Raw genomic sequence first — 57,482 nt, forward strand, 5'->3', positions numbered from 1 at the left:
ACCACGCAGGCGTTGGTGATGCTGGCTCGCAAACTTGCTCGGGTGGTATTCGCCTTGCTGAAAGGGCAAAGCGAATACCAGACAAAAGTCAGTTGAGGGCTTCCCCTCAACCATAGAATCTCCCACATTTGCAACTCAATTCCCTGCGGGAGCGAGCCTGCTCGCGAATGGCCTCACCACCGATCGACAGGTCTTGTGGGGGACTCAGAAAAACAAACAAGGATTGGCCTGAGGAAACCAATCGAAACTTCGCCAACAACCCAACTGTCCAGACCCTTAGACCTCTCGGCGGATGTTCTGCCGGGGCAGCTCCATGCAGCGGAGAAAGACGAGGATCGAGATGACGATGACAGTGGGAGATTTTTTGGTTGAGCGGCTCAGTGAATGGGGCGTTACGCGAATTTTTGGTTATCCGGGCGACGGGATCAACGGCGTGTTCGGCGCGCTGAGTCGGGCCAAGGGCAAAATCGAATTCGTTCAGGCGCGGCATGAAGAAATGGCCGCGTTCATGGCCTCGGCACACGCGAAGTTCACCGGCGAGCTGGGTGTGTGCATCGCCACTTCCGGCCCCGGCGCCTCGCACCTGATCACCGGCCTCTATGACGCGCGCATGGACCACATGCCGGTGCTCGCCATCGTCGGCCAGCAGGCACGCACGGCATTGGGCAGTCACTATCAGCAAGAGCTGGATCTGGTGTCGATGTTCAAAGACGTCGCCGGGGCATTTGTACAGCAGGCCTCGGCGCCTTCGCAGGTGCGCCATTTGCTCGATCGGGCCGTGCGCACGGCCGTGGGAGAACGCCGGGTGACCGCGCTGATTCTGCCCAACGATTTGCAGGAACTGAAGTATGAAGCACCGGCTCGCGCGCATGGCACCGCGCATTCCGGGGTGGGTTACACGAAACCCAAAGTGCTGCCTTATGAAGAGGATCTGCAGCGCGCCGCCGATGTTTTGAATGCGGGCGAGAAGGTCGCCATTCTGGTTGGCGCCGGGGCATTGCAGGCGACGGATCAAGTCATCGCCGTGGCGGAGAAACTCGGTGCCGGCGTCGCCAAGGCATTATTGGGCAAAGCCGCGCTGCCCGATGATCTGCCTTGGGTCACCGGTAGCATCGGCCTGCTCGGCACCGAACCGAGCTACAAGCTGATGAGTGAGTGCGACACCTTGCTGATGATCGGTTCGGGTTTTCCGTATTCGGAGTTTCTGCCCAAAGAAGGCCAGGCGCGCGGTGTGCAGATCGATTTGCAGCCCGACATGCTCAGCCTGCGTTATCCGATGGAGGTCAATCTGGTCGGCGACTCGGCGGAAACCCTCGCCGCGTTATTGCCACTGCTCGAACAGAAAACCTCCAACAAGTGGCGCAAGAAAATCGAAGGCTGGCGCAGCAGTTGGGAGAAATCCCTGGAAAGACGCGCCATGGCCAAAGCCGACCCGGTCAACCCGCAACGGGTGGTCTATGAGCTGTCGCCACGCTTGCCCGATGAGGCCATCATCACCAGCGACTCTGGCTCCTGCGCCAACTGGTTCGCCCGTGACCTGAAAATCCGCCGTGGCATGCAGTGCTCGTTGTCCGGTGGCCTGGCGTCCATGGGCGCCGCAGTGCCTTACGCGATTGCCGCCAAGTTTGCTTATCCCGAGCGTTCAGTGATTGCGCTGGTGGGCGATGGCGCAATGCAGATGAACAACATGGCCGAACTGATCACCGTCGCCAAATATTGGCGGCAATGGGCGAGTCCGAAATGGATCTGCGCGGTGTTCAACAACGAGGATCTTAATCAGGTCACGTGGGAGCAGCGAGTGATGGAGGGCGATCCGAAGTTCGAAGCGTCGCAAAGTATCCCGGACGTGCCTTACCACTTGTTCGCCATTTCCATTGGCCTGAAAGGCATCTTTGTCGATCGCGAAGAAGACGTCGCCGCTGCGTGGGAAAAGGCATTGGCCTCGGAAGTGCCGGTGGTGATCGAGTTCAAGACCGACCCGAACGTGCCGCCCTTGCCGCCGCACATCAAGCTTGAGCAGGCGAAGAAATTCGCCACGACGTTGCTCAAGGGCGATCCGGATGAAGCCGGGGTGATCGTGCAAACCGCCAAACAGGTGCTCGGCGCAATGCTGCCCGGCAAAAAAATAACAGGTTAACGCACAGGTTTGATCGTTCCCACGCTCTGCGTGGTAATGCAGCCCGTGACGCTCCGCGTCACTGGACACGGAGCGTCCCTTGAGGCATTCCCACGCAGAGCGTAGGAACGATCAGGCAGGAGAAACCCGCAGGTGTGCTTTTGATTTTCATCGGCTGTGCAGGCTGGAGTCTGGGACGCGAGCACTGGCCGGTATTTCCGGTAGAGGGCACGCATTTGCAGCGCTACGCCGCGCGACTCAACGGCGTGGAAATCAACAGCTCGTTCTACCGCCCGCATCGCCGGCAAACCTATGAGCGTTGGGCCGATGGCGTACCGGAGGCCTTCCGTTTTTCGGTGAAAATGCCCAAACACATCACCCATGAATTACGCCTGGCAGGTTGCGAGGCGGCGCTGGACAGGTTTCTGGCTGAATGCGGCGGTCTGGGCGAACGCTTGGGCTGCTTGCTGGTGCAGTTACCACCTTCGCTGGCGTTTGACGCCGCCAGCGCCGAAACCTTTTTCACGACATTGCGCGAGCGCTTCTCCGGCGCGGTGGTGCTTGAGCCAAGGCATGAATCGTGGGGCAGCGCCGAGCCTATATTAATGACTCACCGGATCGCCCAAGCAGCAGTCGATCCTTCGCGCATCAGCCGTGATATTTCGCCAGGTGGCTGGGCGGGAACACAGTATTGGCGCCTGCACGGCTCACCGCGCATTTACCACAGCGCCTACGATTCACCTTATCTGCAACACCTCGCACACGCCTTGCTGTCAGCGACCGCTGCAGGTGCCACGACCTGGTGCATTTTCGACAACACCGCCAGCGGCGCAGCACTGGGCAATGCCCTGGCGCTGGCGACGCTGACGACAGAATGAGTCAACAGTTTCTCCGCTCATAGGCAGTGTGCCAAAGGTGCGTCGCAGGACGAAACGGCCAACGTATTCATGATTACCTGATTGCGGCTGCGCGATGTGCTGCACGTTAAGACTTTGGTCTGTCAGACCCTTTCTGCAATATCTACTGTGATATCTTTTTGATGGCGCGCTCGCTCTGAGCGATGATTTACCGGTATTCGAGCCGATTGTTTAGTGCAGGAGAGGCAATGTTGAAGGAACAATGGGTGTGCGATGAGACGTTACTGGCGCAGATGCAGGCTGCCAGCGCCGAGGAAATCGATGTATTGGTGGACGTGATCAGCGATTTCGGCCGAGGCCGGGCGGGTCTGGACGCCGAGTGCAAGAAACAGTTGATTCTGGCCAAACATGATCCCCGTGCCGATCGATACTCCGCACCACTGCTTGCACTGCTGGGCCATGAATTGCAGCAGTTCGGCGGCAATTCGGCAATGAACCTCGCGCGCCGCGCACTCGGCCGTACTGCGGTGGCCTACAGCGAAATCGTTGACGACGTGTACAAGAAGCTGAACGGCAAGAGCCCTGCGGACAAGCCACTGGCGCAGAAGGAGCGGGAAATTGCGCTGGCCCTGTTTGGTGCCGAATGGCGTGAAATGCCTGCTGCGCAACGGCACGAACGCAGCACGCACATCAAAGTCTTGTCCGGTACGTTCTCGCTGGCATCGGCCTTGGGACTTGGTGTGAGCGGTACGATCATGGGCTTGTCGGCTGGCGGTAGTGCAGCGTTGTTCACCGCTGTTTCCACCGGCCTGCGTTTGAACCCGCTGGGATTGTTGGTCACGGCAGGCATCGGGGCGCAAAGCGCGGCGGCAGAGGCGTATCGGGTCACCGTGCCGTTCGTGGCGCAGATGGGCTGGATCCGTTTGCGTCAGGAAGCGGATGCACAAGCGCCCGTTGCGCCAAAACTGGCCAATCCTGCAACGCTGGCCGGGCAGGGCGCGGCGCTGCAGGACATGGTGCTGGCCGATGAGGCGGGCGGTACGTTAATGAAGATCAGTGTGTTCGACCGCGCGCCGGTCATCACCGGCAGTGCCATTCCCGCCGGGCAACTCAGCGCACTCAACCCATTGCTGTCCAATGTCCCGGGCCTGGCGGCGCTGGCCGAGTTGCAAAACGGCAACTACGTTGTGTGCAGTCTGCCATTTGAGACGTTGACCAAAGCCAAGGATCAAGAAGGTGCGGTGCGTGCCTTCGTCACCGAAAGCGGGCGCATCAAGGAAAATGCGCACTTGTTCAGCCCCGACAACCTGCAAAACATTATGCTCAGTGGTGCGCTATGGAATGCCGTCTCGTCGGCGGTCGGGCAGAAACACCTGCACGATATCAATGAGAAACTTTCCGCCATCAAGCGCCAGCTGGATGAAGTGCAAGAAGACCTGATCAACCTGCGCCGTGATGATTTGACCGGGCTGGTGGGTTACGTGCAAAGCCTGCTTGATCACTATCCACAGGAAGGCATTGATGCGGCTGCGCTGATGCAACTGGAAAACCGCCAGGTCGACCTGGTGGCCTTGGAGACGTATTTCGAGCGGGAGATGAACAAAGAGGTGGACAAGGCGAAGGCCGTCGAAACAGGCAAGCTGTTCAACGCCGACTCCTCCCGGGTGGCTTTGCTTGAAAGTCTGTCGCGGATGGACATTTGGGTTCAAAGCTATCTGCAAGTCACGCAGTTGCGCGTGGTCGCTTACGCCTTGCTGCACATGGAAAAACCATTGGCACGCTACCGCACCGAAGCGGCGAAAGTGCTGGACAATCTGCAGCGCCTGACCGTGACCGCTGCGGCGAACCAGCAGATTTACAGTGCCCAGATGGAGTTAAGCAACACGCTGTTTTTCAGTGGCAGTGCCGACAACTTGCAACGCTTCAAATCGCAACTGGCGGCGCTCGACAATGATCTGAAAAATGGCCCGATCAACGCCAGGCAACTGCACCGCTCACTGTTCGATCAATCCGATCGTCAGGTACTGCTTCAGGTGCAGAACGGTCAGTTCATCGACGGTCATCTGCTCGAATCGACGTTCCAACCGGCGTGAGCTCAATGCGCTGCGGGAGCGGATGTACTCCATCCGCTCCCAACGCGGCCTAGTTGCCATCGGCCACTTTTCGTTCGATCTCATCGATCTTGCGTTGCAGCGTCTCGGCGTCCTGCTCCTTTACGCGGTTAGACGAAGGCGTGATGACCTCATCAACGGCTTCGGTGTCATCGTCCCTGTCTTCAAGATCGCGCTTGACCACATTCACCGGTTTGCCGGAGGTGTCGGTGGGCGGGGCGTTCTGGATTTTGCTGTCATCGCTATTCATGGTGCTGACCTCCAGTGATGTAAACATTGGAGGCGCCGTTGCGGTGGGCGTTCGATATTTTTGCGGGGCATCAAACCAATGGCGGCTTGCGCATGCCACGCAGGGGATCATCGAGCAATCTGAATTGCTCCAGCATGAAATCAATCAGCAAGCGCGAAGACGGCAGCATCCCGTGCCGGGTCGCAAACACTGCATGAATCATTTCAGTTCTCGGCGCCCAGTCAGGCAGGACCACGATCAGTTCCCCTCGCTCAATGAAGTCGTGTACCAACGACATTGGCATCTGCGCAACGCCAACGCTGTCGATCGCCGCGCAGCGCAGCATCGGCAGGCCTTTGGTAATCAGGTTCGGGCGATGCTGGAGGGTGAATTCCGAACCGTCCTGATGAAACAGAGTCCAGCTGTAATCGCGTTGCGGACTGCCATGATGAACACTGGGGAACCGGGCCAGATCTTCTGGTGCGCTCGGCGTGCCCAGACGACTCAGCAGTCCGGGGCTCGCAACCAGACACTGTGGCCGCTGGGACATGACGCGGCTGACCAACTCGGAGTCCTGCAGGGGCGGCGGGCGTACCCGTAACGCCAGATCGACACCCTCGGCGACCACATCGACCTGACGATCAGTCGCCTCCAGATGCACCTCCATGCGCGGGTGGATAGCCATGAAACGCGTGATGATTGCGCCCACGCACTCTTCCAGCAGTACGGATGGACAGGTAACGCGCAGCACGCCGCCCGGCTCGGCGTGAGTCAGGGCGATCGCGGCCTCTGCGGCTTCGGCTTCCTTGAGCATCGCACGGCAACGCTCGTAATAGGTTTGCCCCAGCTCCGTGACTGTGAAGTGGCGGGTGTTGCGGATGATCAGGCGCACACCGAGGCGCTCTTCGAGCTGGGCGATGCGTCGGCTCAGATTGGACTTGGGAATGCCCAAGGCGCGGGCGGTCTGCGCGAAACCGCCATGATCCACCACCATGACGAAGTACTGAAGGTCATTGAGATCCAGCACGGTCGAAATCCATTCAGTCAGAAGGCGCTAACTATACAAGGCGGATCGTCCCTTGTATGGGAAACACCAGTCCGTTTTTGCGACTACCGCGATGGGTCAGCGGGGTTTTAGATTGCCGACGTTGAATGTCCAGGCTGGCGTGGCCCCGCTGATCAATTTCAAGCCGATCGTCAGCATGATGGCCAAGTTGGCTGACACTCTCAAACCACGCTTTGTAATAGCCTGAACCACCCCCGAGATCTGCGCGCCGGTTGCGCAGGCCTGTGCGATTTCTTTGGATTAACTACGTGAACAAACTCTGTGAGATGCATGCTTTCGTCATGGTGGTCGACACCGGAAGTATTTCCGAAGCCGCACGCCGTTTAGGGATGGCTAAATCGATGGTCAGCCAACGTCTGCAAAACCTGGAAAAACGCTTGGGCAGTATTCTGTTGGAACGCGGACGGCAGGCGCGCCTGACTGATTCGGGCGAGGTGTTTTATCGCTACTGCGTGCGCATTCTGGCTGAAGTCGAAAATGCCGAAGACGCTGTACAAGCCTCCCAGTCGAGCTTGCGTGGCAACCTGCGGCTGGCTGCACCGATGGCGTTCAGCATTCGCTATCTGACGCCGATCCTGTCGTCATTCGCGGTGCGTTACCCGCAATTGCAACTGGATGTCGAATTCGACGATCGGTATGTCAATCTGCACGAAGAGCGCTACGACGCCGCAATCCGTATTGGTGAGCTGCCTGATTCTTCATTGGTGGCGAAAAACATCACCGCCAACCGCCACGTCATTTGCGCCAGCCCCGACTATCTCGCTGCTCACGGTACACCACAGACGCCGCAGGAACTGTCCCGCCATTTCGCCATGCTCTATGTCAATCGCGAGCCCCATGGCATGTGGACGCTGCCGGTGAACAACACGCTGGAGTCGTTTCGCGTGCGCTGTCGCCTGCGCACCAACAATGCCCATCAACTCATGGAAGCGGCCAAGGCCGGCATGGGCCTGGCGATTCTGCCGACGTTTCTTGCCGCGCAGCCGATGGTCGCTGGCGAACTGCAAGAGGTGTTGCCAGCGTATGCACCGCGCGGCGGAAATATCTCGGCGGTGTATCGGCAATCCCTGCGCGCTTCACCGAAACTGCAGGCGCTGATCAGCTTTCTCAGTGAGCAGATCGGCAGTCCACCCGCGTGGGAAAAGCAGCTTGCCGAGCATGCTCGCCAAAGGCAGTGAGTCGTTCGGAATTAACGAAACCCCGATTCGGTTTTTGCCTGCTTATGAGCGTGTGAGTCCTTCCATATGCTTGTTCCCAACAGACGCCACTCCTGCGTCTGACAGGGAAGAAATGCATGAAGAACACCCTTGATACCGTCGACGTACTGATCGTCGGTGGCGGTTCGGCTGGTGCAGTGTTGGCGCGGCGTTTGAGCGAGAACAGCCAGCGCCAGGTCGTGCTGTTGGAAGCAGGCAACAGTTTTGCCGTGAACGACTATCCAGACATTGTCGCCAACAGCGACATTGTCGGTGCCAATGGCAACCCGCAGTTCGAGTGGGGTTACAAAACCCGGGCCGGCTACATCGAGCATCCGATTGGCGCCGTGCGCGGCAAAGTGTTAGGCGGCAGCTCTGCGATCAATGGTGCCGTGGCGATCCGGGCACGGCCCAGTGATTTCGCGCGCTGGAATCTGCCGGGCTGGGGCTATGAAGACCTGCTGCCGTTTTTCAGGAAACTGGAAAGCCACAGCCGTGGTGACAGTGCTTTGCACGGGCATGCCGGGCCGCTTCCGGTACAGCAACTGAGCCATCTGGATGTCACGCCAATGCAGCGGGCATTTATTCAGGCGACTTTCTCCTACGGCTATAAAATCATCGACGACTTTGATGGCGCCGATGCCAACGGGGTTGGTCCGTACCCGATGAACGTCGTCGACGGTGTGCGCATCAACACCGGTATGGCCTACCTCAACGATGAGGTGCGCACTCGTGGCAACTTACACATCCGCCCTGACAGCCTGGTGGATAAGGTCTTGTTCGACGGTCAACGCGCGATCGGAGTGCAATTGAGCGACGGCACGCAACTGCGCGCCGCTGAGGTCATTCTTAGCGCGGGCAGCTATGGCAGTGCGGCGATTCTGCTGCGTTCCGGCGTTGGTCCGGATGCCGATCTGCGGGCATTGCAGATTCCCGTGGTGGCAACGCTGCCAGTCGGCCAACAACTGCAGGATCATCCGTTTTACTACAACGCCTACGCGGCCAATCCACGCTTGATTGGCCGTCAATCCCCGGCCATCGGCGCCAAACTCTGGTCCCACAGCCGCAGCGCGGAGTCCGGCGATCTGGACCTGCACATCACTGCGACGCACCTGTTTCCCCACGAACAGAGCCCGACCAACATCGGCTTCGTGCTGGCGGTTGCGCTCACGCGGCCACGGTCCCGAGGCACGCTCACTCTGGCCAGTCGCGATCCGCTTACAGCGCCGATCATCGATCTGAATTTTCTCGCCGAACCCGAGGACCGTCAGCGCCTGCTCGACGGCATTCGCCTGGCCCGCAGGATCGGTGGCACAACACCGTTGAACGCCCTGATTCACAGCGAACTCAATCCGGGGGCGGGGGTTGCGTCGGACGAAGCGCTGTTGGCCAGCGTCCGGGCGAGCCTGGACACCTATCACCATCCAACTTCAACCGCTCCGATGGGTGTGCTCGGTGACAAGCATGCCGTGGTGGATTTGCAGGCCCGGGTCCTTGGTCTGCACGGGCTGCGCGTGGTCGATGCGTCGATCTTCCCCGATGTGCCGTCGGTAGCCACCAACATCACTGTGATTGCTTTTGCGGAAAAAATCGCCGCGCTTTACGCCTAATTGTCAGGACGATGCTGCTATGAACAACACTCCCGTTTTGAATTGGATCGATGGCCAATGGCACGATTCCGGTATTTACAAAGACTCGATTGACCCCGCGACGTATGAGCAGATTGGTTGTTATGCCGAGGGGAGCGCGGATACCGCGCAACGGGGCATTGAAGCTGCCCTGCGTTCGTTTGCGCAGTCCTCTTGGAAAGACGATCGCGCCCTGCGTGGCACGGTGCTGCTGGAGCTGGCGGAGGCCTTCGAACGTAACGCCGAAGCGTTGATTGACACACTGGCGCTGGAAAACGGCAAGATCCGTCCGCAAGCGGAATTTGAAGTGCGCATGGTGCCGTCCAAGTTGCGTTATTACGCGGCGTTGGCGCGTACCGAGTATGGGCGCGCAGCGGAGCCGACACCGGGGCGGATTTCCCTTGTATTGCGCCAGGCTGTCGGTGTGGCAGGCATCATCGTGCCGTGGAATTCACCGGTGGTGTTGATGATTCGTTCGCTGGCACCGGCGTTGGCCGCCGGTTGTACAACTGTGATCAAAATGCCGGGGCAGACCGCCCAGACCAATGCATTGGTCGCACGCATCATGAGCGAGGCGCGGTCACTGCCGCGCGGTGTGATCAATCTGTTCAGCGAAGCGGGTGCGGCGGGGTCTATACATCTGGTCGAGTCGCCAAAGGTGCCGGTGATCAGTTTTACCGGCAGTACCGGCACTGGCCGGGCGATCTCGGCGGCAGGGGCGCAACACCTCAAGCGTTTTGGTCTGGAACTGGGCGGTAAAACGCCGATGCTGGTGTTCAACGATGCCGATCTCGAGGCAGCCGTTCCGGTGCTGCTCAAAGCCTTGACGGTGTTCGCCGGCCAGTTCTGCATGACCGGTTCGCGACTGCTGGTGCAGCGCGATATTGCCAAGGCACTGACTGATCGTCTGGCGGCCGTTCTTGAGGCCGTGCGCGTGGGGCCCGCAGCAAATCCGGCCAGTGAAATGGGGCCGTTGATCGACAAAGCCAATGTGCAACGGGTCAATCAAGTGGTCGAGCAGGCAATTGTCGATGGAGCGCAAGTGATTGTGCGCGGTGGGCCGGTCGTGGAAGGGCCACTGGCTAAAGGCGCGTTTTATCGACCGACATTCTTGCGTGTCAGTGATCCAAACATGGCTATTGTCCAGCAAGAGACCTTCGGGCCGGTGCTGACCTTGCAGGTATTCGACAGCGAAGCCGAGGCAATCGAGTTGGCCAATAACAGCGAGTTCGGTCTGGCGGCCAGCGTCTGGACCCGTGATGTCGATCGCTCGTTACGCGTTGCCCACGAGTTGGAGGTCGGTACCGTCTGGATCAACGATTGGGCCATGGTGTTCGACGAATTCGAAGAGGGTGGCTGTAAGCAATCGGGGCAGGGCAGGCTTAACGGTGTGGCGGCCATGGATGATTTCATCGAGTACAAACACATCGCACTCAATCCCGGTCTGCGTCAGGCATGAATGCCGTGTGCTTGCAACGCTTGCTGATCGGCGCCGTGCTGGCCGGGACGCTGGCATCTTCCTCAGCCTTGTCTGCCAACGACACAAGGAATGACACGATGGCCCCAGAGCCGTTGTACGACGCTTTGCTCGATGCGCTCAATGCCACCTTCGGCCGTCATCCGGGGTTTCGTGCGACCCATGCCAAAGGCCTGTTGGTAAACGGTACATTCAAGGCTTCGCCGAACGCCAGCACCCTCAGCCGGGCTGCGCATTTGCAGGGGCAAACGGTGCCGGTGGTACTGCGGTTCTCCAACTTCAGTGGCGTACCCGCCACCGCTGACGGAGATCCGCTGGCCAGCCCGCGTGGTCTGGCAGTTCGGTTTACCCTGGCCGGCGGCGAGGTCACCGATATCGTGACGCACTCGTTCGACGGCTTTCCGGTGGCCACGCCCGAAGATTTTCTGATCTTCCTGCAAGGCATTGCCGCTAATGTCGCCACACCTCCCGATCCGCTGCCCCTGCACAGCTTTCTGGCGAGTCATCCACGGGCGCGGGCTTTCCTCGATGCACCGAAACCGGCGCCGCGCAGTTATGCGGGGCTCGAGTACTTCGCGGTCAATGCTCTGGTATTCAGTAATCATCGGGGCGTTGAAACAATCGGCCGTTACCGTATCGAGCCACTGCTCATGCAGCCGCTATTGAGTGACGCCGAGGCAGCGGCGAAGCCGGCGGATTACTTGCAGTCGGAAATGGCAGAGCAACTGGCCAAAGGATCGCTGACGCTGCGTCTGGTGTTGCAATTGGCGTCAGCGGAGGATGCTATCGAAGACGGCTCCGTTGCGTGGTCGCGTCAGCATCAGGAGGTCGAGTTGGGCATTTTCAGCCTCGACTCACTGGCGCCGGCCGATGCGCAGTTCGGCGCCCAGCAGCAGTTGGCCTTCAGTCCGGGACGTTTGCTTGACGGCATCAGCCTCAGTGCCGATCCAATGACACTGGCGCGGGATCGCATCTATCAGCGCGCGGTACTCCGGCGACAGCAACGATGAGCAGCCCTTCGGGGGCCCGTTGGAAGCAGTGGGTATTGTCATGGCTGATCGTTTTGCCGCTGTCGGTGAGCATGCCCTGGGGATTGGCGGCGCTGCTGGAGGTGGCGAACCTGCAATGGCCAGCATGGCTGTTCAAAGTGGTGGTGGCCGGGTTGATCTCTTTCAACATGGTCTACTGGATGCTGCCGTTGAGCGCTAGGCTGACGGCGCGCTGGTTGCTGCGTTGAAACCTGCGCGTCGCCCTCCACTGACGGGGAGGGCGACGCATCGGGTTCAATCCTTGAGAATGTCGCGATCCTTGGTTTCCGGCAGGAAGAACGTGCCCAGTATCGCTGTCATCACCGCAATCACGATCGGATACCACAAGCCGTAGTAGATATCCCCGGTCGCGGCGACCATGGCAAACGCCACCGTCGGCAGGAAGCCACCAAACCAGCCGTTACCGATGTGATACGGCAGCGACATCGAGGTATAGCGGATGCGGGTCGGGAACAGCTCGACCAGCCACGCGGCAATCGGGCCATAAACCATGGTCACGTAGATCACCAGCACGGTCAGCAGGAGCAACACCATTGGGTAGTTGGTTTTCGCCGGGTCGGCTTTCTCCGGATAACCGGCTTCCTTGAGCGCGGTGCCGAGGGTCGCGGTGAACGCATCGTTGCGGGTCTTGAAGTCGGCGGCCGGCAGGGCGCTGCCTTCGAAACTCTCGACGACTTTATCGCCGATGCGCACTTGTGCGACGGTGCCCGGCTCGGCAATCACGTTCTCATACGGGATCGCCCGTTTTGCCAGCAGGGTCTTCGCCAGGTCGCAGGAACTGGTGAATTTGGCCTTGCCCACCGGGTCGAACTGGAACGAGCACTGATCCGGGTTGGCGATCACTTTGACCGGGTTCTTCTCCTGGGCGATAAACACATCAGGGTTACCGTACTGGGTCAGCGCGTGGAAGATCGGGAAGTACGTCAGCGCCGCCAGCATGCACCCGACCATGATGATCGGCTTGCGCCCGATCCGGTCGGAAAGGCTGCCGAAAATCACGAAGAACGGCGTGCCGATCAGCAGCGAACCGGCGATCAACAGGTTGGCGGTTTGCGGGTCGATCTTCAGCGTCTGCAGCAGGAAGAACAACGCGTAGAATTGCCCGGTGTACCAGACCACCGCTTGCCCGGCCGTGCCGCCGAGCAATGACATGATCACCACTTTGAGGTTGTCCCAGCGCGCGAAGGATTCGGTCAGCGGCGCTTTCGACGCCTTGCCTTCAGCTTTCATTTTCTGGAACACCGGTGACTCGCTCAGCTGCAGGCGGATGTACACCGAGACGATCAGCAGCAGGATCGACAACAGAAACGGAATCCGCCAGCCCCACGCTTCGAAGGCTTCAGTGCCCAGCGCCGTGCGGCAGGCGAGGATCACCAGCAGCGACAGAAACAGGCCGAGGGTCGCGGTGGTTTGAATCCACGAGGTGAAGAAGCCGCGCTTGTTGCGCGGCGCGTGTTCGGCCACGTAGGTCGCGGCGCCGCCATACTCGCCGCCCAACGCCAGGCCTTGGAGCAAGCGCAGAGTGATGAGGATGACCGGTGCGGCAACACCAATGGTCGCGTAACCGGGCAATATGCCGACAATTGCGGTGGAGACGCCCATGATGACGATGGTGATAAGGAAGGTGTGTTTGCGCCCGATCATGTCGCCGAGACGGCCGAACACAATGGCTCCGAACGGCCGCACCGCGAACCCGGCGGCGAAGGCAAGCAGGGCGAAGATAAACGCGGTGGTTTCGTTAACGCCAGCGAAGAAGTGCTTGGCGATGATCGCTGCCAGAGAGCCATAAAGGTAAAAGTCGTACCACTCGAAAACCGTGCCCAAGGATGAAGCGAAGATAACCTTGCGCTCCTCCTTGGTGATGCCGCCGCTGCGCGGTGGACTGCCGGTGGATGCTGTGTCGATTGTGGCCATGGGTGTTCTCCGTCGTGCTTATTGTTGTAGGCCGGAGTCCCTCGTTACTGCTTGTCGCACTCTGGCCTTGTGGCATATGCCGCCATTGCTCCCGCGTGAAACTTGCACAGTCTGACCGCCTCGCATCGCTGCAAGGTTTCCTGAAGCATAATCAGCTTTTGTCAGATATCCACTCGCGAACTTGACCGTAGTGGCGATTAAAGATCACTCGCCGGCGGCCGATACCTGCCGACCAGCCCAATCAGAATTCATTTTTCAGGGAAGATGCCCATGAGTGCTTCATTGCAGAGCGCTGCCGCGCAAATCCGTCAGGCCGTACGCGTCGCCACCGAAGGTCTTGTGGGGCGTGAGCAGTTGGCCGAACTGATTGTTCTGGCCGCCGTGGCACAGGAGCATATTCTGGTCATCGGCCCACCAGGCACCGCGAAAAGTGCAGTCGTGCGCCGGGTTGCGCAATCGATGGGCGGGCGCTATTTCGAGTATCTGCTGGGGCGGTTTACCGAACCTTCGGAACTGTTCGGCGCGGTCGACCTGAAAAAGCTTCGCGAAGGCACGGTGGAAACTGACGTCAGCGGCATGCTGCCTGAAGCCGATATCGTTTTCCTCGATGAGGTGTTTCTCGGTTCGACGGCCATTCTCAACACGCTCCTTGGCGTGCTTAACGAGCGGCGCTTCCGGCGTGGGCATACGCAGATTCAGTGCCCGCTGCGGGTCTGCGTCGGCGCCTCCAACGGCTTGCCCGACGATGAAGCGTTGGCGGCGTTTGGTGACCGCTTCCTGCTGCACCTGTTTGTCGAGTCTGTGCCGGACAATCAGCTGGAAGCGATGCTCGCCGGCGGCTGGCAGTCCGAGCAACGCCCGGTTCAACAGTTGCTCGGTCTGAGCCAGCTCGACACTCTGGGTCAGGCTCTGAAGAGCGTTGACCTGAGCTCCGTGCGCCCGGCGCTGGCCCAAGCCATTCGCCGCTTGCGTGAGGCCGGCATTCAGTTGTCGGATCGACGCATCGTCAAGTCCCAGCGCCTGATCGCTGCCGCCGCGTTGCTCGGTGGTCGAGTGGAGGCCAGTGCCGCCGATCTGTGGCCGCTGCTGTATGTGTTGCCAACCAAGGAAACCCAGCAGCACGGCCGCGAGGTGCTCCGCGAGATGTTCACCCAGTCGAGCAACCGCCATCTGTTCAGCGCGGTGGAGGAGGCGACCCTGCAGCCGATGTCGCGGGTCAGCCGCCTGCTGGAAACCGCCGAGGATTATCTGGCGCGCACTGAACCGCCGGCCGGTGCCTTGCTGGAGGGGCTGCTGCGTGAGATCGACGCCAACTTCAACGACCTGACCATCCCGGCGACGTTGCACGACGTTCGCGGCCAACTCGCCCGTTTGCTGACGACTGCCGCATGAATGGCAAAGCGCTGAGTTGGCGCTGGCGCTCGCGGCCGGTGGCAGTGGCGCCGCAGGCTGCCGTGGCGTGGGGCGAAGCCGCCCGGCGTCTGCATGCGCGATTGCTGGCGATACCGGATGAACAGGCCACGCGCCTGCATGCCACCGCCAATCGCGACGTGCTGCTGGTGAGCGGCGCGGCGGCGGATCTGCCGTGGGTCGATGGCGTTGCCTATGCGGCGATGGACGAGCGTGCGCCCGGGCTTTGGTTACCCACCAGTTGGGAGCCGGATGTACCGACCGACCTGCTGGCGCACGCGTTGTCGCACCGCTTCTCGCGGGCGCCGCTGCTGCTGTGGCGTGATCCATCGGCGGTGGTACCGCTCGATCGGCAATTGCCGGTGAGCGCAGAACATTTGCAGCGAATTGACGATTTTTGGGCGGGGCGCTGATGCAGTTACCTGAATCTCTGCAACCGTGGCGCGAATGGCTGGAGTGGTTCGCCCCAGAACAACTGCCGCTTTTCGCCGATCTGCTTGGACGGCTCAACCCGGTACTGGGCCCGCTGCGCGGTGTGCAACAGGGCGGCGTGCCCGAGCCCGATGGCTTGGGCGATTTACAGAGGCGCGGGCCGTATGACCGGCTGCTGACCAGCGAATGGCTGCTGGCCGACGAAGTGCCCGACGAGTTTCTGCGCCGCGCGGCCGTGGGCGAACATCTGTTCCTCGCGCCGCAATATCGCGCGCAGCAAGCCAGTCGCCGGATTGTCGTGCTGTTCGATGCCGGGCCGTTGCAACTGGGCGCCGCACGCTTGGTGCACATGGCGCTGGTGATCCTGCTGGCACGTCGCGCGAAAGAGGCGGGTGCCGAACTGCGTTGGGGCATTTTGCAGCAGGAGCCAGCCTTGCATGAGGTCGATTCGGCGGCGCAGCTCAAACGATTGCTCGGTGCACGGACCTTCTCCACGGTGAGCGATGCGCATTGGCAGGCGTGGCGCAGTTGGCTGCATAGCGCGTCAATGCCGGTCGGCGAATGCTGGCTGGTGGGGCAACGTCTGCCGGCAACAGACCGGCAGACTTGCAGCCATCGCGTGCAAATCGCGCGAAGTCTTGATGGTTGCAGCCTGTCTGTGCACTTGCAGGCAACGGACACCCGTCGCGTGCTATTACCGATGCCCGCTGAGCGTGCGGCCCTGCAACTGCTCAAAGGGCAGTTTGAGGGCGAAATCGTCAAGGCTGCGCCGACGGCCAAAGGTTGTGTGCCGCGGGTGTCGCTGACGCTACAGCCGGTGATTTCCAGCTCCGGCAGCCATGTCGCGCTGAAAATGCTCGATGAGCCCGGCATGGTGGTGATCAAGCTACCGGCGCAATACCAGAAAAAACCATTGGAAGTTCGTCGTAACCTCTGGAGCGCAGGACGTACGCCGCTGACGGCGCTGTTTTTTGGGGGCGCCATCGGGGCGGTCATGAGCGACCCTTTGCAACTGACATTCTGGAGTATTCCCGGTCTGAATCCGGTGGATAAACCGGGCCCGGAGGAGTTGAAGCTGCCGCCGGGCACGGGCAACTTCCTCCCTGCGGTCGGTTTGCATAGTCGCTCTGAAAGGCGATTGTATCTGCTCGATACTCAAGGGCATCTGGCCTACTGGACCGTGAAAAGGGACAAAAATATCGCCGCCCCGGAAACCCGCCAGACCCATCGCCTGGCGACCGATGTGATCGCCATGGCCAAGATGGCCGGTGATGCGATGGTCTATGTATGTCGTTCAGGCGGTCGGTTGTTCGCCCATCCTGTGCGTCTGGACACCGGGGCGAAGCAACCGTATGGATTGGGCCTTGCCGAAGGCGTCAGCCAGGTGCTGTTTGCCGGCATTCAGCGCGGGCGCAGCGCGTTCGGCGGCTGTGCATTGCTCACGATGAAAAACGACTGTGAGAGCTGGCGTGTGTACTCGGCCAATGACTTACCATCAGCGGCGCAATGCATCGATCTGGCCCGCGGCTGGAAAGGTATCGGTCTGCTGCAAGACGACAACGAGTGTTACTTGCTGTTGATGATCAGCCCCGGTCAGCAGGCCATCGCCCTCTGGCACGGCGATGACATGGAGACGTTGTTCACCACCAGCGAGGTGATTGCCAAGGTCAGCTTCTGTCCGTTGAGTGGTCTGGTGGCTGTGCTGACCAGCGCCCGCGAACTGCTGGTGTACGCGGTGCCGCAGCGCCTCCTGCGTTTGCAGGTGTTTTGTAATGAACAGCCGAAAAACAAGGACGACAGCCATGCTTGAAAACGCCGCGGCGTTGATCCGCCGCCCGGTCTTGAGCGGTCACCAGCGCATTGAGGGCCTGTGGTTTGCCGCTGAACGTTTCGCCCAGCACGAACGCGAGCGGTTGATCATCGAGCATTGGCAGACCGCTGCCAGCGCTTACCGTTTCGCCGATGGTGATCTGCTGCGCTTTGCTCAGCCACTGACCGTGCAGTGCGAGACCTTGCTCGGCTGGCCGTTGATTCGTCAGGGCAAGACGCTGTGTTCAGCCGTACTCGACCCGCAGGAAATGCGCGATCTGCCGGCCGCCGATCTCTGGCTGGTGCGCGGCAGCCATGTCAGTGCTCTGCATCTGCGCGATGCCGACGTGTTGGCGCCGGGTGAGTGGATTGATATCAGTGGCGTGACGTTGCTCGACACCTATGACTGTCGCAACGTATTGCCGCCGCCAGTGCTCGAGCCGTTGGAAGTCACCAGCGATGTGCGCGAGATTCTTGGCAAAAACCTGAAACCGGTCAGCCCCGAGCAGCAAAAGACTCTGCAAGCGCTGATCGCGCGTCAGCAGAAGGCGCCGCAGGTATCGCCCGATGCCGCCGTATCACCGGCGAGCGCCGGCTGGACAGTGCCTGATGACGCGCCTCTGCCGTGGCTGAAACTCAGTGTGACGCTGGTGTTGCTGGTGGCGGTGTTCTGGATGGGCGCTCAGGGCCGGCACACCGAGGTGAACGCCGTGACGCCCGCGCCGGCGACATCGCTGTCGGTGCAGATCGGTGCTGTCGTGGTGGGCACGCTGATTGCCGGGGTCGCGTTGACCCTGTTGCTGTTCGGGTTGCGTCATCTGTTGCGGCGCGTGGCGTCGGTGCCGTTGCCATTGCCGGGTGCGCCGACCCACTCGGCCGCAGACATTGCGCCGCGGGCGCGGCCACACCAACATAAACCAGCGCTGTGGCGTCGCTGGGTGACGCGCCTGACCCGGCACTCGCGGCTGTCTGCGCTGTACGGCAGGCGTCAGGCAGCCTATATGCAGCGCATGTTCGAGATGTTCGAGAACGGCGATTATGAAGAGGCGCTGCGCCATGCGATTCCGCTGGGCGGTGGCGAGCACAGAGGTGAGCAGTCATTCGGCACCCCACAGCGGCGTCAGGATCTGTCGATCAGCCAGCACCAGGGGCTCGCCCGCTCGATGGTCTTCGAGCAAGACGTCGAGGGGCATCTGCGCCAGATCTACCGCCAGACCTTCCAGCGGCTCGACCGTGAAGGCCGGATAGAGGAGGCGGTGTTCGTCCTCGCCGAACTGCTCAAGGTGCAGCAGGAGGCGCTCGACTATCTGGAAAAACACGGCCGCCAACAACAGGCCGCCGACCTCGCGCTGGCCTGGGACATGCCCGCTGCGACCATCGTGCGTCTGCTGTGCCTGGCCGGTAACTGGCAACGCGCCTTGCTGGTGGCGCGGCGCGATGAAGCCTTCGCTGATGCTGTGGCGTTGCTCCAGGACAAATGGCCGTTATACGCCGAGCGCCTGCGTCTGGAGTGGGCCGAATCCTTGGCACGCAAAGGCCTTTGGTTGCAAGCCGTCGAGGTTGTCTGGCCGCTGCTGGCAGAGCGCGAGCGCGCCACGCAATGGTTGTTGAATGCCGAAATGGCCGGTGGCAGCCTGGCACTTGGAGCGCTGGTGAAACGGGCAATTCTGCTCCCCGACACCTTGTTCGCGTACGCCGATCAGGTCGAGCAATTGCGTGATGATCCTGCCCGCTACGCCGAGCGGGCGGCACTGGCCGAAAGCCTGTTGCAGCACAAGGCGCACGCCACCGAGTTGGCCTGGTTGGCGAGCGCCACCGTCCACGCGATTATTGCCGATCAGGTGGGCGGGCAGGGGCGTTTGTCTCTGCTGCAGTTGCAGGCACTGGTCAGCATGAGCAAGGACAAACTATTGCAGGCCGACCTGCCGCAGCAACTGCCCGCACGACCTGCACCCTACACGCAGGTCACCGGCAGCGAACCCCTGCAATGGACTGCGCCGGACATGGGCAGCCGAATGATCCGGGACGCCGTGCCGCTAACCGATCAGCGCTACTTGCTGGCATTGGGCGAGGCCGGCGCAGTGGTGGTCGATGCGCATGGCAACACGCTCTACCAATTCGCAATGCCTGCGCAATACATCGTTCTGGCCCATGGGCGGCAGGTCGCATTGCTTGTCGCTCGGCGCAATGAAGTATGGCGTATCAGCAAAGTGGATCTGGTCACGCGCGTCGCAACGGATCTCGGCGTGCAGATGTTCAGTGCGTTCAGCCGCACATTCAACGGTTCGAACTGGACCATCGGCCGTGGGCGACAACTGCGGGTGGTGGATGTCGATCGTGGATTCGAAACCCTGTGGCACGTGAGCGATTTGCCCGGAGAGGTCATTGGCATGAAGGATGACGCGTGCAACGAATCTGTATGGTTGAGTGATGCGCAAGCGGGCCTGGAGTTGTGGCACTACCGGTTACCTGAGCGACGACTGATGAAGCGAATGCCGGTGCCTGCGTTGGGTATCGACCAGCAGTACTTGCTCAGCGCTGACGGGCGATTGGAGTTCATGCGTGTGGAGCGTGAAAGCGACGAGGTTTCGGTTCTGGTGTTCGGTGGTGGGACTGATTGCAACAACTACAGCCTGCCGGATTGTGACTTCGAGCAAGACCATGATGAGTTGGTGGAAGTGCATTTGCATGAGCACTGCCGGCTGATCGGTTACCTGATCAACGACCACGACATGCGCTGGCACTTCATCGCCAGGACCAGCAACCGCCTCGTTGCGACACTGCAATGGCCTCGACAGGGTGTGCGGGTACGTTGTGTCGGTAGCGATTTCCTGCTGTTTGATGATCAGGGACGCTTGAGCCATTTCAATATGGACAATGTCACGCAACACAACCTTTCGCTGAACTGAGTGGTGAGCCGGCCTACGCTTTGACCCAGCGTTGCCGGCTCCAGGCACTCAACCAGTCGACCACAAACACCAGCACCAGCATCGCCAGAATCACCGTGCTGGCTTGCGCTTCCTGAAACAGGCTGAGGCTCACATAGAGCATCTGCCCCAATCCGCCAGCGCCGACAAAGCCGAGCACGCTGGCCATGCGGATGTTGTTTTCCCAGCGGTACAGAACGTAGGCGAGCAGTTGCGGCGCAAGGTTCGGCAGCGTGCCGTAGCAAAAGGCGAGGAGCGGATTGCCGCCCTGTAAACGAATGGCTTCGGCCGGTTGTGGCGGGGTATTTTCCAGCGCTTCGGCGAACAAACGACCGAGCACCCCAGTGGTGTGCAGGGCGAGGGCGAGGGTACCGGCGTTCGGGCCGAGGCCGGCGGCGAGCACCATCAGCGCGGCCCAGACCAGTTCCGGAATCGCCCGCAAGGCATTGAGCAGCAGGCGCGAGGCGCTTTGCAGCGGCCAGCCGAACCGTCCGGCGGCGGGCAGGGCGAGAACGATGCCGAACACGGCGGCGAGCAGGGTGCCGAGGGCCGACATCGCCAACGTTTCCAACGATCCGTGGAAAATTGCTTTGAGGTAATCCGCGCTCAAGTCGGGGCTGAGAAAACGCTGCACATACGCGCCCATCTGCTTGAGGCTGGTGGTGCTGCCCACCTCGCCCAGATCGAGCCCCAGATAAGTGAAGGACGCGATGACCGCCAGCGCAATGCCGGCGATCAGCAGCAAGTTGATCAGACGATTCATGTCAGCCTCCAGCGCAGCAAGCGGCTGAGTTGGTCGGCGGCCAATACCAACACCAGGAAGCACAGCAGGATACTGGCGACCTCACCGCCGGCGAACATGCGGATCGACAGGTCGATCTGCTGACCCAGGCCGCCGGCGCCGACAAACCCCATCACCACTGACGCGCGGATCGCGCATTCCCAGCGATAGACCGTGTACGAGAGCAGTTCTGACCCGACGTTGGGCAACGTGCCGTAAGCAAACGCCGCCAGACGGCCGCTGCCAGCCTGCAACAGTGCGTGCGCCGGACGCTGATCGGTCGATTCAAAAATCTCCGCATAGACTTTGCCGAGCATGCCGCTGTAGGTGATGGCGATGGCCAGCACACCGGCCGCCGGCCCCAACCCTACGGCGCGCACAAACAGCAGCGCCCAGACGATTTCCGGCACGCTGCGCAGGAAAATCAACAGTCCGCGCACCGGCCAGCGCAACAGACGCCCCAGTCGGCTCGGCACGCCACCGCGTGACGCGGCAGACAGCGACAGCGCACGACTGGCGACCAGGCCCGCCGGTATCGCCAACACCAGCGCCAAAGCCATGCCGGCGGTGGCGATGGCCAGAGTTTGCAGGGTGGCTTTGAACAGTAACTGCAGAAACGCTTCGTCGTGCGCCGGTGGCCAGAATTGCGCGACAAAACCGCCCATTTCATTCTGGCTGTCGGGGAGCAATACGCCCAGATTCAGCTCGCTGAGCTGAATGCCCGGCCACAGCAAAGCAATCGCCAGCAACGTCAGCAGCAGACGCGGCCATGCGGCGGGATCGCGTGAATCGGCTTTCAGCATCGTGGAATCTGCACAGTCAGAGGTGCCACCGCAATGGTCGGTGATTGCAGTTTTTCATTGGCGTAAAGCGCGTCGAGCATTTCCGGGGTGACGCGATCAGAAGGGCTGTCGAACAGAATCTGCCCGTCGCGCAGACCGATGATTCGCGGGAAGTGCGACAGCGCTAGATCCACCGCATGCAGGCTCGCCACCAGCGTTACGTTATGTTCGCGAGCATGCCGCGAGAGGATCGACAGCGTGTGCCCGGCCATGACCGGGTCCATGGCTGACACCGGTTCGTCGGCCAAGAGGATTTCCGGCGCCTGATACAACACGCGGGCGATACCGACGCGTTGCAACTGGCCGCCAGACAATTGCTGGCAATGGGCGAACAGTTTGTCGCCCAGGTCCAGTCGCGCCAACGCCGCGCGCGCACCGGCCACATCCAGCGGATGCAACAGGTTCAAAAGACTTTTACCCAGACTCCACTGCCCCAGCTTGCCGGCCAGCACGGCGGTGACCACGCGCTGACGCGGCGGCAACGGCGGCGCCTGATGCACCAGGCCGATCCGCGCGCGCAGACGCTGACGCTGGCGGGCAGACAAGTGCCAGGCGCGTTCGCCGAGCACTTCAATCTCGCCGCTGCTGGGCCGCAGGGCGGTGGCCAGCAGGTTGAGCAAACTCGACTTACCGGCCCCGGACGGGCCAATGATGGCGACCTGTTCACCAACGCCAATCTGCAAGTCGACACCGCGCAGGGCGTCGACTCCATTGGCGTGGCGCAGGCTGCCTTGTTTGAGGCGTAGGGTCATTTCAGCAGTTCGGCGGCGCGGGCGGCTTCCTCGATGCCCTTGTAGTTCTCGGGTTTGGTCTCGATGAAGCGGCTGGCGGCCTGCAGATCTAGAATCTTCTTCTGCTCAGGGTTGGCCGGGTCCAGATCAAGGAAGGCTTTTTTGATCTTCGCCGCGAGCGCCGGGTCGAGGGTGCCGCGCACGGTCCAGTTGTAATCGAAGTAGGTCGGGGTGGTGGCGAAGACTTTCACTTTGTTGGTGTCGACCTTGCCGGCGTCGACCAGTTTCTGCCAGACACTGGCGTTCAGCACACCGGCGTCAACCTTGCCAGCCTGCACCCAGGCCACGGTGGCGTCGTGGGCGCCGGAGTAGGCGACACGGCTGAAATAGCCCTCAGGCTTGATGTTGTCGTTTTTCAGCATGAAGTAACGCGGCATCAGGCTGCCGGAGGTCGACGACACCGAACCGAAGGCGAAGGTCTTGCCCTTCAAGTCGGCGAGGCTATGCACATTCGGGTCAGCGGTGATGAATTTGCTGGTGAACTGTGCATCCTGTTCGCGTTGTACCAACGGGATTACTGGCGTCGTTGCGTCAGTTTTCAAACGTGCCTGCACAAAAGTGAAACCGCCGAGCCAGGCCATGTCGAGGCGATCGGTCGCGAGTGCTTCAACCACTGCCGGGTAGTCCGCCACCGGGACGAACTGCACTTTCATGCCCAGTTGTTGTTCCAGATAAGCACCCAGCGGTTCGAACTTGCGCAGCAACTCGGTCGGGGCTTCATCGGGAATCGCGCTGACGCGCAACACGTCGGCCGCTTGGGCCATGAATGCAGAAAAGGACAGGGCCAGGCCGGCGGTCAGTGCCAGTGTTCGTTTGAGCATGGAATTCTCCGTTTCGTGAGCGTCAAAAAGTGTGAAGAGCTGAACCAGGGCGCTACGTGAGGGTAGACGAATCGGCGAGGTTATACGTATTCGCACGCGTAAAGGCCAGCGCCATCAGGGCAGGAATGGTCAAAAGCGTTCGTCGAGTATTGCCGGCAGGGTGAGCTCCTTGACGTAGCTGGCCGAAGACAGACTCAGAATCATGCGCACCACCTGAACGACATCGTGAACTGGAATCAGCTGACCCTCGCCACGCTGCGCAGCCAGATCTCGCGGCGTGCTCAGCCGATCCTCGGTGTTGAGATACCCCAGATTCAGGCAAGTCACCGCCAGACGCTGCTGTCGGTAGCCTTCGCGCAGCGTATCGGCAATCCCGCGCAGGGCGAATTTGGAGGCGCCGAAGGCGACTTCCGGACGCCCGCTTTGCGGCAGGCCTGAAGTCGATCCGGTGAGGATGATTCTGGGGTGGGGGCTTTTCAGCAGAAGCGGAAGCAGGCGTTTGATCAGCAGGATTGTTGCGCTGATGTTGCAACTGACGATGGCTTGCAATTCGTCGTCCGGACTGTCGAGAAAGTCATAGGCTGGATCGAAAGCCGACTCTTCCCAGATACCGAGGTTGTAGATCAGCGTATCCAGCCCATCGTCGACGACCGCATGCTCGATGGCGTGCGCGGCTTTGGCCGGGTTCATCAGATCGGCTTCCACCCAGCGTACTGGATGCTCTGCCTCGCACACCAAACCTTCGGGACGCGTGCGGGACACACCAATCAGCGTGTCTCCCGCGTTACCCAAGCCTTCGATAAAAGCTCGGCCCAAGCCTTTACTGGCACCCACCACCAAAATGTTCATCGATCCTCTCCCTGATCTGAATGCTGATGTGGGGCAGCATGCAAACAGACGACCTCTGAAATGGCAAACGAATGGGTGTGTCCGGATATTTACGGCAACCTGGCAATCACCTTGATCTCGAAATCAAACCCATACAGCCACGTCACACCAACCGCCGTCACCGTCGGATGCGGCGCCTCGCCCCAGAACTCGGTCAGCACCACATCCCAGATCGTCTCGAATTTCGACTGGGGGTCAACGATGAATACGGTGACATCGACCACGTCATCGAAGCTGGCACCGGCCTCTGCAAGGATTGCATTGAGGTTAGTGAACGCCTGACGCACCTGATTTTTCAGGTCCGGCTCTGGCGTGCCGTCCTCGGTGCTGCCGACCTGTCCCGAAACAAACAGAAAACCGTTGGAGCGAATGGCGGGCGAGTAACGGTGGCGTTCGTAAAGCGTGCGGCGTGCGGATGGAAAAACAACATCGCGCTGAGTCATGGAAGTGTCTCCTTCATTTGAGTTGATGGAGCCACTGTAGGTATTTGCAGGCCAGCGATAAACGCGCAAGCTTGGCGTTCACTGTTTGTGAAATCCAAACAATCGAGGGCGCACCTTGGACCGTTTTGACGCAATGCAGGCCTTCGCCCGGGTGGTCGAGGCGGGGAGTTTCACCAAAGCGGCGGAAACCTTGCACATGAGCAAGACCACCGTGACCCAACTGGTTCAGCAACTGGAGGCGCGCCTGCGGGTGAAGTTGCTCAATCGCACCACGCGCAAGGTCAACGTCACCGCCGATGGCGCGGTGTATTACCAACGCGTGATCCGCTTGCTCGCCGACCTCGATGATGCCGAAACCAGCCTGCCCGGCGCGGCGGCATCACCTTCGGGCCGGCTGCGAGTGGACGTCCCGAGTCCGCTCGCACGGTTGATTCTGGTGCCGGCCCTGCCTGAGTTTCACGCGCGTTATCCGGATATTCAGATCGACATGGGCGTCAGTGACCGTATCGTCGACATCATTGATGAGAACGTCGATTGCGTGGTGCGCGGCGGCGAACTCATGGACCTGTCGCTGATGGCACGCAAGGTCGCCGATCTGCAGTTGGGGGTGTTTGCCGCACCGCAATACCTGGCGCGCGCGGGCATTCCCGCGCACCCGAGAGACCTGGAAGACAGCCACCATCGCGTGGTCGGTTTTCTCTGGGCACGCACCGGCAAACCGGTGCCATATGCCTTGCACAACGCCACTGAAAACCTGCAAATCAAGGGACGGCACGTATTGGCAGTCGATGACGGCAACGCTTATCTCGCGGCAGGTCTGGCGGGCATGGGCGTGCTGTGGTTACCCAAATACATGTCTGCCGCCCATCAAGCGCGTGGCGAGCTGGTGCCGCTGTTCGAAGACTGGAAACTTGTGCCGATGCCGCTCTACATTGCTTATCCGCCGAACCGGCATGTCAGCCTGAAATTGCGCGTGTTCATCGATTGGGTCGTTGAGTTAATGGCGTAGAAGCATTGTGGTGCAGTTATTGCTAGCTGCTGTGCCAGTGCCGTCAAAATACCAACACAATCAGGCGACTTGAAAGCCCGTAGTGATGAGATGCATGGCTTTCAATTCTAGGAGCTTCACCCGCATGAATATGTACATCGATATCGTCGGTGCGTGCAATCTGAGCTGCCCGTCTTGCCCAATGGGCAACTCGGAAAATCTCAATTTCAAAAAAGCCATGCAGCTCGACATGTTCAAGCAGATTGTCGATAAGGCCAAGACAGAGGGCGTCGACACCATCTACCTCTATAACTGGACCGAGCCGCTGATTCATCCAAAAATTGGCGAATTTATCGAGATCATCAATGCTGCCGGCATGGGCAGCGGTATCAGCACCAACCTTAATCTCGCCAAGAATATGGAAAAGGCCCTGATGGCCGAGCCGAGTTACTTCCGTATTTCGCTCTCGGGTTTTTACCAGGAGACCTACGAAAAGGGCCATGTCGGCGGCGATATCGAAGTTGTAAAACAAAACATGATCGCCCTGCAGGAGATCAAACAGCGCCTGGGTCTGAGAACCCGTGTGGATGTTTACTATCACCGCTACCTGGATAACATCGAAGAAGAATCACTGATGCGCGCGTTCAGTGAGCGTCTTGGCTTCATCTTCACCACCGGGTATTCGGTGATGATGCCGCTGGAGAAGACACTGGCCATTGTCGAGCGTGACCCGTCTGTCACGGCTACGGACATTGACACCCTGAAACGCCTCGCATTGCCGCCGTACGACGATCTCGTCAACGTCATCCAGCAATTTCCCAAGATGGCGTGCACGCTCAAGGATGACTGGCTGGTCATCGACTGCAATGGCAACACGGTGCTTTGCTGCACGATCTTCAATCAGACCGAGTATCAGGTTGGCAAGTACCTCGACATGCCGCTTGAAGAGCTGACGCGGCGTAAATCGACGCAGAAAAACTGTGTCGACATGTGCGACCGCTGCGCCAATAAAGGCCTGCATATCTACTCGATGCATCCCAATCAGGGTGTGCTGGAGCGGCACGCGGTGAATCGCATCATCGATTTCGAGCACTTCGCCAGCCAGGGTCTCACGGTGGACAGCGAGCGTCTCGGGCGTGCGGGCGAAGTCAGCGCAGAAAACTTTGATGAAGCCCAGTACCTTCGATTGAATGACGATGTCAGGATCGCGATTTCCCAGGGATCGTTCTCCAGCGGCTATCAGCACTACGTGCTGTGTGGGCGTCTCGAGGGGCGTTTAGGCGCCGGGGTTTTCTCGGCTGTTTGAGTCAGAGATGGATTGGCGGACAACCCCCCACTGAAACTGTTCGCCATTCACCGGCGTGATTGACTCTTTGACCGATCAAGCCAACTATCGGCGCACAACAACATGACCGATGGACCCGAACTTGATCGAACGACGCCAATTCAGCGGAGGCATGAAGGGGAAAAACCTCCGCTATCTGAATGAGCAAAGCGCGGATGACCCGCGCTTGACCCGCACCGGTTTTCTGCTGCTCGAACACTTTTCGCTACCGGCGTTTACCCAAGCGCTGGACACGGTTGTCACCACCAACCTGTTGCGTCCGGGGTTGTTTTCGTCGCGCACGTTTGGCTTGGGTGACGGCGAAGTCATCAGTGATCTGGGGCTGGTCATCCGCCCTGACGCACGTCTGGATTCAGCCGCGCTTCAGCAACTGGATCTGCTGGTGGTGTGTGGCGGGTATCGCACCGAGTTGCGGGCGAGTGAGGAGTTTATTCATTTGCTTCAGGTTGCAGCGGAGCGGGGCATCAGCCTCGCCGGGTTGTGGAACGGTTCGTGGTTCCTCGGCCGCGCCGGATTGCTCGACGGCTATCGCTGCGCGATCCACCCGGAACATCGCCCGGCGCTGACTGAAATCGCCAAAACCACCCACGTCAGCAGTGAGCCTTACGTGATCGACCGCGACCGGCTCACTGCATCGAGTCCGTCCGGCGCTTTCCACATGGCATTGGACTGGATCAAAAGCCTGCACGGCAAAGCCCTGGTCGAAGGGATCGAAGACATCCTAGCCTTCGAGGAGTCGCGTTACCGGCGCATCAAACCAGACGAAAACATCTGCGTCAGTGCGCCGCTGCGTGAAGTGGTGAAGCTGATGGACGCCAATCTGGAGGAGCCGCTGGAGCTGGAGCAACTGGCGGTGTATGCCGGCCGTTCTCGTCGTCAGTTGGAACGTCTTTTCAAGGAACAACTGGGCACCACGCCGCAGCGCTATTACCTGGAATTGCGCATCACCGAAGCGCGACGGTTGTTGCAGCACACTGAGCTTTCACAAGTGGAAGTGCTGGTCGCGTGCGGCTTCGTCTCGCCGAGCCATTTCAGCAAGTGCTACAGCTCGTATTTCGGCTATCGCCCATCAAAAGAAAAACGCCTGGTCAAATAACCCAAGCCGTCACCCACCTGAATTCTCCTCGGAATCCCACGTCGGCGTACCTCCCCCAAACCCCTCGGTCAGTTCCCTCTCCCTCTGGGAGAGGGTAAGGGAATTGGTAGGCTGCACTAACCGCTTCCTCACCAGAATTCACCGCGATATCCCACGTCGGCGTACCTCCCCCAAACCCCTCGGTCGGTCCCCTCTCCCTCTGGGAGAGGGCTAGGGTGAGGGGCTTTTAAACACCAGCACCCACACACGTTTAATTACACGCACTGTTACGCCATAACGGCTACAACACCTTGCGCCGTTGCCTACGCGTACGCCAGAATCCGCCGGCTTACGCGCCTTGAGGCGGGCTGTATCGTTTCCCTGTCACTGCAAAACAGTGATCGGGTTTGGTAGCCCGTTTTCTAAGCGTTATGCGCCGCTATATGCAGTCTCTTTTCGGGGCTCGGTTTTATATGGTGGCCATGCGTGGGGCTCCTTCGGGAGCGCCGGGGGTTACTCGCTTAGACCGGTCTACCAACCTGCGCAATGGTCACCACCTCGTTTGGTAGCGTGAGTGATGGCTCCTTATTTTTTGCTAAGCGAGTGTCATCTATGTTCAAAATTACGCCAAACCCGCCAGAAACCGATCCAATCCCCTACGACGCCGCGCTCGAACCTCAAAACATCAAAGAGGCCACCGACCGCGCGATCAATTTCTACCTCAACCCCTCCGCGCTGAAGACCTCAATACCCACCCGCAAAACCGGCAAGATCTACCTCATCGACCCCACAGTGGATAACGAAACCCTGCTCGTCGAAGCCACTGAAACCTTGTCCTCCGCCACTGACATGGCCCGAGATCTCGCCGATTCGATTGACCCTTCACAGCGCAAAAAGATGCTGATCCTGCAACAGGTGATCATGCTCAGCGAGCTGGTGGTCGGCCGAGTTCTGGACAACCAGCGCTTGCCGCACTAGTCGCGATGCAGATGGGTGAGGGCGCTCGCGCCCTCATTTGCACGGAAGCGTCCGCGCTCGCGGCGCTTCACGCCTTCTATCAAAGAGCCGCAAACGGTTCTTGTCTGGAGTTTCAGCTGATGTCCCAGCCACCCGAACCACAGGTCACTGACCTGGTATCGCCGTACGCCTCGCCCAATTCAAGAAAGCTGCACGAAGCGGCAGAGCGTGCGCTCGACCATTACCTGTTGCCTGCCGCGATCATGGCCGAACCCTATACGCCCAACGCTCTGTTCATGGCCAACCCGCAAGCAGACACCGAGTCGTTGCTGACCAATGCTTGCGGGTCGTTGGCGTCCGCCTCGGTGATGCTCGGCAATTTTGCCGGCGTGCTGGAGGGATCAAACCGTCATACCCTGTTGGGCATAGCGCAAGTGGTCATGTTGGGGGAGTTGGCGGTGAATAAGGCGTTGGATCTGGTTGTACCAACCGAGTAGTTGCACACGTTAAGGATCAGCAGTCAGCCATTGCGGCTGACTGCTTTTTTGCTACTACAGGTGATCCGCATCAATCACAGCCTTGGCAAACGCCTGCGGATCTTCCTGCGGCAAGTTGTGCCCGATCCCGCCATTGATCAAGCGGAACTGATACTTGCCGGTAAAACGCTTGGCGTAATCCTCCGGCGCCGGGTGCGGCGCGCCGTTGGCATCGCCTTCGAGGGTAATGGTCGGCACGTTGATCGACGGCGCGGTAGCGAGCTTCTGTTCCAGCGCGGCGTATTTCGCTTCACCCTGAACCAGGCCTAAACGCCAGCGGTAGTTGAACACGGTGATGTCGACGTGATCGGGGTTCTCCAGCGCTTTGGCACTGCGATCGAACGTGGCGTCGTCAAATTTCCACTGCGGCGAGGCCAGTTGCCAGATCAGCTTGGCAAAGTCGTGAGTGTTTTTCTCGTAACCGGCACGACCACGGTCGGTAGCGAAGTAGAACTGATACCACCACTGCAATTCAGCCTTGGGCGGCAGCGGGTTTTGCCCAGCGGCCTGATTGCCGATCAGATAACCGCTGACCGAAACTAATGCCTTCACGCGTTCCGGCCACAGTGCCGAAACGATGTCCGCCGAACGCGCGCCCCAGTCATAGCCGCCTAGCACCGCTTGCTTGATTTTCAACGCGTCCATGAAGTCGATGACGTCACTGGCCAGCGCCGCTGGTTGACCATTGCGCAAGGTGTCTTTGGAGAGGAACTGCGTATCGCCATAACCGCGCGCATACGGCATCAACACCCGATAACCCTTGGCCGCGAGCAGCGGCGCGACTTCGTCGTAGCTGTGAATGTCGTAGGGCCAGCCGTGCAACAGGATCACCACCGGGCCATTCGCGGGGCCGGTTTCGGCGTAGGCGACGTCGAGCACGCCGGCCTTCACATGTTTGAGCGGGCCGAAGGGTGAGGGCGCGGAATAGCTGACGGCGGCCGGTTCAGCGATTTGCGCCTGAGCGCTGCCAAAAGCGCCGAGCAGCGCCACAGCCAGAATCGACCAGCCGAATGCAGTTTTGCGGGTGTGCAGTGCCATCTTCATGGTGACGTCTCCTTTGCGAGCCTTTGGCCAAGGGTTCTGAATGAACACCTGAAACCTTGAGTGCATTTGAGCGCGGAGACGTATCTGGCCTGTGTCGAAGAACGGCTTTGTTGAAAGTCGATGTGTCGCGGTGGGGGGGCGTACACAGTGTGATACACGGCGGCGAAACCGACTCCCCCTGGACCTGACTCAGGCCAAAATATTAAGTCGCTGTTTTAAAACAAAAAATATTTCACTTCGCGCTTCCCAAAGCCAAAAAACCTTGGTAAATTGCGCCCCGTTCTCACAGCGAAACTAACGGAGTAGCTGGAAAGAGCAGTAGGGGCGTCGCCAAGCGGTAAGGCAGCAGGTTTTGATCCTGCCATGCGTTGGTTCGAATCCAGCCGCCCCTGCCATATTCGAAAAAACGCCAACTTCGCAAGAAGTTGGCGTTTTTTTATGCCTGCGATTTGGCCCGGTGGTGCAGGGCAGGCGTGCGCGGCGCCGAAGCACCGCGCACGTCATCCACTCAGTGCGGTGCGCGCTGGATGGTTTTCATCAGGTCTTCGGGGCTGATGTGGCCGACCACGCTGCCCGGTTGCGGCAGGTTGAGGATGTGGCCTTTCATCTTGCCGATGATGTGCATTTCGCACGGCTTGCAATCGAACTTCAGCGTCAGCACTTCATCACCGTGGATCAACTGCATCGGTGCGACTTTGGTGCGTACGCCGGTCACGCCTTTGGCCTGTTTCGGGCACAGGTTGAAGGAGAAACGCAGGCAGTGCTTGGTGATCATCACCGGCACTTCGCCCGGTTCTTCGTGAGCCTCGTACGCGGCGTCGATCAGCTTCACGCCGTGACGGTGGTAGAAGTCGCGCGCCTTTTGGTTGTAAACGTTGGCGAGGAAGGTCAGGTGCGAATCCGGGTACACCGGTGGCGGGCTGGTTTCGGCTTTACGGCCGCCACGCGGATGCGCAGCGACACGGGCGGCAGTCAGGGCTTCGATCACTTCACGACGCAGGGACTTGAGCTGCGAGTTGGGGATGAAGAACGCCTGTGGCGCATCCAGTTTGATGTCGGTGGCGTGGTACTGCGTGGTGCCGAGCTGGCCGAGCAGATCGCGCAATTGTTCCAGCGCTTGCTCAGGCTTGTTGGCCACACCGAACGGACCGGCGAGGGTGACGCTGGCGCTGATGCCTTCTTCACTGGTGGCGGTGACTTCCAGTTGCTCTTCACGCAGGCGTGCGACCCAGCTCAGGGCCACGCGACGCTCTGAAGAGGTCTTCTGCAGTGCCTGTTGCCAGTTGTGATCGAGGTTGCGATTCAACGGGTGGTTCGGGCGCAGCTTGTACAGGCCTTCCGGCATTTCGTTCGGTTCGACGCGGTAGCGGTAGCGCTTCTCGCCGTCTTCTTCGAACTCGCCTTTGGCTTCGGCGATGTTGGCGCGGAAACCGACCACTTCGCGTTTGACCAGCACGTTCAAACCATCGCCGTTGGACAGCGGCTCTTGGGTGACAACCTGCATGTCGCGTTTGCCGACTTTCTCGACGGTGCCAACCGGCAGACCGGTGAAGGTCGGCGAGTCGAAAGCGCCAATGTCGATCTTGCGATCGGTGACGAAGTAGTCGGTGCTGCCACGGTGGAAGGTTTTTTCCGGGTCAGGCAGGAAGAAGTGCGCGGTGCGACCGCTGGACGCGCGGGCCAGGTCCGGGCGGTCTTCGAGCACGTCGTCGAGGCGCTGGCGGTAATAGGCGGTGATGTTCTTCACATAGCCCATGTCCTTGTAGCGACCTTCGATCTTGAACGAGCGCACACCGGCTTCAACCAGGGCGCGGATGTTGGCGCTCTGGTTGTTGTCTTTCATCGACAGCAGGTGTTTTTCGTAGGCGATCACGCCACCCTTTTCATCTTTGAGGGTGTACGGCAAACGGCAGGCTTGCGAGCAGTCGCCACGGTTGGCGCTGCGCCCGGTCTGCGCGTGGGAGATGTTGCACTGGCCGGAGAAGGCCACGCACAACGCGCCATGGATGAAGAACTCGATGGCGGCGTCGGTTTCGTCGGCGATGGCGCGGATTTCCTGCAGGTTCAGCTCGCGGGCCAATACCAGTTGCGAGAAACCGGCCTGATCGAGGAACTTCGCCCGCTCAAGGGTGCGGATGTCGGTCTGGGTCGAGGCGTGCAGTTCGATCGGCGGAATGTCCAGCTCCATCACGCCCAGATCCTGAACGATCAGCGCATCGACGCCAGCGTCGTACAACTGATGGATCAGCTTGCGGGCCGGCTCCAGTTCGTTGTCGTGCAGGATGGTGTTGATGGTGGTGAAAATTCGCGCGTGATACTTGCGGGCGAATTCCACCAGCTCGGCGATTTCGCTGACTTCGTTGCAGGCGTTGTGGCGCGCGCCGAAGCTCGGGCCGCCGATGTACACGGCGTCGGCGCCGTGCAGGATCGCCTCACGGGCGATGGCGACATCGCGGGCAGGGCTGAGCAATTCCAGGTGATGCTTGGGCAAGGACATAGTTTTTTTAGTCAGGCTGTCACGGTTAGGCGCGCATTCTACCCGTGAAATGCGCGCCCGGCACGCCTGTGCTGCCCGATGGTGAACTTCCACTCCGGACCTGTAGGAGCTGCGGCACGCTGCGATCTTTTGATCTTGAAGCTCAGATCAAAAGATCGCAGCCTCGTTTCACTCGACAGCTCCTACAGGGGCTGGGGTGGTGTGTCAGGCCTTGGCCGCCATCGCGGTGACTTCTACGCGCATGCCTTCAACGGCCAGCGACGCCACACCTACTGCCGCACGCACCGGCCAAGGCTTGGCGAAGAAACGCTTGTAAACCTCGTTGAACGCGGCGCGATCAGCCATGTCGGTGAGGTAAATGGTCAGGTGCATCACCCGATCCATCGAGCTGCCGGCACGTTCCAGCGCAACTTTCAGCGCTTGCAGGGTGCATTCGCTTTGCGCGGTGATATCGCCCAGTTCCAGACTGCCGTCGGCACGGGTTGGAATCTGGGTGGAAACCATGATGCCGTTGAACGTAGCGACGTCCGAGGAAATCGAGTCGGCGTCCGGATCGGGAGTGAAGGTGATGTCTTGGTTAGCCATGCTGATCCTTTGATTGAGCGAGTGAAGATGGCCGCAGTTTACAGATACAGCGTCGACATGGCCCGCTCCGTGGCAACAGAGGCCGGTCAGACCGGCTGCGTCGCCGCTTCCGCCGCGATGGCTGCAAGAACGCAGGGGCGGGCGCCGATGCGCTGCATGTAGCTGGCAAGTGCCGGCCAGTCTTGTATGTCGATGGCAAAGGTCGGCAGCCACTTCAGCACGGTGAACAGATAAGCATCGGCGACACCGAATTTGTCCATCAGATAGTCCCGAGCCGACAGTTGCTGATTCAGGTAGTCGAGGCGCTTGAACAGTGTGTGGCGGAAAATCGTTTTGACCGATTCCGGGATCTGCGCATTGAACAGCGGTGCACTGCCCCCGTGAATTTCCGTACTGATGAAGTTCAGATGTTCCTGCAAGCGCGTGCGCTCCCATAAACCCAAGGGTGGCGCCAGCGTGTTGCCGGGCACCTGATCGACCAGAAACTGCAGGATCGCCGGCCCTTCCGTCAGTACCTCGCCGTTATCCAGAACCAGCGCTGCAACGTAGCCCTTCGGATTGATCTCGCGAAAGTCATGGCCATCGGCGGTGCGTTTACTCTGGTTGTTGACGCGAACCAGTTCGAACGGCAAACCCAGTTCTCGCAGCACAATGTGCGGGGAAAGCGAACAGGTCATGGGCGCAAAATACAGTTTCATGGCACTTCCTTGCTGAGAGAGAGCGCCAGATTCCATTGCCGAAGCGGCTTTCGCAAAGGTCATTTACGGTGCTAGCGTATGACAAAATCTCATGAGCACTCAGAACCATGACGGTCCGACTTCCCTCGCTGAATGGCTTGCGCGCCTTTGAAGCGGTCGCCAGGCACATGAGCTTCACCAAGGCTGCCGAAGAACTCAATGTCACCCAGACCGCTGTCAGTCACCAGATTCGCCGACTCGAAGCCGAGCTGGGCGGGCCACTGTTTTTGCGGCTCAACGAGGGGTTGGTGCTGAGCGAGGACGGGCACGCCTATTTGCCGGGTGTGCGTGCAGCGTTTCATGAACTGCGGTATTCGACTGAGCAGTTGCTCGCGTCTCGCGATAAAAGCGTGCTGACGATCAGTACGCTGGTGTCGTTTGCATCGAAGTGGTTGTTGCCGCGTTTGCCGTCCTTTCAGCAGGCGTTTCCCGCTATTGATGTGCGAATCAGTGCGGCCACTAAGCTGGTCGACTTTCGCAAGGGCACGATTGATGCGGCGATCCGTTATGGGCGCGGCGACTGGAAGGGGTTGTGTGGCGATTTTCTGATGTCCGATGATATTTTCCCGGTATGCAGTCCGGCATTGGCGAAAACGTTGCGAACGCCCGCAGACCTGGCCAATCACGCATTGTTGCAAGTCAGTGGCGCGACGGCCGGTGACTGGAGCGCCTGGTTGCGTGCCGAGGGCCAGCCGGCGCAACTAGCAGAAGGCCCGCGCCTGACCTTTGACCTGGCGATGATGGCGGTACAGGCAGCGGTTGACGGGCAGGGTGTGTGCATTGGCCGTTCAACCTATGTCGAGGACGATCTGCGGGCCGGCCGTCTGGTGGCTCCCTTCGATCTGCGCCTTGAGGATGAACTCGGCTTTTATCTGGTAGCGCCCCATGAAACGGCGCAATCGAAGAAGATCGTGGCGTTCAGGACATGGCTGTTGGCACTGTCACCGGGCAAAGACACTTTTGTATAAGCGTGTATCAAGTTGCCGCGCAGACACACGCGAACAATAAACCCGGGGTTTACGACACATCAGCCATACACGCGACTCCCAAAGTAGCGGTCACACCACCACTGCGTTTGAGAGGGCAACATCATGCATCGTCCATTGTTACTGGCCAGCGCTGCGCTACTCGCTTCAATCATCGGCGTCGCCCACGCGGCTGACGCGCCAGCCAAGAGCTGGCAACAAGGGTTGAGCCGGACCGATCTGGTGCGCGAGGACCTCGGTGCTGCCGAGCGCGAAGTGATTCAGGCGCGAGTCGATTTCGAACCGGGCGTGACTTCGCCTAGGCATGCACACCCGGGTGTCGAGGTCGCTTACGTGATCAGCGGCACGTTCGAATATCAACTGGAGGGCAGGGCGCCGGTGACGTTGAAGGCGGGGGATTCGCTGTTCATTCCGCAAGGGGTGACGCATGTGGCCAAGAACGTGGGTACGGACAAGGGGTCGGAGCTGGCGACTTACATCGTCAAAAAGGGTGAACCGGTGCTGATTCTCAAGCCGTAGGTCCGCGATTCAATGGAGCGTCGCCGCTCGGCGACTTTCGCCAATCCTGATTCGGTCCAGCGCTCGGTTCAACGCGTCAAGGGCATCGAGAAGCGCTTTGGCCTCGGCTTCGCGACCTTCGCCCCAGAGGCGCTCGGCCATTTTGTTTAAGGCCTGGATCGAACGCTCAATGTCTGCGGCGGTGGCTTTGTGTTCAGGGGCCGGTGGTTTCTTCGGCATTCAGGGTTCCTCTGCTGACGGCAAACCACCATACCGCTGCGGCGCCCAACAGCATAGTCAGCACGGCCAGAATCAGGATCACTCCTTGCGTACCCAGGCTTGAGGCCAGCAGCGCCACCAGCAACCCCGCCAAAGGTTGCGAGAGATTATTGAGCAAGGTGATCACGCCCACGGTCTTGCCGAAGTCCTTGGCCGGAATCACCCGCTGACGGATGCTGCGCATGTAGATGTTGAACATCTTGTCGAAGCCGACGATCAGCAGGAACCCAAGCACATAGCCGGCCAGATTCGGACTCAGTGCACTGATGAGGGTACCCGCGGCGATACCGCCAACGGCACAATGAACAGCAGTATCTGATCTGCCAGCCGTGACAGAAACAGCGAGGTAAAAAAGGCCAGGTAGTCCTTGCGCAAAACGAAGCTCCTTTTTGTCGACGGTCTGGCGTCACCTTCTGGATACTACGTGTTCCGGGATAGATGATCTCTGTTGGCGCTCAGTCGAAAATTCGTGATTCCGGATTCAATGACAACGCCCGCCACAACTATGCCGCGCCGGGTTTCGCGACACGGGTACTTGGCATTATGTGCAGGCTTCTCGGCAAACAGCGTGGCAATTCAACGGTTGATCGGGAGTAAACAGGTACGGGGCTGTCGCAGGTGGGGTGACCCATTCTGTACAACAGCGTCTATGCAAGTCTGCGCAAAGAAGTAATAAGGACATTACGTGGTTCGAAAGGCGATTCTACTAGTGCTGGCAGCCAGTCTGAGTGGGTGTATGGCAACCGCCATGCGTATGGATTATGACAAGCACCGTTGCCCCTACATCGGTATTCGGTTTGACTGGTGGTTGGTAGGCACATCCAAAGGAAAACTGATTCCATTTTTACTGATCGACGCGCCATTTTCCTTGGTAGTCGACACGGTCTTTTTTCCCATCGAATATCAATACAGCTGCAATCTCTAAGCTGCTGTTGGCGATCGTGTTGAGGTTTGCTCTGCCCGGGGCTCAACCCGCATTCGGCGAAGTGACAGGCAGAAAACGGCCAAGAACGGACGTTCGAGCATTACTATAACCTCTGGAGTTTATTCGCTTAGCCGGTACGTTCCGGTTTCGATCTTCACCATCAATTTCTGTGCGCAGAGGCTATTAATCGTGCTGCGCGCGAGAATCTCGATGGAAACGTTCAGTTCGCGGGCTACCAGTACTTCTTGCAGCCAATGCACTACTTGGGATTTTGTGGCGACTGCAGCCTCGTTGCGCATCCGGAATTCGACGATCGTGGTGGCGAGGAATAGGACTGGGAATTCAATAATTCCATACACACTGTCATTAGAACGCGGAAACTGGAAATTGCCGATCAGTACCGCCACGTTAATCAAAGACTGCCATCGTAAATTTGACTGTTTGTCTCCCATTTGAGATGCCTGCAGGACGATCTCAGAGACAACGAGCTGGTCCAATGGGGCGGCGGGGCAACTAAGACACATGCCGTACATGTTATGTGGTGTCATCGTTACGCATTCTTTGCAGTGCTTGAGAGATCCCTCCGTCAACTCATTACGCACAGAGTCAATGCCATTGATAGGAAGGCCTGTCGTTAGTGAGACCCACCAGCCCCAAAGCTGAACACCGCGACTGCTCCACTTAGCGCCGCCTTGATATACCCATCGTTTCCATTGGCTTGCATAAGCGAATGCTTCGCCAAAGACCTCGTGTCTTCCAACAGTACCTGCGTATTTCTCCATCCTGTTGACGATAAATCGTGGTGCCAAAACACGGGAGTCCTTCTCCAGCACTGACGTGCGATCTATCTTTTCCAAGCCTTTACGTAGGAAATCTGACTTTACGCTTTTCTGACCCACGAGCAGTTCGACAGGCACGATGATATAAGCTCGAGTGGTAGCCCGCCCTAGAGCGCAAGCCAATGTGACGTCGTCCATTTCGAACCCCGCGATAACGATGACGATTGCCGTCTCCATGCCGCGATACGCCGAGATCGTTGAGCGTGGAACATCGATACCTTCAAGCGACGAGGAGAACTGGCTTGGGACAATCAAGTCCTCCTTCATGACACCCGCTTTAAAAAGATCGGTCATCATGGTCTTGAGTGTCTTGGAGACATCCCAGGTAATGCTTCTGAAAAAGTCATCTACGGATACCGGACGAGGGCAGTTCACCTCATGTCGTGGTGGTAGTATCTCCATCATCGTCTGAGTGATGACTCCGGGATTTCGGTAGACCGTCGCCAGATAGAAGAATCGCTCGCCATAAGTTTCCTCCAGGAACTGATAAGAACAGCCCTTTTCGATACCGGGAAGTACCTGGAGCTCGTCAGCAAAAACGAACTTACGCGCGTTGGCGAAATGGTCGCGCAGTGCCAAGTGATCGGCCTCATTGAGCGCTTGGGCCTCATCAACGATTAACCCCGCGTACTGATTGTCCACTGTACCAAGCAAGGCTTGGTGGTGCTCGTCATAGTTGAGCTCGCCGTTGCTACTTTTTTGATTACGAGTACCTAGGGATTCGCAGTAGGAGTGGAAGGTTTGAACCGTAACCGCCCGGCCGAGTTGGCTCAATTGAGAGGCCACCTTGTTCGTAATCTTACGGTTTTTTAAAAGAACGAGTACTTTGAGGCCCCGCGCAACAAGCTGCTCTGCAAGAGAACGTGCGATCAACGTCTTGCCACTACCCGAGAACCCAGCGATCAGTCTGAGATCAGAATTGACGCACGACGCTACTTGATTTGCCTGTTTCTTGTCTAATTGAAGCCACAACTGGCCGTCCGCAACGATTTTGCGGCCAAGAGCCCCTTCTTGCATCTCCTGCGGCCAGACTAAATCGAGGAATTGTTCAATTTCATGGCTGAAGTTGTCTTGGCTGCCATAGTTCAGTGCGGACTTCCAGTGCACCATTAACTGCATGATGCGCGCGGGCATATCCTGACGATGCTTGCGCAAGATTAGAATGCCGTCGGGCAGTTGCCGATCGAACGGCACATACGCACTGGCGATCTTCGAGCGCTCAAGATCGAAGTCTGGGAAGTGTACTGCGTATCCTACAGGGCACTTCATTTGCCACGACTGCAACATCCCTACTAGGACGAAAGCATTGTCCTTGACCTGATTCAGGGGATCGATTTCGTATTTGTCACGCTCGTGAATGAATCGAACCCCTGAGGGCTGATACGTCCCCGACTTCGTCTCAATACAAAGCATGCCAAGATCTGCATGCAGGATCACAAAGTCCACCTCGCCGGACAGGTGCTTCCTGTCCAATGAGACTTTCAGGTATTCCTGCAACTGCTGCGAGTACACTCGCTTGGTCCTGCCACGCAGCCAAGGTAGCGAGTGAATGACGACGAACCCATCGTCAAGTGCCGCTAGCTCTTGAAAGAGGGTGAATTCGCCTTCGCTGCGGAATTCCGCATGGTCTAGTGCTGGAAAAAATCTGGCCATGGATGAGGGAAATACTAAGTCCGTTTAAAGTTTTCAGTATGTTATCGGCTTGTGGGCATAGTAGGTTCAAACACCTCTTCGCAGAGCTGAGGCGAATAACTGCGTTTCAGAGAGCTTGGATTTGCAAACATAAAGGCTCCAGACTCGCTTCGGCTACAGTTTAGTTGTTTGGAGCCTGAAGTAGTGGGAGGCTTCGATTATTCTGGCTAAGGGGGCCGTGTTTGCTCAACCTAGAGGACCTCAGGTGACGTGCTCGCGTTTGACCGATAGCGTTGCAACCAGGAGCTGCTGTCGACATATGCCTGTGGGGCTTGACTGACATGAGCGCCTGCTTCTGCCCGAAAGCTGCCCGTTGACCAAAGTCAATGCAATCAACGCGCTCTGCTTCGAGTGATTCGATTCGCCCAAGCGTAGTAGTGTCGCCAGGGCAGGGATGCGCCAATAACCGGAAAAATGTGGAAACGATCCACAAAAAGAGGAGCAAGATTCCCGAATCCCAGAAACGACAAAGCCCTGAATAATCAGGGCTTTGTCGTATCAAATATGGCGGAGGCGATGGGATTCGAACTCATGGACCTGTTACAGTCGACGGTTTTCAAGACCGTTGCCTTAAACCACTCGGCCACACCTCCGTTGCGTTGCGGGCGCCATAATACCTGAATGAAACACACTGTCAAACTCTCTGCATGGCTTGTTACAGAGCGTCTGTTATGATCTTTGCGACTGAACGTTTCAAACCAACAGGAGTGTCGCCATGCGCGAACAGGATTACGCAGTTAATAACAGCGTGCAGGCTGAGCAGCTAGAGGTTAGCCGCGTCCTGCGCAACACTTACGGCCTACTGGCTCTGACCCTCGCATTCAGCGGCGTCATGGCTTTCGTTGCCCAGCAGATGCGTGTTGGCTACCCGAACATTTTCGTGGTGCTGATCGGCTTCTACGGGCTGTTCTTCCTCACCAACAAACTCCGTGATTCCGCGTGGGGCCTGGTGTCCGCTTTTGCGTTGACCGGTTTCATGGGTTTCCTGCTCGGCCCGATCCTCAACCGTTACCTGGGTATGCAGGGCGGCGCTGAAGTGGTCAGCTCGGCGTTCGCGATGACTGCGCTAGTGTTTGGTGGTCTGTCGGCCTACGTGCTGATTACCCGCAAGGACATGAGCTTCCTCGGTGGTTTCATCACCGCTGGTTTCTTCGTGTTGCTGGGTGCAACGCTGGCGAGCTTCTTCTTCCAGGTCAGCGGCCTGCAACTGGCGATCAGCGCAGGTTTCGTGCTGTTCTCGTCGGTGTGCATCCTGTTCCAGACCAGCGCCATCATCCACGGCGGCGAGCGTAACTACATCATGGCGACCATCAGCCTGTATGTATCGATCTACAACCTGTTCATCAGCTTGTTGCAGATCTTCGGCATCATGAGCCGCGACGACTGATCATTAGTCGTTTCAACAAAAAACCCGCTTCGGCGGGTTTTTTGTTGCTCGCCGAAAAGCGTAGTGGCCTTTTACCTACAAAATGACCTGAAAATAGTGGCGTCTTTTTGGAAATCACCTACACCTAATTACCAAGGAAGAGCAGTAGCCTGATCGACAGGAGTCGGTAACCAGCACCCCTCGTGTAATTCCTGCGTCCCTCGCATTCACTTCCCTTGCTGTTGATCGCCAGGCCTTTTGGTCGAGAGCGACTGTATTCGTTCGTCCAGTGAAAGCCGGGAGGTGAACCACGCCAAATGCCATGCACCGTGACCGTATCCCGGCGAACGACCGGGGCCCTGATACCAGAAAAAAATAATGGAGGCCCTGCCATTGCAGGCGTTGTCCCAATCAAGGAGATCATCGATGAACCAGCCCCAAGGAAAACTGGCTGTACTGGCCGTCACCACCGCGCTGTTCAGCGCGTCAACCCTCGCCGGCGTCTATCCTGACTTCGGCTATCAACCACCTTCCAGCCAATACTCTGGTCCACTGTTCGAGTTGAGCCAGAATTACCCGGCCACAGCGCCGAAAGTACCGCTCCCCGGTTTTTTCAAGAATCTACCGACCAAGCCAGATAACAATTTTGAGACTTGGCGTGCGTACATGGAGGAAGTCAAAACCTATTGCCTTGATGGCAACGTCGAGGCTGATTGGTACGTGCAGAACAATAAAAAACGTCAGTGGTATCACATGCCGTGGCAGCACTATGGCCCGCTGGGACGCGAAGGGATTCACGGCCTGACCAAAGAGGCGCAGATCCAGGTCAAGCAACTCGCCGCCACGCAGACCGCCACCGGCCAGACTTACGCGGTGGGCATCTATAACGACATCGGTGCGTATACCATCGGAGAGGTCTGGAAAGACCCGAACAACCCTGATCCGAAATACACATCGGCGCCCAACAGCTTCCCCGACGGCACCGTAGTCTGCAAAGCCCTGTTCGCCGATATCGATCGCAGCACCGTGCCGTTCCTGGTGAACCCGGTGTTGTGGAAGGGCTACGTCACCGAAACGTTCACGTCGGCCAATCGCAAGGTCAAAGATGTCGCATTGATCCAGATGGACATCGCCGTGCGCGATAAGCGCATGAGCGCCACTGGCTGGATCTTCGGCACCTTTCAGTACAACGGCGCGAAAACCGGCAAGCCGGGCTGGGACAACCTCGTCCCGGTAGGGATCATGTGGGGTAACGATCCGGAAGAAATCGGCAACGACTTCACCAACCCGCAACCGACGCAGACCAAGATCAACCCCGCGTTGCAACAGACCGCGATCAACGCCAAGACCCAGGAGTTGCCGCCCACCCATCTGGGCTGGAACGGTCGCCTCAATGGCCCGGTGGACAACCCCAACAGTTCCTGCCTGAGCTGCCATGCGACCGCCGAAACGCCGCAAGTGGCGATCATGAATCCAACGTTCCAGGCCAATGCGCCGAAGCCGGGTTCGCCTGAATGGATGAAGTGGTTCCAAAACATTCCGGCCGGCCATGCTTTCACGCCGGGCACTCAAAGCACTGACTACAGCCTGCAGTTGTCCGGCGGCCTGGTGAATTACTTCGAGTGGAAATGCGACATGAGCGGCATCTACGCCGACGGCAAGAACGCGTGCAGCAAAGCGTCGGACATGAAACTGAAAATGCTCAATTCCACCAACAACGCCACGCCGCAGCCGTTGCAGAAAGTCATTCGTGACCCGAGCCTGCAGCAACTGCTGGAGTAAGAAGCGCAAAGCCTGCGCACGTTTCGGCGTGCGCAGGCTTTTTCAGTTGATCACGATGCTGCCGTCAGTCTGCTGTTTGTAAATGGTGTAAGGCAACAACAACGTGTCGAGCACCCCGGACGCCACAGCATCAATCGCCCAGCCGGGCAGGGCGGCGTTGTATTTGTTACCCTCGTCTATCGGCGCATGCAGACTGCAGAAGTCATACATCACGCCGCTGTAGATTCTCGGCACCGCCCCGCAATAGGATTTGTTCGATCTCAAATCGTCCACGGCGACCTGGTCGTCGCGCATGACCGTTTGCACTGTCCCGCAACCACTCAACACTAATGCGCTTAGCATCATTGCCTGAACTTTCATACCGCCAATCCTTCGTCGGAAAAACCTCAATCTACGTCAAACGTGTTGAAAAAGCACTTAGGCCATCGGTGGCAAACGGCGCTTGACCGGCGTCTTCTTGACGATCGCAGTATTGGTTTCCGCAAGGGTATTGAGGCGGTCGAGCAGGGTGTCCAGTTGTTCCATCGAGCGCACATGCAGGCGAGCGATGAAGCAGTCCTCGCCGGTGACCTTGTCGCACTCGGTGAACTCGGGAATCGCCAGAATCTGCCGCTCCACCTCCTGCAGTTGTCCCGGCAGCGGCCGAACCCGGACGATAGCCTGCAACTGATAGCCGAAACACTTCGGATCGATCTCCACGGTGTAGCCCCTGAGCACGCCGCGTTCCTCCAGCCGGCGCAAGCGTTCGGCCACACTCGGCGACGACAAGCCGCTGATCTGCGCCAGCGCCTTGAGCGAACGCCGCGAATCCTCCATCAATGCGCCGATGAGGATCTGATCAATGTCATCAGTCATAAAAACTCCAGTATTAGGCGATTGATGAAAACCACCCGCGATAAAAAAGGCAGATTACGAGTTTAGCCTGCTTTTTGCTCTGGAGCGCCGCCGGGACGCCTTGGCATACTTTGTTCAATTGTTGAGGAGATTGATGATGGACAAGACCCTGCGGCGCGGCTCATTCGAAATGACCGCCGCCATGCTGATATCCGGGACGATCGGCTGGTTCGTGCTGGTCTCCGGGCAACCGGTGCTCGACGTGGTGTTCTGGCGCTGCGTGTTCGGCGCCGGCACCTTGTTGTTGATCTGCGCGGTATTCGGCTTCCTGCGCCCGGGCATTCTGACTCGAACCACCTTCCTGCTTGCAGTGCTCAGCGGGATGGCGATTGTCGGTAACTGGGTGTTGTTGTTTGCCTCCTATTCAAGGGCTTCGATTGCCATCGGCACGGCGGTGTACAACGTGCAGCCGTTCATGCTGGTCGGTTTGGCGGCGCTGTTTCTTGGCGAGAAAATCACCTTGCAAAAGCTGTTCTGGCTGGCGATTTCGTTCATGGGCATGTTGGCGATTGTCAGTGCCCATGGCACGCAGGGCGGCAGCGGTAACGACTATCTGCTGGGCATTGCACTGGCTTTGGGCGCGGCGTTTCTCTATGCGATTGCCGCGTTGATCATCAAGCGCCTGACCGGCACGCCACCGCATCTGATTGCGCTGATTCAAGTCTGCACCGGGGGGCTGTTGCTGGCGCCATTTGCGCATTTCAGCGCGTTGCCGCATGAGCCGAGTGCCTGGGCCAGCCTGGTCACATTGGGCATCGTCCACACCGGTCTGATGTATGTGCTGCTGTACGGCGCGATACAGAAATTGCCGACCGCATTAACCGGTGCACTGTCGTTCATCTACCCGATCGCGGCGATCTTCGTCGATTGGTTTGCGTTCGGCCATCGTCTGGAAATCCTGCAATGGCTCGGCGTGGCCGCGATTCTGTTGGCCGCCGCCGGTATGCAACAAGGCTGGGGCCTGAAGTCCCGGCGGCTGGCTGCGCAGTAACCCTCAGATGTTCCAGCGCGGTGCACTCTTTGCCAGGCGCTGGCGCATCTCGGCAACGTTCGCCGCCAGTTGCCGGGTCAACAAACGATAGCCATCCAGCGCGCTGTAAACCGGCGCATCGAGGTTGGCTTCCGGCAACTCCAGCGGCTTGTCCAGGCGTTGCGAAGCGCCGGTTTTCAGCGCCCGGGCCATGCCGATCAGTTGCACGCGAATCTGCCGGTGCTCGGCCTTCAGCGCTGATTGCAGATGCGCCATGGCTTCTGGGTCGTTGGCATCCGGTCGCGTGTTGCCAAGGATCTCCAGCGTGCTGATGCACATGCGCAAGTTGCGCTGGATCGCATCGAGTTCGGTCATGGACACCTTCACTTCCTTGGACACCGACGGCATCAGCGAGCGTAATTGCACCATCACCGCGCCGAGTCGCCCCATCAATTTCAAATGCTCATCGGCGCTGACGGGTTGGCCGCTGATGATTCGCCCATACACGGTGGCGCAGTCGCGCAGGGCATCGGCGAGGTTGTAGCGCCACGAATACACCGCGTAGAGCGGCAGGGCAAAAGAGAAGGCCAGGGCGAGGGCGATGCCGATCAGAATGTCGACGCCGCGCCACAAGCCGTCGGTGATCGGATTGTCGCCATGCCCGGCGACAATGAACACGGTAATCGCTGAGAGCAGGGCGGTATAACCCCCTTTGCCAATCGCGTGGTAAGAGAAGAAACCGCAGACCACCGCCATCGCAAAATACGTCAGCCACGGCATGCCGAGCCACGCCTGCTGCGCCACCAGCAACAAACCGACACCGGCGCCGATCAAGGTGCCGGTGGCGCGTTCGGCGGCTTTTTTGCCGATGTTGCCGTGGTGCTGTAAACCGCCGATCACCACCAGCATGGTCACCGAGGCCCATTCACCGTGGGGCAGATTGATGCCGGTGGTCAGCAGGATTGTCGCCAGCAAGCCGAGGGCAACGCGCACCGCATGGATCAGCCGCGCGTGCCGGTAACGTCGATAAGGATCAAGCAACGGACGCAGGACACGGCGCAGCAAGGGCGGAAGTCGATGGGTGCTGTAAGTACTCAGTGCGGGCCTCTCGTGATTGGACTTCAGGTCAATGGAAAGGAAAAATGTAATTCATCCATGCTGCCATACGCAGGAGGATTTTGCGCATCGTGCCAATGTGATGGAAGTGCTGACTGTACAACGCGGCCTGCCCGTAAGCACCGCCCGGCATCAGCTTGCTGTACTGGGCGAAGGCCGGATCGGTGATTTCGATGATCACTGGCACACGCCCGGCCGGCGGCGAGCCGGTGTAGCCGATCAGGGTGCCGGAAGGTTGTACCTGACCTTCGGCAATCACCCCGATGACGTTTTTCACCCGGCCGGCGAAAACCTTGCCGGGAATGCCATCGAACGCGACTTCTGCTTCATCGCCGACGGTCAGGCGCAACAGGCTGTTCTGGCGCATCCACGCGGCAAAGTATTGGCCCTCTTCTGGAATGAACACCATCGATGGACGCAGCGGCAACTTGCTCGCCATCATCCCCGGCCGTAACGAGACATGGGTAACGAACCCTTTGCTCGGTGCGCGGACGGTGGTGTTGTCCAGCTCGAACTGGGCGTTGTCCAGCTGCGCCTGCAGATCATCGGTGCGGGAGATGGCCGCATCCAATTCACGCTGGGTGCCGAAGTTGCGCCGGATCAGTTCAGTGATCCGGTAGCGATCGCCTTTGGCTGCGATCAATTGCGCCTTGAGGGATTTCACCCGGTTGGCAAACGGCGTGGGGTCGATGCGAAACAGCACGTCGCCTTTTTCCAGCGGCTCGTTACCCTTCACCGGCACGTCGATCACCTGGCCGCTGACGATGGGGATGACCGGCACGGAAACGAAGTAAGTGCGCGCCACCTCAGAGTAGGGATGGTTGTAGTTCATGGTGAAAATCAAGGCGCCGATCATCAGGATGCCGCCCAGTACGGCGGTGGGCACCGTCCATTTGTTCAGCGGGATACGGAAGATCTTGAACACTGCGACGCAAATCGCGGCGTAAGTCAGGATAAGGAGCAGATCCATGGTGTTCAGCCCTCCCGGTTGTTGGGAGCAGTGGCATTCAGCGCTTCGAGTCGTTCGAGGCGTCCTTGCAGTTCGACCACCTGTTGCTCCAGGCGAACGACATGGTTTTGCACGGATTTACCGTCACCGAAGCCCCAGCCGCGATCTTCTCGATAGGCCATCGCCCAGATCCAAAGGAAGGGCCAAAGCGCATGCAGCGTGAACAGACTGACCCAGCCAGTGGCATGGATCGCATCCTGATGCGGGTGGTTACGATGAACGGCAATCTCATAGGGGATGTCGTGCAACACGATGATCCCGTAAAACAGTACGAGCCCGGCAAACACCAAAACCCCTAGCGCAAAGTAATCCAGCATGGTCAAGCTCCCGGCATCCAGCACAGTGCTGGCATCAGTGTAGCCACTGATTTACCGGGCGCTTGGCGACTTTGGATCAGAAGCGGTTGCCGTCGCCTTTTTGCTTATTCACGATCCGCGTGACAGTTGATCAAAAGATGTAGTCGGTGGTCAGGAAGCTCGAATCACGCCCGCGAATGATCTCGCTGATCAGATCCTTGTTGCTGTCCTGGAACTTGGTCGCCACCAGCGTACGGATCGAGAACACCCGCAACGCATCGTGTACCGAGAGCGTACCTTCCGCCGAATTCTTGCGGCCATTGAACGGGTAAGTGTCCGGCCCGCGCTGGCATTGCGCGTTGAGGTTGATCCGCCCGACCTGGTTGGCGAAGGTGTCAACCAGACGACCGACCGCCACCGGGTTGGTGCCGAAGATGCTCAACTGCTGGCCGAAGTCCGACTCCAGCACGTAGTCGATCACGGTATCGAGATGGCGGTACGGCACAATCGGCACCACCGGGCCGAACTGTTCTTCCTGATAGACGCGCATCTGCGGATTCACCGGATACAGCACTGCCGGGTAGAAGAACGACTCGCGGGATTCGCCGCCGTTGGGGTTGACCACTTCGGCACCCTTGGCGCGTGCGTCGGCCACCAAACCATGCAGATAATCGACCTTGCCCGACTCCGGCAGCGGCGTCAGCGACACGCCGCTGTCCCATGGCATGCCCGGTTTCAGAGTGGCCAGTTTGGCGTTGAATTTTTCGATGAAGCTATCGACCACATCCTCGTGCACGAAGAGGATTTTCAGCGCGGTGCAGCGCTGACCGTTGAACGACAGTGAACCGGTGACCGCTTCGCTGACGGCGTTGTCGAGATCGACTTCCGGCAGGACGATGCCCGGGTTCTTCGCATCCAGACCCAGCGCGGCGCGCAAACGGTGTGGTTTTGGGTGGAGTTTTTTCAGGTCGCTGGCGGCTTTGTTGGTGCCGATGAAGGCGAAGATGTCGATCTTGCCGCTGGCCATCAGCGCGCTGACGGTTTCGCGGCCACTGCCGTAAATCACGTTGATGACGCCGGTGGGAAAGCTGTCGCGGAAGGCTTCGAGCAACGGGCGGATCAGCAACACGCCGAGCTTGGCCGGTTTGAACACCACGGTGTTGCCCATGATCAGCGCCGGGATCAGCGTGGTGAAGGTTTCGTTCAGCGGATAGTTGTAAGGGCCCATGCACAGGGCGACGCCGAGCGGCACGCGGCGAATCTGCCCTAGGGTGTCCTGTTCCAGCTCGAAACGGCTGGAGCGGCGGTCGAGTTCCTTGAGCGCATTGATGGTGTCGACGATGTAGTCGCAGGTGCGGTCGAACTCTTTTTCCGAGTCCTTGAGGTTCTTGCCGATTTCCCACATCAGCAGCTTCACCACTGCGTCACGTTGCTGACGCATGCGGCCGAGGAAGGCTTCGACGTGCTGGATGCGTTCGGCCACGCGCATGGTCGGCCACAGGCCCTGGCCCCGGTCGTAGGCGCGCACGGCAGCGTCGAGGGCGGTGAGCGCGGTGTCGGCGTCCAGCAGCGGCGTGCTGCCGAGGATGACTTGTTCGTCGCCGTTATCGCCCTTGAGATAAACCGGACTGCGCACCGTGGCGAGCGGGCCGTCCCAGCGGCGCAACTGGCCGTCGACCAGGTATTCGCGTTGCTCGACCTGAGCGTCGAGGCGGTATTTTTCCGGGATGTCGCTGACAGAAGGGAACAGGTTGCCAAGGATGTTTGCTGTGGTCATGTCGCTACCCCGTGTTGATGTCCGTATGCAGATCAAAAAGCCTTCACAGGTTATACGCCTGAATGCGCCGGAATTTAAACCCGCAAATGTCACCCGAATGTCACGCAAAGGCGCAAAACAGAGCGGGCTGGCAACACCGCGAACTCTGTGGGAGCTGGCTTGCCAGCGATGTGGCCGGTACTTTCAACATCTTCATTGCCTGACACACCGCTATCGCTGGCAAGCCAGCTCCCACAGGGTTTTGTGTCTATAGCCGATCCCGAGGCGAGTCCTGGCTGGCCCCGTTTGCCCCCCTCACTGTCCTGCAATGCCCTCAACCCGCTGCAGCCGCTGCCTTAAGGTGTGGGCATAACAACAAGCGAGACTTCTATGCGGTCAATCCGACTCACTCTGCTGCTGGCGTTGGCCATGGCGTTGTCTGGCTGCGGCGAAGACCCCAAACCCCCGGTCACCATCCCCAACAACGCCATGCCCAACGACCCGGCACTGGCGCAGATCTACGCCAACAGCTGCCAGCTCTGCCACGCCAATCCCGCCGCCAACGCACCGCTCACCGGTGATCACAAAGCCTGGGAACCGCGCATCCAGCAAGGCACCGACACGCTGCTCGACCACGCCATCAACGGCTATAACGGCATGCCGCCGATGGGCCAGTGCGTCGAATGTTCGGAAGAACAATTCCTGCAACTGATCGGCTTCATGGCCGACCAGCCGCTCCCACAATAAGGTGCCCGGCATGACGATGGATCTGACACGGCGTCAGTTGTTGCAACGGGCAAGCATCGTCGGCGCGTTCAGTGCGTTGGCGAGTCATCCGGCGTTGGGTCAATTGCTGCGCGCGCCACGCTTGATTCCCTGGCGCAACTGGTCGGGCGGGCAGAGTTGCTTGCCGGCGGCGCGACTGGCGCCGAAGAATCTCGATGAACTGACAGCCGTCATCAAACAAGCACAGGGCAAGATTCGCCCGGTCGGCTCGGCGCATTCCTTCAGCGCGCTGGTGCCCACCGACGGCACGCTGTTGTCGCTGAGCTATTTCAGCGGTCTGCTCGATCACGATGCGAAAACCCTGCAAGCCGAATTCGCCGCCGGCACGCCCATGTCGCGCATGGGCCAGCCACTGAAAGACATCGGCCAGGCCCTGCAGAACATGGCCGATATCGATTACCAGACCCTGGCCGGGGCCATTGCCACCTCGACCCACGGCACAGGGAAAAACTTCCAATCCTACTCGGCCCACGTCTGCGGACTGCAATTGGTCACGGCCAATGGCGAGGTGCTCGACTGCGATAGCCAACGCCACCCCGAAGTATTCAACGCCGCCCGCGTCTCCCTCGGTGCGCTCGGTGTCGCCACTAAAATCCGTCTGCAAAACCGCCAGGCATACCGCCTACGCGAACGCCAGTGGATCGCCAAGACCGAGGAACTGCTCGAAGACCTCGACAAGAACACCCGTGAAAACCAGCACTGGGAAATGCTCGTCGTCACGCATTCCGACTACGCCTTGTCCATCGCCCTCAACGAAACCGACGACCCGGCGACGCCGCCGATCAGCCCGGAAGAAGAGGGCGGCAACGAGTTCGTCACCCTGATCGAGAAGATCGACAAATACGGCAGCGACTTTCCCGACCTGCGCCGCACGCTGCTCAACAGCCTGCGCCATCTGGCCAGTTTCGATGACCGCGTCGGCGACTCCTTCGACATCTACGCCAATGTGCGCACAGTGCGGTTCAACGAAATGGAGTATTCAGTGCCTGCCGAACACGGACCGGCCTGCCTGCGCGAAATCCTCAAGCTGATTCAGGATAAGGACCTGCGCACTTGGTTTCCCATCGAGTACCGCTACGTCAAGGCTGACGACATTCCGCTGAGTATGTTCGAGGGCCGCGACAGCTGTTCGATCTCGGTACACCAGCATTATCAGATGGATCATCACAACTTCTTCGCGGCGGTCGAGCCGATCTTCTGGAAGTACAACGGCCGGCCGCATTGGGGCAAGTTGCACTCGCTCAACGCGAAGAACCTGCAACCGCTGTATCCGCGCTGGCGTGAATTTGTCGACGTGCGTCAGGCGCTGGATCCGAGTGGACGGTTTCTCAATGCGCATCTGGCGTCGATATTGGGGGTGAGCTGATGGCGGTCAATCGGCGCAATTTTCTGCTCGGCACGTTGGGTGGCGGTGCTTTGTTGGTCGGCGTTGGCGCGTGGCTGCGGCCGGGCGATCGCGGAGCGCCGTACAGCGAATACTTCCGGGCGCTGAACAAGGAATTGAAGGAAAAGGGGCCTATGCGCCCGGTGCTGCTGATCGATCTGGATCGCCTCGATCACAACATTGATGTGGTGATGCAGTCGATCAAACGCGGCGGCAAACACCTGCGGCTGGTGGAAAAGTCGCTGCCGTCACCGGGACTGTTGAGCTACATCGGGCAACGGGCCGGAACACAAAAGCTGATGTCGTTCCATCAGCCGTTCCTCAATCACGATGCACAGGTGTTTCCGCAGTCCGACATTTTGCTCGGCAAGCCATTGCCGGTACGCTCGGCCGAGCTGTTTTATCAATCCCACAAAGGCTCTTTCGATCCGGCGAAGCAATTGCAATGGCTGCTCGACGGGCCAGAGCGATTGCAGCAATACCTCGCGCTGGCGCAGGGTTTGGGCACACGGATGCGCATCAACATCGAGCTGGATGTCGGCCTGCATCGTGGCGGGGTCAGTGATGTGAATGTCCTTGGGCAGATGCTCACGCTGATCAGCGCCAACCCGCAGCATCTGGAATTCGTCGGGTTCATGGGCTATGACCCGTTTGTGGGCATGGGTGTACCGGGAATACTCGGCTCACCGGAGGAATTGTTCGCCAAGGTCATGGTGATTTATCAGCGTTGCGTCGATTTCACCCGGCAGCAGTTCCCGGCGTTGTGGCACGACGGTTTGTGCCTGAATACCGCCGGCAGCCCGAGTTATCGCATTCACGAAAACGAGAAACTGAGTACCGAGGTTTCCGTGGGCACGGCGATGCTCAAACCGACGCACTATGATTTGCCGTCGCTGACCGAGCATGTGCCCGCGACTTACATCGCCACGCCAGTCTTGAAAAGCACAGGCGCGGTGAATATTCCGGCACTGGATGACAAGTCGAAGCTGTTGTCGTGGTGGGATCAGAATCAGCGCCAGACCTATTTCATCTACGGCGGTAACTGGATGGCCGAGTTCGAATCGCCCCAGGGTTTACAGAGCAACAGCGTCTACGGACGCAGCTCAAATCAAGAGATGGTCAATGGCTCCAACGCCGTGGGGCTGACCATCGAAGATCAAGTCTTCCTGCGCCCGACCCAGACCGAGGCCGTTCTGCTGCAATTCGGCGACCTGCTCGCCGTGCGCGGCGGCAAAATCGTCGACACCTGGCCGGTCTACACCTGACCCCAAATCACCCAAACACTGCAAAACCCTGTGGGAGCTGGCTTGCCAGCGATGGCGTCATGTCAGCAACCCTTTACTTCGCTGACAGACCGCTATCGCTGGCAAGCCAGCTCCCACAGGGTTCTCGATGTATGTCCCATCTCATTGCCAAATTCTGTAATGAAGCTTTTATGACAAAAGTTCGGTAGCACATCGCCAGTCCGGTCATGCCTATGTAACGCGCTTGAGGGGCCCAACGGGGCGCTTTTCACAAGCCGAGGCGGGACGCCGGGAGTGAGGCAATGGGGACTATGGAACGCTACTCGAAAGTGGGCATGCAGGAACTCGATCAACGCCTGTCGAAGATCGTCGAAGCCGCGCGCAAGAAGCCGGTTTCGGTGTATCGCTACGGCGCGCCGTGGGTCTGGATTGTCTCGCAGGATGACTGGCAGGGCGCCTTGAAAGAGGTGTCGAGCTACATTCCGCCGGGCCATTCGCTGGTATTGCTGCGCCCGCAGATCGACGACTTGCTCGACGCCCACCGCGACCTCCTGCACGACCTCAATGCCGAGCCGGGCATGCTGATCCCCGCGCAAACGGTCATGCACATTCTGCTTCTGCAACTGCTGTATTCGGTGCCCAGCGAGCAGCAACTGTATGAACAGCTCAATTACAACCTGTTGTTCCGCTGGTTCGTTGGCCTGGGCCTGAACCAGAAAGTCTGGAGCTTCAACGCCCTCAGTCGCGACATCGCCACGTTGCTCAACGAGCCGCGCGCGGTGCTGCTCATTCAAAAAATCATCGGCGAAGTGTTCTGCGGCGCGTTGCTGCAAATGCCCGAGTTCTCGTTGAACTTCGCGCTTTTGCACACGTGGCTGGGCAAACACGCCTGCGCCTCGACAGCCAGCAATTGACGCCATACACGCGGCGTTCGAAACGCCAACAGGTCATCGCGAATTCAGGGGGTAGTGTGGAACCGATTTTCAAGTCACGGCTGGCGCTGTGGGGCTGGCTGCTGGTGACGGCGGGCGCGCAGCCGGCATTGGCCGAAGAGGCCGCCAACAACGCATCGGCCCAGCGTCTGGTCGACGTCAACGAATACTTCGTACGCGGCAACACAGTGCTCGATGCGCGGGCGATTGAAGAAGCGGTGTACCCGTTTCTCGGCCCGCAAAAAGCCCTCACGGATATCGAAGGTGCTCGGGACGCGTTGCAAAAGGCTTATCAGGAACGTGGTTATCAGTCAGTGTTCGTCGAGCTGCCGGAACAAGCCGTGGCCGACGGCATCGTCTACCTGCAAGTCAGCGAAACCAAGGTCGGCCGGGTACGTGTGGTCGGCGCCAAACACTATTCGCCGCTGGATATCCGCGACTACGTGCCGGGGTTGAAGGAGGGCGAGGTACCGGACTTCGCCAAGGTCCAGGGCGAACTGGCGCAGTTGAACAAAACCCCGGGCCGGCAAGTGATGCCGCTGGTGCGCGAAGGTCAGCGCCCCGGCACCATGGACGTCGATTTGCAGGTCGAAGACCAGAACCCTTGGACCGCTAGTGTTGGCCTCAACAACGATTACAGCGCCGACACCGAGAAGCTGCGCACGGTCACTAGCCTCGGTTACAACAACCTCTGGCAACTCGGCCACAGCATCAACCTGACTTACTTTACCGCGCCGCAGGAAACCGACAACGCCAAGGTCTGGTCGGGTTCGTATACCGCGCCGCTGACGGATCGCTGGAGCGTGCAGTTCTCCGGTTACCAGTCCGACAGCAACGTCGCCACCATCGGTGGCAGCAACGTGCTCGGCAAGGGCCATTCCTATGGCGTCTCGGCGATTTATACGCTGCCCTCCAGCGGCAACTGGTCGAACTCGCTGTCGGCCGGCATCGACTTCAAGGACTTCGACGAACGCCTGACCCTGTCCGGTGAGAGCGACAAAGTCCCGTTGCAATATGCGCCGTTCACCTTCGCCTACAACGGCTATCGCTACACCGAGAAGAGCCAGCTCGGCCTCGGTCTGAGCCTGGTAGCCGCCACTCGTAGCATTTTCGGCTACGGCAGTTCCGACGAAGACTTCGACTACAAACGCTACCGCGCCAAACCGAGTTTCGCCGTGCTCAAGGGCGACACCAATTACACCTGGACCTTCGACAGCGACTGGCAGAGCGCGAGCAAAGCCGCTTTCCAGTTGGCGTCCGGGCCACTGGTTTCCAATGAACAATTCTCCGCCGGCGGCGCGACTTCGGTGCGCGGCTATCTGGCCGCCGAGCGTACCGGCGATGACGGCTTACTGCTCAGCCAAGAACTGCGCACGCCATCGCTGGCCAAGTACGCCGGCACGTGGATGCAGGACTGGCGCTTCTATGCCTTTGCCGAAGGCGCACAACTTTACCTGCGCGACGAACTGCCGGATCAGGACGCCAATTACGCCCTGGCCAGCGTCGGCCTCGGCACTCGCGCCAGTCTGAGCAAATGGCTGTCCGGCAGCCTCGACTGGGGCTATCCGTTACTCGAAGGGCCGAACACCTCGAAGCAGGAATCGCGCCTGCACTTCAACCTTCAAGCCACTTTCTGACAAGGAGCACGTTCATGCAGCGCCTCTTCCTTTCGTTGTTGATCTGCCTGGGCTTCGTGCTCCCGGCCACGGCTCAGGCCTGGTGGCAGGACGACTGGCACTACCGCAAACAGATCGCCGTCGACACCACGCCGCAAGGTGCGGCGATCAATCAGGCTCTTGGCCGCACTGCGCTGCTGGTGCGCCTGCACACCGGCAACTTCACCTTCGATGGGGTGAAAGAGGACGGCGCGGACCTGCGCTTTGTCGCCGCCGATGACAAAACCGTGCTCAACCACCAGGTCGAAAGTTTTGATGCGCTGATGGGCATGGCGCTGATCTGGGTCGATGTACCGAATGTCGAGGGCGGTCAGCGCCAGGACATCTGGATGTACTACGGCAATCAGAAGGCCCCGGCGACCGGCAACGGCCAGCTGACCTTTGACCCGAATTACACCGCGCTGTATCACTTCGACGGCGCCACCGGCACCCCGGCCAAAGACACCACGGCCTACGGCAATACCGCACAAAGCGCGACCGGCGCGGCGATTGACGGTGTAGTAGGGCGCGCCTTGCAGTTCAGCGGCCAGCCGTTGCTGCTGCCGGCAAGTCCTTCGCTGCAACACAACGCTGGTAGCGCATTCACCTTCAGTGCCTGGCTGCGACTTGATCAGGCCAGTGGCGAGCAACTGATTCTCGCCCGTCGCGAAGGCGCCAACAGTCTATTGATCGGAGCAAACCAAGGCGTGCCGTTTGTGGAGATCGATGGCCAACGCGCCGTCGCCACGCAAGCGCTGAATCCGGGCCAATGGCAGCACGTTGCGCTGACTGCTGAAGGCTCCAAAGTGACCCTGTTCATCAATGGTCGCGAAGCCGCCACGCTTGCCCAGGCGATGCCGGCCTTCAATTCGGTCATGGCCATCGGCGCTGACGTGCACGAAGGCCCGTTCCAGCCGTTCGTGGGCGCTATCGATGAATTGCGCCTGTCGAAAGTGTCACGTCCGGCAGCGCTGTTGCTGGCCGACGCCACCTCGCAAGGTGCCGAGTCGAAACTGGTGGCTTACGGTGTCGACGAAGAACAGTCCGGTTTCGGTTTCGGCAGCCTCGGTTTCCTGCTCAACGCCGTGCCCATCGACGCCTGGGTGATCATCGCCGTGCTGGTGCTGATGATGTTCCAGTCGTGGATCATCATGCTGCGCAAGAACCGCAGCCTCAGCCGTGTCACTGCCGCCAACAAAGATTTCCGCGTGCAGTTCGCCAAAGTCGGCACGCGTCTGGAGATGTTCGCCGACGACGCGCAACTCGCCCAACGTCTGCAGCATTCGTCGCTGTGGCGTCTGTATCTGGTAGCGGTGAAAGAGATCCGCACCCGTCGCGAGCAGGGCGCCGATACCTCGTCGGTGTCAGCGGCCACCATCGAAGCCATTCGCTGCTCCATGGACGGCGTGCGTACCCGCGAAAACCAGCAACTGAGTTCGAAACTCTCGACCCTGTCCAACGCCATCGCCGGCGGCCCGTACATCGGCCTGCTCGGCACCGTGCTGGGGATCATGGTGGTGTTCCTCGGCACGGCGATGGCCGGCGACGTCAACATCAACGCCATCGCTCCCGGTATGGCTGCTGCTTTGCTCGCCACCGCCATGGGCCTGTTCGTCGCGATCCCGGCGTTGTTTGGCTACAACCGCCTGATCACCCGCAACAAGGAAGTCAGCGCCGACATGCGCGTGTTCGTCGACGAGTTCATCACCCGTCTGGCGGAGATGCACGGCGAGAGCCAGTTCAGTGAAGCGTCGCATCGCGGCCATCACGCCAACCACTCCGTACCGGCCTGAGGAGCACTGACATGGCTTCTGTAAATGCCTCCCACGACGATGATGACGATGCCGCGGTGGACAGCATCAACATCACGCCCCTGGTCGACGTGCTGATGGTGGTGCTGGTGATGTTCATCCTCACCGCCACCGCGCAGGTCTCCGGGATCCAGATCAACCTGCCCAAGGCCAGCGCTTCGGTGTCACTGTCCGAGGCCAAGACCAAGGCGATCTCGGTTAACGACGGCGGCCAGGTGTTCCTAGACGCCTACCCGGTGACGCTGGCCGAACTGGAAGAGCGCCTGCGCATCGAGAAAGCGCAGAGCCCGGATTTCCCGGTGATCGTGCGCGGCGACGCCACGGTGCAATACCAGAAAGTCATCGAAGTGCTGGATCTGTTGCGCCGGCTCGAACTGTCCCAGGTCGGTCTTGTGACCGGCAAACCGAGTCAGGGCTGAGTCATGACCGCACAACTCCCGATCGAGCCGCTGCCGGTGAAAAAGCCAGCGCTGCGTTACGCGAAGTGGGGCGCCGGCTTGCTGATCGGCGCGCTCGCTGCGTGGTTTCTGTGGCAGTGGGCCAACGACATGAGCGGCATCCGCCGCGAAGCGCCGAAGGTGCCAACGATCATTCCGTTGCCACCTCCGCCACCACCGCCGCCAGAAAAACCGCCGGAGCCGGAAACCCCGGTCGAAGAAAAAGTCGTCGAGCCCGAGCCAACGCCGGAACCGGAAGAGGTCAAGCCCGAGG

General features: G+C 59.4%; 52 protein-coding genes, 2 tRNA genes and 2 pseudogenes (1 of these 56 running past the window's edge). 33 read left to right on the top strand and 23 right to left on the bottom strand.

What is annotated here, in order from left to right:
- The 4 genes and pseudogenes from CKW14_RS27890 to CKW14_RS27905 form a co-directional block, all read left to right on the top strand.
- A pseudogene (locus CKW14_RS27890) lies at positions 1-96 on the top strand (IS110 family transposase); the annotation flags it as partial.
- 244 nt (positions 97-340) lie between these two features.
- Complete coding sequence (locus tag CKW14_RS27895) at positions 341-2,137, top strand: thiamine pyrophosphate-requiring protein (RefSeq protein ID WP_095126547.1); 1,797 nt, start codon at positions 341-343, stop codon at positions 2,135-2,137.
- Positions 2,138-2,277: 140 nt separating this feature from the next.
- On the top strand, positions 2,278-2,994 hold the full coding sequence (locus CKW14_RS27900; protein ID WP_095126581.1) for a DUF72 domain-containing protein: 717 nt from the start codon (positions 2,278-2,280) through the stop codon (positions 2,992-2,994).
- Positions 2,995-3,221: 227 nt separating this feature from the next.
- A complete protein-coding gene (locus CKW14_RS27905; RefSeq protein ID WP_095126548.1) occupies positions 3,222-5,066 on the top strand; it encodes a hypothetical protein in 1,845 nt (614 codons plus the stop codon).
- Positions 5,067-5,115: 49 nt separating this feature from the next.
- On the opposite strand, the gene CKW14_RS27910 is transcribed toward CKW14_RS27905, so the two are convergent.
- Together CKW14_RS27910 and CKW14_RS27915 are read right to left on the bottom strand one after the other, a co-directional pair.
- On the bottom strand, positions 5,116-5,334 hold the full coding sequence (locus CKW14_RS27910) for a hypothetical protein (protein WP_095049967.1): 219 nt from the start codon (positions 5,332-5,334) through the stop codon (positions 5,116-5,118).
- A gap of 70 nt (positions 5,335-5,404) precedes the next feature.
- Entirely contained in the window at positions 5,405-6,340 is a 936-nt protein-coding gene (locus tag CKW14_RS27915; protein WP_095049968.1) for a LysR substrate-binding domain-containing protein, read from the bottom strand.
- 287 nt (positions 6,341-6,627) lie between these two features.
- Between CKW14_RS27915 and CKW14_RS27920 the strand changes: the two genes are divergently transcribed.
- The 5 genes from CKW14_RS27920 to CKW14_RS27940 all read left to right on the top strand — a co-directional run bounded on the left by CKW14_RS27920 (position 6,628) and on the right by CKW14_RS27940 (position 11,917).
- Complete coding sequence (locus CKW14_RS27920; protein WP_095049969.1) at positions 6,628-7,557, top strand: LysR family transcriptional regulator; 930 nt, start codon at positions 6,628-6,630, stop codon at positions 7,555-7,557.
- Positions 7,558-7,673: 116 nt separating this feature from the next.
- Complete coding sequence (locus tag CKW14_RS27925) at positions 7,674-9,185, top strand: GMC family oxidoreductase (protein ID WP_095126549.1); 1,512 nt, start codon at positions 7,674-7,676, stop codon at positions 9,183-9,185.
- 19 nt (positions 9,186-9,204) lie between these two features.
- A complete protein-coding gene (locus tag CKW14_RS27930; RefSeq protein WP_095126550.1) occupies positions 9,205-10,662 on the top strand; it encodes an aldehyde dehydrogenase family protein in 1,458 nt (485 codons plus the stop codon).
- Positions 10,659-11,690, top strand: a complete 1,032-nt coding sequence (locus tag CKW14_RS27935) for a catalase family peroxidase (RefSeq protein WP_245398052.1) — start codon at positions 10,659-10,661, stop codon at positions 11,688-11,690. The genes CKW14_RS27930 and CKW14_RS27935 overlap by 4 nt, the downstream gene beginning before the upstream one ends.
- Positions 11,687-11,917: a hypothetical protein gene (locus tag CKW14_RS27940; protein ID WP_095049973.1), complete on the top strand. Its 231-nt coding sequence runs from the start codon at positions 11,687-11,689 to the stop codon at positions 11,915-11,917. Before CKW14_RS27935 ends, CKW14_RS27940 begins: the two co-directional genes overlap by 4 nt.
- Positions 11,918-11,963: 46 nt before the next feature.
- On the opposite strand, the gene CKW14_RS27945 is transcribed toward CKW14_RS27940, so the two are convergent.
- Entirely contained in the window at positions 11,964-13,643 is a 1,680-nt protein-coding gene (locus tag CKW14_RS27945; RefSeq protein ID WP_007919119.1) for an MFS transporter, read from the bottom strand.
- 270 nt (positions 13,644-13,913) lie between these two features.
- Between CKW14_RS27945 and CKW14_RS27950 the strand changes: the two genes are divergently transcribed.
- Genes CKW14_RS27950 through CKW14_RS27965 form a run of 4 tightly spaced genes read left to right on the top strand, consistent with a single transcriptional unit; the run spans position 13,914 to position 20,203 of the window.
- A complete protein-coding gene (locus tag CKW14_RS27950; protein WP_095049974.1) occupies positions 13,914-15,035 on the top strand; it encodes an AAA family ATPase in 1,122 nt (373 codons plus the stop codon).
- Positions 15,032-15,466, top strand: coding sequence for a hypothetical protein (locus tag CKW14_RS27955; RefSeq protein WP_095049975.1), 435 nt, complete (start codon positions 15,032-15,034; stop codon positions 15,464-15,466). Before CKW14_RS27950 ends, CKW14_RS27955 begins: the two co-directional genes overlap by 4 nt.
- A complete protein-coding gene (locus tag CKW14_RS27960; protein ID WP_095126582.1) occupies positions 15,466-17,295 on the top strand; it encodes a hypothetical protein in 1,830 nt (609 codons plus the stop codon). Before CKW14_RS27955 ends, CKW14_RS27960 begins: the two co-directional genes overlap by 1 nt.
- A complete protein-coding gene (locus CKW14_RS27965; RefSeq protein WP_095126551.1) occupies positions 17,288-20,203 on the top strand; it encodes a bpX6 domain-containing protein in 2,916 nt (971 codons plus the stop codon). Before CKW14_RS27960 ends, CKW14_RS27965 begins: the two co-directional genes overlap by 8 nt.
- Positions 20,204-20,216: 13 nt before the next feature.
- On the opposite strand, the gene phnE is transcribed toward CKW14_RS27965, so the two are convergent.
- The 6 genes from phnE to CKW14_RS27995 all read right to left on the bottom strand — a co-directional run bounded on the left by phnE (position 20,217) and on the right by CKW14_RS27995 (position 24,787).
- Entirely contained in the window at positions 20,217-20,984 is a 768-nt protein-coding gene (phnE, locus tag CKW14_RS27970) for a phosphonate ABC transporter, permease protein PhnE (protein WP_095126552.1), read from the bottom strand.
- Positions 20,981-21,805 carry an ABC transporter permease gene (locus CKW14_RS27975; RefSeq protein ID WP_095126553.1) on the bottom strand — a complete coding sequence of 275 codons (825 nt, stop codon included), beginning with the start codon at positions 21,803-21,805 and terminating at the stop codon, positions 20,981-20,983. The genes phnE and CKW14_RS27975 overlap by 4 nt, the downstream gene beginning before the upstream one ends.
- On the bottom strand, positions 21,799-22,596 hold the full coding sequence (locus tag CKW14_RS27980; protein ID WP_095049979.1) for a phosphonate ABC transporter ATP-binding protein: 798 nt from the start codon (positions 22,594-22,596) through the stop codon (positions 21,799-21,801). The genes CKW14_RS27975 and CKW14_RS27980 overlap by 7 nt, the downstream gene beginning before the upstream one ends.
- The gene (locus CKW14_RS27985) at positions 22,593-23,456 is read right to left on the bottom strand and encodes a putative selenate ABC transporter substrate-binding protein (RefSeq protein WP_095126554.1); all 864 of its coding nucleotides are present in this window, start codon (positions 23,454-23,456) and stop codon (positions 22,593-22,595) included. The genes CKW14_RS27980 and CKW14_RS27985 overlap by 4 nt, the downstream gene beginning before the upstream one ends.
- A gap of 129 nt (positions 23,457-23,585) precedes the next feature.
- A complete protein-coding gene (locus CKW14_RS27990) occupies positions 23,586-24,305 on the bottom strand; it encodes an SDR family oxidoreductase (RefSeq protein WP_095126555.1) in 720 nt (239 codons plus the stop codon).
- Between the two features lie 89 nt (positions 24,306-24,394).
- Positions 24,395-24,787 (bottom strand): RidA family protein, encoded by a 393-nt coding sequence (locus tag CKW14_RS27995; RefSeq protein WP_095126556.1) that lies wholly within the window; start codon positions 24,785-24,787, stop codon positions 24,395-24,397.
- A 115-nt stretch (positions 24,788-24,902) separates the two neighbouring features.
- Between CKW14_RS27995 and CKW14_RS28000 the strand changes: the two genes are divergently transcribed.
- The 5 genes from CKW14_RS28000 (at position 24,903) to CKW14_RS28020 (ending at position 29,649) form a co-directional block, all read left to right on the top strand.
- Positions 24,903-25,796, top strand: a complete 894-nt coding sequence (locus CKW14_RS28000) for a LysR family transcriptional regulator (RefSeq protein ID WP_095126557.1) — start codon at positions 24,903-24,905, stop codon at positions 25,794-25,796.
- Between the two features lie 124 nt (positions 25,797-25,920).
- Positions 25,921-27,081: a radical SAM/SPASM domain-containing protein gene (locus CKW14_RS28005; protein ID WP_093433127.1), complete on the top strand. Its 1,161-nt coding sequence runs from the start codon at positions 25,921-25,923 to the stop codon at positions 27,079-27,081.
- A gap of 109 nt (positions 27,082-27,190) precedes the next feature.
- Positions 27,191-28,216, top strand: a complete 1,026-nt coding sequence (locus CKW14_RS28010; RefSeq protein WP_095126558.1) for a GlxA family transcriptional regulator — start codon at positions 27,191-27,193, stop codon at positions 28,214-28,216.
- A gap of 591 nt (positions 28,217-28,807) precedes the next feature.
- On the top strand, positions 28,808-29,173 hold the full coding sequence (locus tag CKW14_RS28015; protein WP_095050669.1) for a DUF6124 family protein: 366 nt from the start codon (positions 28,808-28,810) through the stop codon (positions 29,171-29,173).
- A gap of 119 nt (positions 29,174-29,292) precedes the next feature.
- The gene (locus CKW14_RS28020; RefSeq protein WP_095050670.1) at positions 29,293-29,649 is read left to right on the top strand and encodes a DUF6124 family protein; all 357 of its coding nucleotides are present in this window, start codon (positions 29,293-29,295) and stop codon (positions 29,647-29,649) included.
- Between the two features lie 54 nt (positions 29,650-29,703).
- Here CKW14_RS28020 and CKW14_RS28025 read toward each other — a convergent pair whose 3' ends face one another.
- On the bottom strand, positions 29,704-30,732 hold the full coding sequence (locus tag CKW14_RS28025) for an alpha/beta fold hydrolase (RefSeq protein ID WP_095126559.1): 1,029 nt from the start codon (positions 30,730-30,732) through the stop codon (positions 29,704-29,706).
- Between the two features lie 320 nt (positions 30,733-31,052).
- Here CKW14_RS28025 and CKW14_RS28030 point away from each other — a divergent pair.
- Positions 31,053-31,127, top strand: a tRNA-Gln gene (locus tag CKW14_RS28030).
- A gap of 113 nt (positions 31,128-31,240) precedes the next feature.
- Here the strand turns inward: CKW14_RS28030 and CKW14_RS28035 are convergent.
- The 3 genes from CKW14_RS28035 to gstA form a co-directional block, all read right to left on the bottom strand.
- Positions 31,241-33,229, bottom strand: coding sequence for a U32 family peptidase (locus CKW14_RS28035; protein ID WP_095126560.1), 1,989 nt, complete (start codon positions 33,227-33,229; stop codon positions 31,241-31,243).
- 204 nt (positions 33,230-33,433) lie between these two features.
- Positions 33,434-33,814 (bottom strand): RidA family protein, encoded by a 381-nt coding sequence (locus tag CKW14_RS28040; protein WP_095050673.1) that lies wholly within the window; start codon positions 33,812-33,814, stop codon positions 33,434-33,436.
- A gap of 86 nt (positions 33,815-33,900) precedes the next feature.
- Entirely contained in the window at positions 33,901-34,512 is a 612-nt protein-coding gene (gene gstA / locus CKW14_RS28045) for a glutathione transferase GstA (RefSeq protein WP_095126561.1), read from the bottom strand.
- A gap of 107 nt (positions 34,513-34,619) precedes the next feature.
- Between gstA and CKW14_RS28050 the strand changes: the two genes are divergently transcribed.
- Together CKW14_RS28050 and CKW14_RS28055 are read left to right on the top strand one after the other, a co-directional pair.
- Positions 34,620-35,519 carry a transcriptional regulator GcvA gene (locus CKW14_RS28050; RefSeq protein WP_095126562.1) on the top strand — a complete coding sequence of 300 codons (900 nt, stop codon included), beginning with the start codon at positions 34,620-34,622 and terminating at the stop codon, positions 35,517-35,519.
- A gap of 123 nt (positions 35,520-35,642) precedes the next feature.
- On the top strand, positions 35,643-36,056 hold the full coding sequence (locus tag CKW14_RS28055) for a cupin domain-containing protein (RefSeq protein WP_095126563.1): 414 nt from the start codon (positions 35,643-35,645) through the stop codon (positions 36,054-36,056).
- Between the two features lie 9 nt (positions 36,057-36,065).
- Here the strand turns inward: CKW14_RS28055 and CKW14_RS30295 are convergent, their stop codons facing one another.
- Positions 36,066-36,275, bottom strand: coding sequence for a hypothetical protein (locus CKW14_RS30295; protein WP_095126564.1), 210 nt, complete (start codon positions 36,273-36,275; stop codon positions 36,066-36,068).
- Positions 36,250-36,669: pseudogene (locus CKW14_RS28065) on the bottom strand (MFS transporter); the annotation flags it as partial. The pseudogene CKW14_RS28065 and the gene CKW14_RS30295, both read right to left, overlap by 26 nt.
- A gap of 330 nt (positions 36,670-36,999) precedes the next feature.
- On the opposite strand from CKW14_RS28065, the gene CKW14_RS30610 reads away from it, so the two are divergent.
- Positions 37,000-37,239 carry a YceK/YidQ family lipoprotein gene (locus CKW14_RS30610; protein ID WP_095126565.1) on the top strand — a complete coding sequence of 80 codons (240 nt, stop codon included), beginning with the start codon at positions 37,000-37,002 and terminating at the stop codon, positions 37,237-37,239.
- 119 nt (positions 37,240-37,358) lie between these two features.
- Here the strand turns inward: CKW14_RS30610 and CKW14_RS28075 are convergent, their stop codons facing one another.
- Together CKW14_RS28075 and CKW14_RS28080 are read right to left on the bottom strand one after the other, a co-directional pair.
- Positions 37,359-39,731 (bottom strand): NERD domain-containing protein/DEAD/DEAH box helicase, encoded by a 2,373-nt coding sequence (locus CKW14_RS28075; RefSeq protein ID WP_095126566.1) that lies wholly within the window; start codon positions 39,729-39,731, stop codon positions 37,359-37,361.
- Between the two features lie 544 nt (positions 39,732-40,275).
- Positions 40,276-40,363: transfer RNA gene (locus tag CKW14_RS28080), tRNA-Ser, on the bottom strand.
- A gap of 122 nt (positions 40,364-40,485) precedes the next feature.
- On the opposite strand from CKW14_RS28080, the gene CKW14_RS28085 reads away from it, so the two are divergent.
- Positions 40,486-41,157, top strand: coding sequence for a Bax inhibitor-1/YccA family protein (locus CKW14_RS28085; RefSeq protein WP_007915443.1), 672 nt, complete (start codon positions 40,486-40,488; stop codon positions 41,155-41,157).
- Between the two features lie 405 nt (positions 41,158-41,562).
- A complete protein-coding gene (locus tag CKW14_RS28090) occupies positions 41,563-42,918 on the top strand; it encodes a hypothetical protein (RefSeq protein ID WP_095126567.1) in 1,356 nt (451 codons plus the stop codon).
- Between the two features lie 42 nt (positions 42,919-42,960).
- Here CKW14_RS28090 and CKW14_RS28095 read toward each other — a convergent pair whose 3' ends face one another.
- Together CKW14_RS28095 and CKW14_RS28100 are read right to left on the bottom strand one after the other, a co-directional pair.
- Entirely contained in the window at positions 42,961-43,278 is a 318-nt protein-coding gene (locus CKW14_RS28095; protein WP_095126568.1) for a YceK/YidQ family lipoprotein, read from the bottom strand.
- A gap of 57 nt (positions 43,279-43,335) precedes the next feature.
- Positions 43,336-43,773 (bottom strand): Lrp/AsnC family transcriptional regulator, encoded by a 438-nt coding sequence (locus tag CKW14_RS28100; protein WP_095126569.1) that lies wholly within the window; start codon positions 43,771-43,773, stop codon positions 43,336-43,338.
- A gap of 136 nt (positions 43,774-43,909) precedes the next feature.
- Between CKW14_RS28100 and CKW14_RS28105 the strand changes: the two genes are divergently transcribed.
- Entirely contained in the window at positions 43,910-44,803 is an 894-nt protein-coding gene (locus CKW14_RS28105) for a DMT family transporter (protein WP_095126570.1), read from the top strand.
- A 3-nt stretch (positions 44,804-44,806) separates the two neighbouring features.
- On the opposite strand, the gene CKW14_RS28110 is transcribed toward CKW14_RS28105, so the two are convergent.
- The 4 genes from CKW14_RS28110 to CKW14_RS28125 all read right to left on the bottom strand — a co-directional run bounded on the left by CKW14_RS28110 (position 44,807) and on the right by CKW14_RS28125 (position 48,980).
- The gene (locus CKW14_RS28110) at positions 44,807-45,847 is read right to left on the bottom strand and encodes an FUSC family protein (protein ID WP_176471352.1); all 1,041 of its coding nucleotides are present in this window, start codon (positions 45,845-45,847) and stop codon (positions 44,807-44,809) included.
- A 61-nt stretch (positions 45,848-45,908) separates the two neighbouring features.
- Positions 45,909-46,868, bottom strand: a complete 960-nt coding sequence (locus CKW14_RS28115) for an HlyD family secretion protein (protein ID WP_095050690.1) — start codon at positions 46,866-46,868, stop codon at positions 45,909-45,911.
- A 5-nt stretch (positions 46,869-46,873) separates the two neighbouring features.
- Entirely contained in the window at positions 46,874-47,224 is a 351-nt protein-coding gene (locus CKW14_RS28120; protein WP_095050691.1) for a DUF3302 domain-containing protein, read from the bottom strand.
- Positions 47,225-47,354: 130 nt separating this feature from the next.
- Entirely contained in the window at positions 47,355-48,980 is a 1,626-nt protein-coding gene (locus CKW14_RS28125; protein WP_095050692.1) for an NADP-dependent glyceraldehyde-3-phosphate dehydrogenase, read from the bottom strand.
- A gap of 369 nt (positions 48,981-49,349) precedes the next feature.
- Between CKW14_RS28125 and CKW14_RS28130 the strand changes: the two genes are divergently transcribed.
- The 8 genes from CKW14_RS28130 to CKW14_RS28165 form a co-directional block, all read left to right on the top strand.
- Positions 49,350-49,706 carry a cytochrome c5 family protein gene (locus tag CKW14_RS28130; protein WP_095126571.1) on the top strand — a complete coding sequence of 119 codons (357 nt, stop codon included), beginning with the start codon at positions 49,350-49,352 and terminating at the stop codon, positions 49,704-49,706.
- Positions 49,707-49,782: 76 nt separating this feature from the next.
- Complete coding sequence (locus CKW14_RS28135) at positions 49,783-51,111, top strand: D-arabinono-1,4-lactone oxidase (RefSeq protein WP_176471353.1); 1,329 nt, start codon at positions 49,783-49,785, stop codon at positions 51,109-51,111.
- Between the two features lie 74 nt (positions 51,112-51,185).
- On the top strand, positions 51,186-52,394 hold the full coding sequence (locus CKW14_RS28140) for a DSD1 family PLP-dependent enzyme (RefSeq protein ID WP_176471354.1): 1,209 nt from the start codon (positions 51,186-51,188) through the stop codon (positions 52,392-52,394).
- 281 nt (positions 52,395-52,675) lie between these two features.
- Entirely contained in the window at positions 52,676-53,287 is a 612-nt protein-coding gene (locus CKW14_RS30615; protein WP_080750810.1) for a transposase, read from the top strand.
- Between the two features lie 56 nt (positions 53,288-53,343).
- The gene (locus CKW14_RS28150; protein WP_095126573.1) at positions 53,344-54,942 is read left to right on the top strand and encodes a ShlB/FhaC/HecB family hemolysin secretion/activation protein; all 1,599 of its coding nucleotides are present in this window, start codon (positions 53,344-53,346) and stop codon (positions 54,940-54,942) included.
- Positions 54,943-54,956: 14 nt separating this feature from the next.
- Positions 54,957-56,753, top strand: coding sequence for a DUF2341 domain-containing protein (locus CKW14_RS28155; RefSeq protein WP_095126574.1), 1,797 nt, complete (start codon positions 54,957-54,959; stop codon positions 56,751-56,753).
- Positions 56,754-56,764: 11 nt separating this feature from the next.
- The gene (locus tag CKW14_RS28160; protein WP_003201710.1) at positions 56,765-57,190 is read left to right on the top strand and encodes a biopolymer transporter ExbD; all 426 of its coding nucleotides are present in this window, start codon (positions 56,765-56,767) and stop codon (positions 57,188-57,190) included.
- A gap of 3 nt (positions 57,191-57,193) precedes the next feature.
- Positions 57,194-57,482: the beginning of an energy transducer TonB gene (locus CKW14_RS28165; RefSeq protein WP_095126575.1), read on the top strand. Its footprint extends 416 nt past the window's final position; the window shows 289 of its 705 coding nt (coding positions 1-289); it begins with the start codon at positions 57,194-57,196; its stop codon lies beyond the right edge, outside the window.

Source organism: Pseudomonas sp. Irchel s3a12 (genome assembly GCF_900187485.1).
Classification (GTDB): Bacteria; Pseudomonadota; Gammaproteobacteria; order Pseudomonadales; family Pseudomonadaceae; genus Aquipseudomonas; species Aquipseudomonas neuropathica.

Coding starts and splice junctions, on each gene's coding strand:
- CKW14_RS27895 (WP_095126547.1), top strand. CDS start 341: ATGACGATGACAGTGGGAGATTTTTTGGTTGAGCGGCTCAGTGAATGG.
- CKW14_RS27905 (WP_095126548.1), top strand. CDS start 3,222: ATGTTGAAGGAACAATGGGTGTGCGATGAGACGTTACTGGCGCAGATG.
- CKW14_RS27910 (WP_095049967.1), bottom strand. CDS start 5,334: ATGAATAGCGATGACAGCAAAATCCAGAACGCCCCGCCCACCGACACC.
- CKW14_RS27925 (WP_095126549.1), top strand. CDS start 7,674: ATGAAGAACACCCTTGATACCGTCGACGTACTGATCGTCGGTGGCGGT.
- CKW14_RS27930 (WP_095126550.1), top strand. CDS start 9,205: ATGAACAACACTCCCGTTTTGAATTGGATCGATGGCCAATGGCACGAT.
- CKW14_RS27935 (WP_245398052.1), top strand. CDS start 10,659: ATGAATGCCGTGTGCTTGCAACGCTTGCTGATCGGCGCCGTGCTGGCC.
- CKW14_RS27940 (WP_095049973.1), top strand. CDS start 11,687: ATGAGCAGCCCTTCGGGGGCCCGTTGGAAGCAGTGGGTATTGTCATGG.
- CKW14_RS27945 (WP_007919119.1), bottom strand. CDS start 13,643: ATGGCCACAATCGACACAGCATCCACCGGCAGTCCACCGCGCAGCGGC.
- CKW14_RS27950 (WP_095049974.1), top strand. CDS start 13,914: ATGAGTGCTTCATTGCAGAGCGCTGCCGCGCAAATCCGTCAGGCCGTA.
- CKW14_RS27955 (WP_095049975.1), top strand. CDS start 15,032: ATGAATGGCAAAGCGCTGAGTTGGCGCTGGCGCTCGCGGCCGGTGGCA.
- CKW14_RS27960 (WP_095126582.1), top strand. CDS start 15,466: ATGCAGTTACCTGAATCTCTGCAACCGTGGCGCGAATGGCTGGAGTGG.
- CKW14_RS27965 (WP_095126551.1), top strand. CDS start 17,288: ATGCTTGAAAACGCCGCGGCGTTGATCCGCCGCCCGGTCTTGAGCGGT.
- phnE (WP_095126552.1), bottom strand. CDS start 20,984: ATGAATCGTCTGATCAACTTGCTGCTGATCGCCGGCATTGCGCTGGCG.
- CKW14_RS27975 (WP_095126553.1), bottom strand. CDS start 21,805: ATGCTGAAAGCCGATTCACGCGATCCCGCCGCATGGCCGCGTCTGCTG.
- CKW14_RS27980 (WP_095049979.1), bottom strand. CDS start 22,596: ATGACCCTACGCCTCAAACAAGGCAGCCTGCGCCACGCCAATGGAGTC.
- CKW14_RS27985 (WP_095126554.1), bottom strand. CDS start 23,456: ATGCTCAAACGAACACTGGCACTGACCGCCGGCCTGGCCCTGTCCTTT.
- CKW14_RS27990 (WP_095126555.1), bottom strand. CDS start 24,305: ATGAACATTTTGGTGGTGGGTGCCAGTAAAGGCTTGGGCCGAGCTTTT.
- CKW14_RS27995 (WP_095126556.1), bottom strand. CDS start 24,787: ATGACTCAGCGCGATGTTGTTTTTCCATCCGCACGCCGCACGCTTTAC.
- CKW14_RS28005 (WP_093433127.1), top strand. CDS start 25,921: ATGAATATGTACATCGATATCGTCGGTGCGTGCAATCTGAGCTGCCCG.
- CKW14_RS28010 (WP_095126558.1), top strand. CDS start 27,191: ATGGACCCGAACTTGATCGAACGACGCCAATTCAGCGGAGGCATGAAG.
- CKW14_RS28015 (WP_095050669.1), top strand. CDS start 28,808: ATGTTCAAAATTACGCCAAACCCGCCAGAAACCGATCCAATCCCCTAC.
- CKW14_RS28020 (WP_095050670.1), top strand. CDS start 29,293: ATGTCCCAGCCACCCGAACCACAGGTCACTGACCTGGTATCGCCGTAC.
- CKW14_RS28025 (WP_095126559.1), bottom strand. CDS start 30,732: ATGAAGATGGCACTGCACACCCGCAAAACTGCATTCGGCTGGTCGATT.
- CKW14_RS28035 (WP_095126560.1), bottom strand. CDS start 33,229: ATGTCCTTGCCCAAGCATCACCTGGAATTGCTCAGCCCTGCCCGCGAT.
- CKW14_RS28040 (WP_095050673.1), bottom strand. CDS start 33,814: ATGGCTAACCAAGACATCACCTTCACTCCCGATCCGGACGCCGACTCG.
- gstA (WP_095126561.1), bottom strand. CDS start 34,512: ATGAAACTGTATTTTGCGCCCATGACCTGTTCGCTTTCCCCGCACATT.
- CKW14_RS28050 (WP_095126562.1), top strand. CDS start 34,620: ATGACGGTCCGACTTCCCTCGCTGAATGGCTTGCGCGCCTTTGAAGCG.
- CKW14_RS28055 (WP_095126563.1), top strand. CDS start 35,643: ATGCATCGTCCATTGTTACTGGCCAGCGCTGCGCTACTCGCTTCAATC.
- CKW14_RS30295 (WP_095126564.1), bottom strand. CDS start 36,275: ATGCCGAAGAAACCACCGGCCCCTGAACACAAAGCCACCGCCGCAGAC.
- CKW14_RS28075 (WP_095126566.1), bottom strand. CDS start 39,731: ATGGCCAGATTTTTTCCAGCACTAGACCATGCGGAATTCCGCAGCGAA.
- CKW14_RS28085 (WP_007915443.1), top strand. CDS start 40,486: ATGCGCGAACAGGATTACGCAGTTAATAACAGCGTGCAGGCTGAGCAG.
- CKW14_RS28090 (WP_095126567.1), top strand. CDS start 41,563: ATGAACCAGCCCCAAGGAAAACTGGCTGTACTGGCCGTCACCACCGCG.
- CKW14_RS28095 (WP_095126568.1), bottom strand. CDS start 43,278: ATGAAAGTTCAGGCAATGATGCTAAGCGCATTAGTGTTGAGTGGTTGC.
- CKW14_RS28100 (WP_095126569.1), bottom strand. CDS start 43,773: ATGACTGATGACATTGATCAGATCCTCATCGGCGCATTGATGGAGGAT.
- CKW14_RS28105 (WP_095126570.1), top strand. CDS start 43,910: ATGGACAAGACCCTGCGGCGCGGCTCATTCGAAATGACCGCCGCCATG.
- CKW14_RS28115 (WP_095050690.1), bottom strand. CDS start 46,868: ATGGATCTGCTCCTTATCCTGACTTACGCCGCGATTTGCGTCGCAGTG.
- CKW14_RS28120 (WP_095050691.1), bottom strand. CDS start 47,224: ATGCTGGATTACTTTGCGCTAGGGGTTTTGGTGTTTGCCGGGCTCGTA.
- CKW14_RS28125 (WP_095050692.1), bottom strand. CDS start 48,980: ATGACCACAGCAAACATCCTTGGCAACCTGTTCCCTTCTGTCAGCGAC.
- CKW14_RS28130 (WP_095126571.1), top strand. CDS start 49,350: ATGCGGTCAATCCGACTCACTCTGCTGCTGGCGTTGGCCATGGCGTTG.
- CKW14_RS30615 (WP_080750810.1), top strand. CDS start 52,676: ATGGGGACTATGGAACGCTACTCGAAAGTGGGCATGCAGGAACTCGAT.
- CKW14_RS28155 (WP_095126574.1), top strand. CDS start 54,957: ATGCAGCGCCTCTTCCTTTCGTTGTTGATCTGCCTGGGCTTCGTGCTC.
- CKW14_RS28160 (WP_003201710.1), top strand. CDS start 56,765: ATGGCTTCTGTAAATGCCTCCCACGACGATGATGACGATGCCGCGGTG.